We start from the raw sequence: 57671 nt of genomic DNA, 5'->3' as shown, positions 1-57671 counted from the left end.
GTCCCGCCGCGCTGTTCCGGGCCGTACGAAGGAAGCCAGGAGACACCTTTCCCTTCCAGCATACCGGCATAGGCAATCAGCTGTCCCATCGACATCACTCCCTGGCCACCAAAGCCGGCAATAATCATTTCCTCAAGCATAATTCCGCCCACCCCCTCTTTTTATTTAATCCCTTCTATAGATAAATTTTTATAAACCCCTAAAGGGTAAACTGGTACCATATTGTCCTTTACCCATTCAAGTGACTCCGCAGGGTCCAGCCCCCAGTTTGTCGGGCATGTCGATAAAATCTCAACCATTGAAAAGCCGCCGCCCCTTTTTTGTGTTTCAAAGGCTCGGCGAATGGCCTTCTTGGCTTTCTGAATATGAGGAACATCATGGGTTGATACCCGCTCAATATATGCGGCGCCATCCAGCACGGAAATCATTTCACAAACTTTAATCGGTGAACCGTGGACCGAGACGTCCCGGCCAAAAGGGGTCGTCGCTGTCTTTTGCCCAATCAAACTAGTAGGCGCCATCTGTCCGCCAGTCATCCCATAAATGGCATTATTTACAAAAATAACGGTAATATTCTCACCACGAGCAGCCGCATGGATGACCTCACTAATACCAATTGAAGCAAGATCCCCGTCACCTTGATAGGTAAACACCATCCGGTCCGGCAGAACCCGTTTCACTCCGGTTGCTACCGCCGGGGCGCGGCCATGGGCAGCCTGCGTCATATCACAGTTAAAATATTCATAAGACAAAACCGAACAGCCGACTGAAGCCACGCCAACCGTATCTTCCAAAACACCCATTTCCTCCAAAACCTCGGCCACCAGGCGATGAATGACGCCATGAGTGCAGCCCGGACAATAGTGCGTAGGCTTGTCAGTTAATCCGCTCGTTTTTTGAAAGACTGTCTTCATTGTCATACCGTCACACCCCTGGCAGCCATCATGATTTTTTCAAAAATTTCTTCCTGAGTTGGCACAATGCCGCCTGTTCGTCCGAAGAAGTCCACCGGAGCATGTCCCTCTACAACCAGCCTGACATCCTCGACCATTTGTCCGGCGCTCATTTCTACTGAAATATAGCCTTTTACCCGGCCACGTGTTTCAAGGAAAGGCTTCTCTGGGAAGGGCCATAATGAAATCGGCCTGATCAATCCAACACGGACGCCTACTTCTCTTGCCTTATTAACAGCATTCATGGTAATCCGTGCTACCGTCCCAAAAGCCACCATAATATAATCGGCATCTTCCGTCAGATACGTTTCAAAGCGCACCTCATTCTCCAAAATAGCAGCAAACTTCCGCTGCAGTTCCCAGTTACGTTTTTCCAAACTTTCGGCATCAAGGTCTAAAGATGTGATTGTCCTAGGAGGGCCGTCCCCACGTGTCCCGGTTGTCGCCCACGGCTTATCAAATGTACGAATTTCTGTACCCTCCGTGAATTCCACCGGTTCCATCATTTGCCCAAGCATTCCGTCCCCCAGCAAAATAACCGGTGTCCGGTAACGGTCGGCAATATCAAATGCATCCTTGGTCAAGTCAACAATTTCCTGCAGGCTGGCTGGAGCCAAAACAGGAGTATGATAATCGCCATGTCCGCCCCCTTTCGTTACCTGAAAATAATCCGATTGGGCGGGCTGGATATTGCCGAGCCCCGGGCCGCCTCTGGCAATATTGACGATCACGGCCGGCAGCTGTGCTCCTGCTAGGTAAGAAATCCCTTCTTGCTTCAAGCTAAAGCCTGGGCTTGATGAGGATGTCATCACCCGGACTCCTGCAGAAGCGGCACCGTACACCATATTAATGGCGGCAACCTCACTTTCCGCCTGCAAAAACAAACCGCCCACTTCCGGCAGCCGTCTTGCCATGTAGGCAACCAGCTCACTTTGCGGCGTAATCGGGTAACCGAAAAAATATTTACAGCCAGCATGGACTGCCGCCTCTGCAATCACTTCATTTCCCTTCATTAATACTTTCCCCATACAACTACCGCCCCCTATCACACCGTTTGTAATACCTTGACTGGCCTATATACTGAGATGACCGTATCCGGACAAACCTGGGCGCACTTGGCACAGCTGATACAGTTCTCCTGGTCAACAACTTTAGCAGGCCGGTATCCATTTCCGTTTAAATAGTCTGCTAGAAAAATAACATTGGTGGGACAAACCTGCACACAAAGGCTGCACGATTTACAACTGGCTTCATTAAAAACAACTCGTTTTTCCATAGAACTCACCCTTCCCAAGGTAACTTCATATACCGCTCAATAAAAACCGCTTCATATCGGCAAGCAAAATCGCAAGCATCTTTTTTCAGATGATTGGCTATTGTTGTATATAAAAATGGGATATCCAGCTTTTCTGACAATCGACAACTTAACTCATGGCCCCGCCAAACATCTTCCATGGTGGTTTCAAGACCGATGTTGGTATTATTAATAATACCGGTCACCTTCAAGCGGGATGCCTTTTCAATCTGGCCAATCGTGTATGCCGCCCCCTCTACTGTACTGACATAAGGCCTGTTCGCATTCAAGACAAACCATAATTCCGGCTGCAACTCTTTCCATTCATGATAATATTGCCCAAGCGCTGTCGCCCCGTCCTTGTCCCCTCCGGCATCCACGATTAACCGATAGCGGGGGTCATGGAGCACCCGGTAAATCTCTCCTGATACAATTGGCAAATCCGCTGAAGCCAAGCGGCTTTGTGGGGCGATTAATTCTACATCATGCTCCCTGAAAACTGAGGCAGCATCCCGGGAACGATAATAAGGGTTGATAATATCCAAATCATTGATGGCAACTTTATCGTGTTTCCTCCGTTCTGATAAAGCCAAATTGATGGAAATCTCGGTTTTTCCGCTGCCAAAATGCCCTGATAAAATGGTAATCCTGCCATTCGCACTCAAATTAACAACCGCCCCCTGCTATTTGTAAACGTTTACAAACTAATTCTCCAAACCAATCTTCAAAGTTTGCCAATTCCATTATCAAGCACATGGAAGTCTGCCACTTTGACTTATGTCACACTTACCTACAACTCAGAATGGAAAAAAGAAGCTCCTAGGAACTTCTTTATGACACAAATGATAGAATAACTTTTTGCGGAATGTCGGCCATATTATCAGCTTTGCTTTTTAATCTCTCACAGGATGGCAGTTCAAAGGAAAACTCCTCGACATTTGCCGGAATAACTCCATCTTCCTGTAATTTAGCAAACACTCTCTCCATTGCTTCTTCCGTTGAAATCCGATCTTCGGACTCTTCCTCTTGGAAACATTCCACACAGGTCTCGATGATATTTTCCTCAATTTGTTCCTGGGCGAACACTAATTTTGCACCGGCAATCGCTTCAACTTCTTGGTTCTCTAATTCAATAATAGTAGTTATATTCATGTCAAATTACCTCCCTGATTTAACTACCATCATTATAAAAAATTTATCTTCTTTTTTATTATGAAGATAGTATTATTCACTATTTGTTCATATGTTTTTGACAAATTTCTGACCAGCATCCTTAGCATTTGCTTTTTAAATCTTGGGTATCAACAGGTAAATATGACAAATACTATTAATTATTAAACATCATTGTTAGGTGATTAGCTGATATGAAGATTTTAAGAATTTATCAAGATGATATAAAAAGTGTCACGACGAATTGGGCTGCAGCCCTCGTTATTATCGCACTGATGTTTCTGCCGTCTCTTTATGCCTGGTTTAATATAAAAGCGTCATGGGATCCATACGGCCATACGGGAGGAATTCCAATTGCCGTTGTCAATGAGGATAACGGCACCGTCCTAAGAGGAAAAAAGATCAACATCGGCAAAGAGGTTGTGAACTCTCTTAAACAAAATAAATCGCTTGGCTGGGATTTTGTTGATGCTAAAAAAGCGGACCAAGGCGTGAAACACGGAGACTATTTCGCGAGCATTACGATTCCGAATGATTTCTCCGAAAAAATTGGCACTATCCTCAGCGATAACCCGCAAAAGCCGGTACTTATCTATGTTGTAAATGAAAAAATTAATGCTATTGCCCCAAAAATCACTGCTAAAGGAGCCACAGGCATTAAAGAGCAAATCAGCAAAAACTTTGTGAAGACAGCCAATGGCGTTATTTTTGATATCTTTAATCGTCTTGGTATTGAATTGCAAAAGAATCTGCCAGATATAGAGAAACTGAAAACCATGATTTTTTGGTTAAACGATCATTTGGCAGAGGCCGAAAATATCATCAATACCGCGAATCAAGACGCAGACCAGGCAGAAAAAATCGTGGCGGATTTACAAGTAAAACTCAATGAAGTAGACTCCATCATAGGCCGTGCCCAGCAGCTGTCCGGACAACTGACAACATTTTTTGACAGTAATCAAGAAACCTTCGAAAATCTCGCACCCGCCGTTAAGCAAAATCTCATCTATATGGAGCGAACAGCAGCGGATGTGGAACAGGTCATGGGAATTTTATTATCGAATACCGCCAGTTCAGAGGAAAGGCAAAGCGCACTAAACGATGGAATAACCCGCCTTACCGCATTAATCCGGGCAGAAACTCTTTTAATCAACCTATTAAATCAAATAAATGATTTGGGGACGGCTCCACTTTTTGCTAATGAAATAACACAACTAAACAAGCAAAAAGACTCTGCCGAAAGCCTATTAAGTAATTTAAAAACGATTCAAAGCCTTGGGACACCCTCACAGGACCTGTTAGTGCGGACTAACCGAATTGCTTCAGAACTGTCATCAGGTTTAACTCAGCTTGTGAATCAATATGACAGCAAAATCGCACCGAATTTTGCGCAAATCAGTGCTGCCGCCAAACAAGTTCCCATCAAGGCAAACGAATTTTTTGCAAACGCTGACCAAACGCTTGCACAAATTAAAAAAATCCTTCAGGATGCCGCAGCCGGAATTGCCATTGGGAAACGGGATTTAGCTCTTATAAAAAGGGATTTCCCTGCTGTAAAGCAAAAAATCACAAATCTGGCCAATCAAATCCGTGAATTTGAAAAAACAGAGGATATCCGTGACATTATTGATTTGCTGCGTAACGATGTCAAAAATGAAAGTGACTTTTTTGCCGAGCCCGTTCTATTAAAGGAAAAAAGGCTATTTCCGATTCCAAATTACGGATCGGCGATGTCGCCTTTTTTTACCACACTTGCTTTATGGGTCGGAGCGACTCTTCTTATTTCATTAATCCCAGTTGGGATAAGTGGTTTACCTGGCACATATCATCCGAATCATGTCTATTTAGGCCGTTTTTTAACCTTTTTGACTATCGCGCTATGCCAATCTCTCATCGTAACCGCGGGTGATATTCTGCTATTAAAGACCTATGTCGTTGATAAGCCCTGGTTTATCTTATTTGGATTATTGATTAGCGCTATCTTTATGCTGATTACTTATACACTGGTGTCCATTTTCGGAAATGTTGGAAAGGGGTTGGCCATTGTTTTTCTTGTCCTGCAAATTTCCGGTGCTGGCGGCACCTTTCCTGTTCAGGTAATGCCGTCATTCTTTCAAAAGCTTCATCCCTTTTTGCCCTTTACCTATGCCATCAGCCTGATGCGGGAAGCCGTCGGAGGAATCGAGTGGGATGTTGCCAAACAAGACCTTGCCATTCTTTCGGTTATGACCGCTATCACTTTAATATTTGGTTTAGTTTTAAAAGGACCGATTGAAAAATACGGCGGCACCCTGCAAAAAAAGGCAAAAGAAAGCAGACTCATACATTAAAAGGAATGTCGGCCTAATTTTAATTAATAATTGTTTTAAAAAAACAAATACTATTGGGACCTATACTTTTAAAAACAAAGGAGGTCCCTCTATTGTTTAAAAAAACTTCCTTTCTATTATTGTTTACCCTTCTATTCATTTTGCAGCCTTCCGCGACGTATCCGGTTGCAAAAGCAGCAATACAGAAAAGCACGACGATTGACTTAAGATTGCTTGAAACGACCGATTTGCATGCAGATTTAATCAACTATGATTACTATCTTTCAAGGGAAAATAATCGAATCGGCCTGGTTCAAACTGCTTCTCTCATTCGCCAGGCACGAAACGAAGTGAAGAATTCACTATTATTTGATGGCGGCGATCACTTAAAGGGTAATCCCCTTGGCGAATATCTGGCCAGAATTAAAGGAATCAACAAAGGCAAGATCCACCCAGTTTACCGGGCCTTCAATCATTTAAAGTATGATGCCATCGCAATCGGCAATCACGAATTTAATTATGGATTAAAATTTTTAAATGCTGCTTTAAAAGGGGCCGAAATGCCTGCCATTAACGCCAATGTTATTTCTGTAAAAACGAACACCCCATATTTTAAACCCTACGTCATTTTAAAACGAAGTTTAGAGGACCAAGATGGGAAGAAACATGACCTGAGAATTGGAGTGATAAGCTTCATGCCAACTCAGATTATGAAGTGGGATAAGTCAAACCTTGAAGGCAGAGTTTTCCCACGGCCGATTGTAGAAACCGCAAAGGAATATGTCCCCATTATGAAGGCTGAAGGTGCAGATGTTGTAATAGCTTTAGCCCATACGGGAATCACCGACGAACCATATCATCCCGATACAGAGGATGCTGTTTACTATTTAACAAAAATCCCTGGGATTGATGCGATCCTTTCTGGGCATTCTCACAGCGTGTTTCCCGGGCCATCCTATCAAAAGATTACCAACACCGATATGAAAACCGGACGAATAAATGGAAAACCAGTCGTAATGGCAGGAGCGTTCGGAAGTCATCTGGGGATTATTGATTTAAATATTAAAAAAGTAGCCGGCAAATGGAAGGTCGTAAATGGCATATCCCAGGTCAGACCGATTGCGGACGAAAACGGCAAACCGCTTGTCCAAACAGATGCCGAGCTGTTTAAATTATTAATGTCAGAGCATAAGGAAATGGTTAAAACTATAAATAAATTAGGCCACTAGGTCTTAAAATGTTATCTTTTTATTCACAAATTATCCATTGTTTTGCAGATGGATATGATTAAAATAATAATTGTTGTCCGGCTTTCTTGCTCTGGCTGTCCATTTCCATTGGAGGAATGTGCGGCTACAGACGAAAGCTTGGACAACATCTATTTGTTTAGACACTTTACAACCTATGCAGACTTTTATAAAATTAAATAAGAAAATATTCGGTGAATTGGAGTCTGTGATATTTTTGGACTCCTTTTTGTATTCACTTGTTAAGCAGAAATTAGGGAGAAGAGGTCGAAACATGTCAACACAAGCACTCATAGCATTAGGCGTTTTTCTCGTCATCTATGCCTTTATCGTCACAGAAAAGATTCACCGAACCATCATCGCCATGATCGGTGGAATTTTAATGGTGGTACTGGGAATTGTCGGACAAGAAGAAGCACTTCATCATATTGATTTTAATACCATTGGATTATTAACCGGTATGATGATTATCGTTACCATTACAGCCGAAACGGGTTTGTTCAAATATCTTGCTATATGGTCCGCCAAAAAGGCAGGAGCTGATCCTTTAAAAACGCTAATTATGTTCGGGATCATAACGGCAGTAGTTTCAGCTTTCTTGGACAATGTTACCACCGTCCTGTTGATGGTCCCTGTTACCTTCAGTATTACTCGCCAACTGCAGGTGAATCCAATACCATTTTTAATAACGCAAATTCTTGCGTCAAATATTGGCGGAACCGCTACTCTGATTGGTGATCCTCCGAATATCATGCTTGGAAGCGCTGTTAAAGAACTAACCTTTATGGAATTCATTTATAACCTTTCAGCTATTTCATTTCTTATCCTTTTTGTGAATATTGCCATTTTGGCTTTCATATATCGAAAACAACTCAAAACATCGCCTGAACTAAAAGCAAATGTAATGGATTTGGATGAAAAAGAGGAAATAACCGATAAAGTGTTATTAACAAAATCGTTAACTGTCATCGGATTAACGATATTAGGATTCTTCCTGCATCAATTATTACATATTGAATCAGCCACTGTTGCTTTAGCCGGAGCTTTCCTGCTGCTTTTATTAACAGGCGAAAAGTATTTGGATAAGGCTTTAGAAAAAGTAGAATGGACAACCATTTTCTTCTTTATCGGACTGTTTGTCCTTGTATCCGGATTGGTTGAGACGGGCGTCATTTCCTTATTGGCAGACAAAGCTGTTCATCTTACTGGTGGAAACGTTACCTCCACCTCGCTTTTAATTCTGTGGGTAAGTGCGATTGCATCTGCATTTATAGACAATATTCCGTTTGTTGCCACGATGATTCCAATGATTAAAGATATGGGCGATCTTGGTATTCAAAACCTTGAACCGCTTTGGTGGAGCCTGGCACTAGGGGCATGTCTCGGTGGGAACGGGACCTTGATTGGCGCGAGTGCCAACGTCATTGTGGCTGGGTTGGCAGCTAAGGAAGGACATCATATTTCATTCGGTAAATTCTTGCTCATCGCCTTTCCATTAATGATTCTTTCAATTATGATTTGTACAGTTTATATCTATTTGAGATATTTAATTTAGGAGGGGATTAGATGAAGATTGAGTATAAATTGAACGAGAAACTGATTGAATTAACGGAAAAGAAAAATGGAGATGATTTTGAATTCTCCATTACCCTTCTATCAAAGGAACAGAAAAAAGGGATTGAAAAAGTCCGCCAATATTTCGACGATAATAAGGTCCTGACAGACATTCATTTTTACATTCATGCCAATAACCGCTATCAAGTGATCGTCAGAAACGACTTTTATAATGAGTTTTTAATTCAGCTATTTAAGGAACAATTTTTGCTAGAAGTAAAGTGGGTATAATTAATGACGGCTGCCATTCAAATGGCAGCCGTTATTTTTTCCATTTCAAACATTTGATGAAAAGGGCAAAAGGAGCTGCCCTTATGGGGACAGCCCTTACCTGATATTTTTTATTTTTGTTGAGCATGATCAGGTGTGCCAATTTCACCCGCATGGTCTGGTTTTCCAACAGCTTTTCCTTGATTATAAGAAAGACCAAATCCGTACTCGTATTTGTTACCAGCTTTATTTACATAAGAATAATTCGGGGTTTCTTCAGGTGCAAAGCTAGGGACATCACCAACTTCATTTTCAACTGCTTCAGCACTAGCAGGGATGGCCATCGGCAGCTTTCCAATCGGGTTAAATTCGCCGCGAATGACATCTATTACTGCTTCAGGCTTCGTTCCGTATGTGGCTAAAACAGCGGCCGCATTTGGTTCAATTTGATTAATTAACCATGGGCTGATAAAGTTGATTGCCGTAATTGTTGGAACAGTTTTTTGAATTTCAACAATTCGAGCCACATTCGCGATGCCTGTTTCAGGACCTACTGTGATTCGCGGATTGTTATCCCAGTTGGATTGTGCCGGTTTCACCCAAACAAACGCATGTGTTGCTTCCGCTAGTGAATCTACGATGGTGATAGAGGCATCGTGATTTTTAATGGTCTGTTTTAAATTGGCTGTTGCTGCGGCTGCATCTCCGCCAGTGAACATTTCAACATAAAGCTTCACTTTTTGCAGCTTAGCATCTTTTAACGGCAAGATATTTTTATCGTTGCGTAATAAAACAACCGACTTAAGGTGTGCTTCATCTGCTAATGCTTGAGCCTTAGGATCTGCGACAACATCCAAAGCTTGCTGCGGATTTACATATGGGTCTTCAAATAGACCTAAATTCATCATTTCTGTTAGCAATAGGGTCACAGACTCGTTAACTTCCGATTCTGGTAGTAAACCTGATTTAACTGCATCGATAATTAGCTGCGGGTCGGATGAACCTGAAATAATATCGGTCCCTGCCTTTATGGCCTTCGCTACTTTTCCTACCGGTGATAAATCTTCGGCACCCCAAGCGTTGTTTCCAACAGCACCCGTATCAGAGTTTACATATCCTTTGAAACCAAGGTCATTTCGCAAGAAATCCAAAATTCCTTTGTTTAGTGCAAAGCCGACTTCTTCAAATTGCTGAGTCGAACTATATTTAGGCAATCCTTGATCGGCACTGTACTCGTTACTTGGATACGCATAATATGGCATAACAGACGTTACATTTGCCTTGATTGCTGCCTTGAAAGGAGGAATGTGATAGTTTAATAAGCTTCCCGCAGTTGGATATGGATTAAATTTACCTTCTACAAAGTGTGGATCCAAACCGTTATCACGCGCCCCGCCGCCAGGGAAGTGCTTGACCGTAATCGAAACACTGTCGCTGCCAAGCTTTTCGCCCTGGAAGCCGGTTATGACGTTATATACCATGTCTGATGCTAGAGCAGGGTCCTCACCAAAGGTGTCTTCGATTCTTGCCCATAATGGGTCTGTGGAGACATCGGCTGTATAACCATAAACCTTGCGAATGCCGGCCGCTCTCCATTCCTTAGCAGCAATTTGTCCGAATTCCTTAACTGCTTCTGCGTCTCGGGCTGCTGCAAACCCTAGCGGCCCAGGCCAGAAGGTGTGCATACCTGCACCGTCACTATTATTAGTGTAATCTGTGGAAGCATGGTTACGAGGGTTTGAAGTGACAACAACTGGGATACCCAACCTCGATTCCTCTGCTAATTCCTGAAGCTGATTTGTATATTTTGCAATCACATCGACGGTCGGAGTTTGACGGAAGATGACATGGCGCATATTTTTCCCAACAATCATCGGATCATCTGCACTTACATATCTTCCATCAGCCGGGTTGGCAATCGGAGTGTGCGTGTTAATTAACATCATGCCCGCCTTTTCAGCCAAAGTCATCTTTGACACCAGATCGGCTACCCGCTCATTAACAGGTTTTCTCCAGTCCTCATAAGGATCTAAACTCCTGTCACCATCTAAATCTCTGAATTGCTTCCCATCCGCTGTCAGAACGCCTTTCTTTGCTGCCTCAATTTCTGGTTGACCGGTAACCGAGTTAGCTGCAATACGATATGTAACCGTATCTGCCCCGCCGTTTCCGGCATTTTGTGAAGCTGGGTCAACATACCCCAAGTCTTCATTACTATTTGCACTTACCTGCGGGACCATGACTGGAGCTAACAGAGATAAAGCAAGTGAACCCGTAAGAAGTGTTTTTCTCAGTCTTGACGTTTTTCTAATTTGCTTTGATACTGACGCCATTTTTCTTCCCCCTATTAATCGGTTTTAGTAAACGCTTTCAACCATAATTTTAAGAGGATATCGAATGATAGTAGTATAGGATTTTTTTTGCTATATTTGTGTTTTTTTAATATTAAGAAAAATAAGTCTATTGACCTAATTCTAAATTACTATTTTTAAAAGCGAAAAAATGAGTCATTTTATAGACTCCGTTAGTCGCTTGATTTTCTAAATTCAGATGGAGAACTACCCGTAATTCTTTTAAAATTATTACTAAAATAAGCTAAATCCGAATAACCGACCCGTTCCGCAATCTCTGACATGCGTAATGATGTATTCTGTAGCAATCTTTTACTCTCTTCAATTCGCAGCTCCGTGATGTAGCCAACAAATTTTTTATTGAACTGCTGTTTGAATAATTGACTTAAATAGCTGGGATTAATATGGACATGGTCTGCGGCAGCCTTTAGAGTTATTTGATCTAAAGGGGTTTTTTCTATATATTGTAATACCCTTTCAATGGTAGATGATGGAATTGTTTCATCCAGTACTTGAGCAATTTTTCTACTTGTCTCTTCCTTATTTCGTTTAAATAACCATCTTTCCAGGCATTCCTTTAATTCTTTTTCGTCAATCGGTTTAATAAGGTAATCCGTCACACCGCTCCTCAACGCCTGATGCGCTAATTGGAACTCATGATGAACACTAATGATAAAACAATCCAGTTTCTTGTTTAACTTCGATAGTTCATTCGCCAACGAAAGCCCGTCCATTATCGGCATTTGGATATCTGTAATGACAAGGTCAACGTCATTTTGCTTGATCCAGTCCAGTGCCTCCAAACCATTCCCGCATTCATGGATAATTTCTAGAGGAAGTGCCAACTTTTTGATTGTCCACTTAAGGGCTGTCCGAACCCACCTCTCATCGTCAACCAGTAAGATTTTTTTCATGTGCTCACCTCTTTCCACTTTTTTAATAACCGTCAGTCTATCAATCTATAAAAAAAGGCTTTGGAAAAGTCCAAAAGCCTTTTTTAAAGGTGAATTTTCTATGGAGGCAAAACAAATGAAAAAAGCTTTTAGGAAAGAACCTTATTCATACTTCCGCTTTGATAGCCAATTAAATCAAGTGTTATATATTTATAGCCAAACTCTTGTAAATTACGCACAATGGTATCATGATTTTCAAGAATGATTGCCATATCTTTAGGCTCTACCTCAATTCGAGCGATATCCTGGTGAGTTCTTACGCGAACCTGGCGGATTTGCAAGGATTTTAAATAGTATTCTGCTTTTTCCACCTTTGTCAGCTTTTCTTTCGTAATGTACTCACCATAGGCAATCCTCGAAGAAAGACAGGCGAACGATGGTTTATCCCACGTCGGCAAATCAAACTCGCGGGAAAGCTCGCGGATTTCTTCCTTATAAAGGTCTGCTTCCTGAAGCGGGCCGCGAATTCCCTTCTCTTTAGCAGCCTGCATGCCTGGACGGAATTCATTCATATCATCGGCAATAACACCATAAATGACATTTTTAAAACCCTTTTCTTCCATGACAGGGATTAAATGATCAAACAAGCTGCTTTTGCAAAAATAGCAGCGGTTTTTACTGTTTTCTGCATAACCGGGAATCGCTAACTCGGAAGTTTCAATTACCTGATGCTTCACGCCGATTTTTTCCGCTAGTTTAATCGCCTCTTGAAGCTCGCTTGATGGATAGGTTTCTGAATCGGCTGTAACCGCCAGGACCTTCTCAGGCCCTAATGTCTCGAAGGCAGCCTTCAACAGAAACGTACTATCCACACCGCCTGAAAAGGCAACGACAACGGAATCCATTTCTCGGAGAATAGACTGTAATTTACTGTATTTCTCGGTAAGCATTGTCCCCTCTCCCCTCGGGTAAATCAATCTATTTATACTTCATCATTGTTATCTTATTAGGGAATTGACATCATTATGTTTAAATGGTCATTGCTCCGAAACCGCCATCCACACGGATCATTGCGCCTGTCACAAAGCTTGAGGCTTTCTCAGACGCAAGCCATACAGTTGCCCCTTGAAGCTCTTCAGCTTCACCAAAGCGGTTCATTGGTGTATGGCGCATAATGGACTCGATCCGCTCCTTGTCCAAAATTTTACGATTTTGTTCAGCAGGGAAGAACCCAGGGATAATCGCATTGACACGGATTCCATTTGCCGCAAATTCACGCGCTAAAAATTGGGTCACGCTATTAAGTCCGGCTTTTGATACAGAATACGTAAAGACGCGGGACAGCGGAGTTGTCGATGAAACAGACGAAATATTAATAATGCTGCCCTTTCTGTCCTGTTCAATCATTCGCTTCGCAAAAATTTGGCAGGTCATCACAATACCTTTTAAGTTTATATCCATGATTTTGTCATACTCATCCATGTCAAGATCAAAGAATGGAGTCGCACTGTTGGTTCCTGGTGCATTCAAGAGAATGTCCCAGCCGCCAGCCCATTGTTCGATTTCAGTTGCTGCGTGCTGCAAGGAATCCTTTGAACTAACATCTGCTTGGAAAGCCTTCGCTTCCCCGCCAGCTTCGACGATTTCCTTTACAACCTTTTCAGCTGTTTCAAGATTGCGGCCGACAATGGCAACCTTTGCCCCATGCTCTGCTAATCCTTTTGCCATAGCTGAGCCTAATACGCCATTTCCACCTACGGCTACAGCCGTTTTTCCGGTTAGGTCAAATAAGTTTGTCATATTGTTCTCCCCCAATTTTTCTAAAATAAATTTCCATTTTCATCAAAGTTAATTTCATATAAATCTGAAACCTGCTCCATATTTGGATGATTGGCTATATAATCGAGCAAAGCTTCAGAAACTTCTATTTCACTGATCTTCAGTGTATTTTTAATGCGCACCATTTTCACTTTGGTAAAATCTAAAATATTACACGTCTTAACGGCAGCTTGAATCGCCTGTTTATCATTCGGCAGTGTGGTGGCTATTTTTGTAGGCGACACAACCGTTGAAGTTAAGCCGTTGGCATATGTTCCTTCTAAGTCCATATTGTCCACTAGGCGTTGAGTTGTAAAATCAGCAGTACCTACCCCATTGGCATTTCCTTCGGATTCAGGAGTAACAGATAGCACGACCATTTTGTTAACATCAGGGCCGCCAGAGGCGTACGGAGTAGGATAACGTCCGGTAATATTCGGGTCCATTCCATCACCGCTGATATTTTTACCAATTTCATCAATCACAAGAACATCCAATTGATCAAAGAAAAGCTTAGGCAATAGCTCTTTTGCTTTTTTCTGCAGGTCAGCTTCCTTTTCGATAATTTCTGCAGGCGTAAGAACGTCCACTGCTGCCACTTTATCAAAAGCATTTTCAACGGATGCCACACCAAAAAGAACAGGCTTTTTCGCCATGATAACCTTGGCCATTGCCGGAACATTTTCCGCCATATACTTAAAGCCTAATTGATGGCAGGCCTCTGCGCCTCTTTGCTTACCTAAACCAATGCTGATCATTTTCATAATGCCGCTTTCAACAGGGCCCCTAAAAGCAGTATGTGGTTTCACCCGGTTGATAACGACAATACCATCAGCTTCTGAAGCATATTTATCAATATAAATTGGCAAACCATTTGGCAGTTCGTCAATTTTAACCACTTCCATCGAGGAGCGGATTTCACAGCCAACACTTTCTTCTGTGACGCCAAGATGCGCTAACACTTCACGCTGTCCTTCAGCAGTTGCACCGCCATGGCTTCCCATGCTTGGAACAATAAATGGCTTCGCACCAAGTTCCTTTAAGAATCGCACCGTCACTTCCGTTAGTTCAACAAGCCGGTCAAGTCCCCTGCTGCCAACTGCCAAGGCAATTTCCATTCCAGGCTTAACTGTTTTTCTTATATGTTCTTGCTGTAATTTATCCATTAACGCATGTTCAAGATTATCAATTTTCTCGTCGCTAAAATTCACTTTCACTTTTGCCATCTTCGGCACTGGGATATCTTTTAGTAAGTCTTGAATAACACCCACAATTCTTCACTCCTTCTCTATATCTTTAGTGTTTCCTTATGAAAAATTTACATGTACGGCCTTTTTTCAAGATCTGTTACGCAGTGTAATCCCTTACAAATATTACAAAAAAGAGATGTATTCCACCATTTAATTTAATTTGTTTATCAAACTAACAAATTCATTTGTATCATATCACTATCGTTATTTTACGTCAATTTATTTGCTAAAGTGTACTCTTATTTTTGGTGAGCCAATAACGAATTACCATGGTTGTTGTTTTTGAAAATTGCCTGTACCTTATAACTCCTGAAAAACGGAGAAAAACAGCGAAATACTAAGAAAAAGGTAGATGAAGTACGCTTTCAGTAACTTTGTTTTCGTTTTCACCTCGAATGTTTCCGTTTTCAGCCACTTTGTCAAAATCCTTCCATTCCCTGATAATGAGAGTATCAAATCACTAGGAGGAAATAAACCATGAAAAAGCTTATTAAAACAGTTGTTGAGTTGATCGAAAAGCACGGAGAATTCGTACCATTCGATTCATCAGAACCAGTAATAGCCAATCCACAAAAATAAAATAGTGGATTGGTTTTTTTATGCAAAAAACCTTGCATTTATATAGATTCTTTATCTTTATACTTATAGGACTTTGGAGAAAAGCCATAATTCTTTTTAAATGTTTTTAAAAAATAACTTTTACTTTCAAAGCCTAACTCAAATGCAATCTGTTCTACTGACTTTACCGAATGATCCAGCAATTCTATTGCTTTTTCCATTTTCATTCTTGTCACATATTCAATAAAACCTTCTCCCATTTCCTTCTTGAACATTCTACTGAAATAACTAGCATTTAAATGTAAATGGTCAGCTACTTCTTTTAGAGAAATTTTTTCACTAAGGTGGGTTTGTACATATTTTTGTGCTTTTAAAACATCTTTATTTCTTGTTGTCAAATTAATGGACTTTACTTGTTCAAGGAACTGACCACAGAGTTCTTCTAATACACATTCTAAATGTTCAAATGTTTCGACATCCTGAATAAAATGGTCTGTCGACGTATTTGATTGGGTTTCAAAATGTTTTAAAGCGCTTATGCATAATTTAATATCAAATATTAATTTATTTGCCCAATCTTTTATGACTGCCGGAGAATATTTCTTCTCTTTTATATTAGTTAATTGTTGGTACAAACTCTCTACTATTTGATCTTTTTTATCTTTTAAGATCAACTCTTTTAGTTTCTGTGAAATCTGTACATAATCATGAAAAATAGAATCGCTTATATAGGAAATTGGGCGAAAATATTGAATACTGCCATGTTGATAATAAAAACGTTGATCTTTATTTTTAAGTAAAAGTTGGATATTTTCGATTAATTGCTGGTGCTTCACATTTTGTTCTCCGATAAAAGAAGTAATACTAATGTTTAAAATCGTACGGATTTTCCTATGCATTTCTTTTATCATGAGTTCGATAAACTGATTTATATCCATCGTTTTGTTTCTGTTCAATGGAATAAGAATAAGAAATGTATCTTTTAAATAAAAAATCTGCACCTTTTGACGAACTTTTGTCAGTACTTCATCTATTAGGTTGTTTACACGATATTGAAGCAAGGTTTCATTTTCAAACTCAGTGATCGCTTTTTGATAATGATCAATAAAGCATAGCACCGGTGTATAATGCTCGTGTGAAAGATCCATTCCCAAAAGGTGCTCTTGCTCTTTCCACCAATCCGCTTTTTCCATATTCTGTTCTTTCATTAGCTTTTCAATAACATTTGATTTGATATTATTTTTCTCTAGAAATGTGGTGATATTTAGGTGCTTATTACTTGTATAACGTTCTTGATCGAACTTTTGCTTTAATCTCTCAAGTAAAGCAATAATATCAATCTCTTCCATAGTCTCTTTTAAAATATAATCATAGACTCCTATTTTTATAGCCTTTTGTGCGAAGTGAAACTCATCATGACAAGAGAGGATGATATTATACGAGTTGCTGTTTGATTTTTTCAGCTGCTCTATTAATTCGATTCCAGTCATTTTGGGCATCCCTATATCGGTTATCAATACATCATAGGAATTCTCTTGCAGATATTTATAAGCCAAACTACTATCTTGAAAATGCGCGGCTATCTCGAAACCATAGTCCTGCCACGGAATCATTTTCTTTAAAAATTGAATAACGAAAACATCATCATCAACCAAAACTACTTTGTACATTCCCATTCACCCCTTATGCACTGGTATTTTAAATGTTAATGTTGTTCCTTCCCCTTCCATACTGTCGATCCCCATTTGAAATTCTTCTCCATAAATCAATTTCATCCTTTGGTAGACGTTTTGCACTCCTATTCCATTAAACGATTGATGACTTTTAACATAGTCATGACGATATGGTTGAAAAACTTTCTCCCTCAATCGCTCTAATGTGAGCTTGTCCATACCTTTCCCATTGTCTGTAATGATGATTTCCAAGTACGTATGACTTTGTTCAATTGCTCTTATATTTATCGTTTCTTTTCTATTATTAAACCCATGAATAATAGCGTTTTCGATGACTGGCTGTAAGAAAAATCTTGGTACTTGGAAACGAGAAGCTGCTTCGTTCACGTTGATCTCCAATTCTACATCATGCTGGTGGCGAAAATTCATTAAATCTACATAATGCCTTACAATCTTTAACTCTTCTTCAAAAGGAATAAATGCGTTATTACGATTGATCGTCATTCTTAGGAGTGCGGATAAAGAATAAATGAGTGAAGCACTGCCGGTATCTCCCTCCATTTTTACTTTTAAACGAATCGCATTTAAAACGTTAAATAAAAAATGCGGGTTGATTTGTGCTTGAAGCATGTCTAATTCAGCATTTCGTTTCGCTTCTTCCTGTATTTTAATCTGTTCAATCATTTCCTCGATGGTATCAAGCATATGATTAAAGCTGTGGCCTAATTGAGCGACGTCATTATTTCCAGGAAGATGGATCCTGGCTGATATGTCACCCTGTTTGATTGCTTTTGTCACATGATGTAATCTTGTGATTGGTTTCGTAAATTCACGCACAAGCAAAATTAATCCAATTAAAAATAAAACTAAAAAACCACCTTGAATCAAAATGGTCGTTCTAGTTACCATATTGATTGAACCAATTGTGTCTTTATATGGGACAAGGCTGACCAATCTCCAATTTGAATAGGATACTGGATAAGAAACCATTAAATGCTTCTCTTCATCATAGTCAACAATTTGATAATGATCGTTCATCACATCGTAGGGTAATTTCATTCCTACCTCATCTTTATCCAAACTTGAATAAATTTCTCCTGTCTTATTGGTCAAATAAAATTTTGCCCTCTTTTCACTTTGAAACTGACTAAAAAGCTTTTTAATCTCATTTTCTTTTAAACTAATAATGATATATGAATTTAAGGAATCAGAACTTTGAATCCTTCTTCCAATCGTAATAAGATACGGGTAAGTTTCTCTATCAGATTTAATGAAGGTTGGATGTGCACCCAGCCAATAGGTTTGGTAAAAACTTAAGTGGTCCAATTTTTCAAACCATGGTTTTTCTTTGAATTGTAAAGGATTAAAATCGATTCGTGAATAATTGGTGTAATATAAGTCATTTTTAAACAAAATGGTAATATACATAGGCATTAATAAATCAGTAATTCCAGACAATTCATTTGATATTCTTATATAATTAAGAGCTATTTCTTGTTTTACGCTGGGTGAATCTGCATCAATTAACTTATGTGATTTTAGTAACTGATTCATGTTCGAATCAAATTGAATATAGTTAGATGTATAGATCATATCGTCAAACATATTCTTTATTCCTAATTCAAGCATCCGTAAATCATCTTCTGATTGTTTGGCTGCACGTTGTTCTAATACGTCTTTCGTAAAATAATTTGAAACGATGTAGGTACTAACCCACGGAAAAAAAATGCAGAGAATGACGGAAATAATTAATCTCGTTCGAAGCGACATTTGCTTTATTTTTTTCCAAAATAACTTCACTGATGATCACCGCTTCCAATAGTTCAAACAATAAAAATAGAGAGAAAACATGTCTGTTTTCTCTCTATTATAGCATGAATATTCTAATTATTTATTAGCATCTACTACGGCTTGTACTTTTTCCTTGATGTTTTTCATGGTTTTATCAAGATTCTGCTCTCCAAGGAGATATAATTCCACCTCAGCACCAAATTCATTATAGGCTTCCGTAATATATGGAGGTGGAGCAATGACTTTACTTGCCTTAACAGAGGTAAGTGCATGCTTCAATGATTCCATATCAATGGCATCAGGTTTTTTGGCTCCATTTACCACTGTTTCTAACGCTTTGTCCATATCTGCTTTCTTCCATGACGGTGTCCAGATTCCTTGTTCCACAATCCCTTCAGTTGTCAACCAACGCATAAATTCATATGCCTCTTGCTTGTGTTTTGAGCTTTTGGCGATTGAAATTAAATCCCCGCCCATCTGTGCTACAGGTTTATCACTTGCCTTATCTTTTGGCCATGGTGCCCAAGCAATTTTAAATTCTGGTGTAAATTGACCCCATTCTGTAATCATAAAACTTCCGGAAGGAACCATTGATGCGGATTGACTAAAGAATTGCTGACGGTAGTCCATTTTTTGCGATAAAATTTCTTCAAATGGAACAGATGATTTATCGACATTTTCTAACTGATTTCGCAGTTCCAGTGATGCGCGCAACATCGGATCAGCTGCGTTCGATGTGCCATCCTCGTGCAAGATCATATTATCTTCTGCTTTACTCATTAATTTTAAAACAGAATGAAAGTTATGCCATGTGTGCAAATATGAACCATAATGACCATCCGTTGTCAGCTTTTTAGCATATTCGGCATAATCATCCCATGTCCAATCAGTCGGAACCTTTAAGCCGGCTTTATCAAGATGTGTCTTATTCAGCATAACGAGCATCGTGACATTTTTCATTGGTAAGCCATAATACTCACCCTTAAAAGCTGGATAGCTATAATTGTATTCTTTAGTAACATCAATGCCTTCTGCTTTAGTAAATTTAGTGATTGGTTCAACGAGTCCTGCATCAATTCTTTTTGCTAAATCTTGAGAATTGTTGAACATAATCAAATCCATATCATCGCCTGCAGAGGCCATCAAATCTAACTGTTTGAAATAATCCACAGAGCTCATGTTTTCTACCAGTGGTATGGATTCGACTTTTATTCCTGGATGCTCTGCTTCATATTTTGCAATGACACTATCCCATTTTCCAACATCCTCATTAATCCAGTGGACAAATTTTAACGTAATTTCCTTTTTAGATGAATTGGATTTAGAATCATTGGATGAAGCTTTATCGTTTCCTGAGCAGGCCGTTAACAGAAATAGTGCAAAAACAACTAACAATATTCCCCATTTTTTCATCTTAATTACCCCCTTTAATTTATTGTTTTATATCAACTCCCTATAAAAATAGAAAGTCCATACCATTTCTACCCTTTTACTCCGCCCAGTTGAATACCTTCGATTACGTTTTTCTGTCCGATAATGAAGATAATCAGTAATGGTAAAATGGCGGAAACAGATGCAGCCATCATTAATGAGTAAACGCTGCCATGTTGATCTGAAAAACTGTTTACACCTAGTTGAATGGTATATAATTCTTTTGTTCTAAGGAAAATTAATGGATTTTGGAAATCATTCCAAGTCCAAATAAAACGTAATATAGCATAAGTTGCAATCGCAGGTCTTACTAATGGTAAGGCGATCGATCTAAAAATTCTAAAATGACCCGCACCATCCATTCGCGCTGATTCTATGATTTCATTACTAATTCCAAGATAGAATTGGCGCAGCATAAAAGTTCCAAATACACTAAAACTATTTAATAGAATAAGACCTGTGTGTGTATCATAAAGACCAAGCCATCTATATAAAAGGAATTGTGTAACTAACAACGTTTGCGGTGGTATCATGAAGGTTGCTAATACGATTAAGAAAATGAAATCTCTTCCTTTAAAATTAATTTTGGCAAACCCATATGCCGCTAAGCATGAAATTGTACATGAAACTAATGTCGTTAAAACCGTTACCTTGATTGAATTCCAGTATAATAGTAGGAACGGCAATGACCCCGTCCAAACTTCTTTATAATTTTCAACCGCATTCCAATGCTTAGGAATCCATTGAATCGGAAAAGTTAATACATCCTCTTCCACTTTCAAAGAAGCAGATATCATCCAAAAGAATGGCATTAGAAAAGCAATTCCAATGAAAACCATAATGATGGTCATGATCAACTTTCTCATATCTAATCTTTCTACCATCTGTACTGCTCCTTTCAGTTTAATAATTCACCCATTTTTTCTGACCAAGAAATTGAATATAAGTAATGATCAAAATAATCAAGAACATGACTAAAGAAATTGCGGAAGCATAGCCTGTTTTTAATTCAATAAATGCTTGCTGATACAAATAAACAACTGGTGTTATGGTCGAATTTGCTGGTCCGCCATTTGTTAAAACGATGATTAGGTCAAATACTTTAAAACTAGAAATTACACCTGTTACAAACAATAAGAATGTAGTAGGTGACACTAATGGGATTGTAATCTTAGTAAATTGAGCCCAAGCACTAGCCCCATCCATTTGTGCTGCTTCGTATAGTTCTTTCGGTATGTTCTGCAAACCGGCCAAGTAAATGATTAAATTAAACCCAATTCCTGTCCAAATCATAATTAACATAACAGAGGGCAAGGCAAAGGTAACGTCTGCGATCCAACCAGGTGGATTCTCAATCCCAAGCGACATCAGTAATTGATTAATAGGGCCTTTCGTTGGATGAAATAGCACCTGAAATACCACTGCAACGGCTACAACGCTCGAAATAAACGGCATAAAATAGATCACCTTGAACAGATCTTTCAAATAAACATGTTTGTTAATAATCACAGCTAAACCAAGAGATAAAATTAATGTAATCGGCACCGCTAAAATTAAGATAATATTATTGATTAAGCCTTTAATAAATAGTGGATTGGAGAGTAATTTCGAGAAGTTTTCAAATCCTACAAATTTAGCATTTTCATAACCTGATACAAAATTCCAATCGGTAAAACTTAACACAAAAGATGCGAGAATTGGAAATACTACCAAGATGGAGGTCCCAATAAACATCGGTGCAATAAATACGTAACCTGATAAATTCTCCTTCCACCCGCTAAAAGCGGCACTTTTTCTTCTTTTTGCCAGCTTGTTTACCTTATTTTTAGTTATTGGTGCAACTTTTGTTTCGGCCTTTACTTCGCTGCCCACGATTTTCACCTCTTTTTCTTTGTAGAAGATTTAGTTATCTTTATTGTAGGTTAAGTATAGTTTTTGATAACGCTTTCAACAATGTGGAATTTTTACATTATTGAGAAAATTTTTACTAGTTTTATCACCTCTCCAATTTCAGATGTAAAATCTCTAGATACTCTATTTAGTTCATGCTTTATTTTTACTTTTCAGGGAAAATTTTTACTTCCTATCGAAAAAGGAAAACTAGTCTTTCTGTGCATGATATATTTATAGAAAAGGAGGGAGCAGCATGCAATTAGGTTCATTTTCAAATGGTATTTATGTGGTTTGTAATTGGATAGCAAGACTAGCTTATTTAAATTTATTATGGATCCTCTTTACTTTAAGCGGATTCGTGATATTTGGTTTTTTTCCAGCTACTATAGCGATGTTAGCTACATTAAGACAGTATCTTTTAAAAAATCATCCACCAGTATTCCAAACTTTTTGGCAATATTATAAAAAGGAGTTCCATAACAGTAATAAATTAGGGTTAATATTCGTTGCGTTCGGCTCTATCTTGTATGTAAATATCACCTTTTTACAATCTGCATCTAATGAAACAGCTGCTTTTCTTTTATATTCCAGTATTATCATGAGTTGTATTTATTTTCTCCTCATTTGTTACACATTGGCTTCTTATGTTGAATTTGATCAACCATTAAGAACACATATTAAAAATGCACTTCTTATTACAATCTACAGTCCGATTCCAAGTCTTTTTATGATTTTTGGAACTGCTGCCATATACTTTGCAGTTGCCACTATATCGGGATTAGGGTTCTTTTTCAGTGTAAGCCTATTAGGTCTTGTGATTCTCTCTTCAGCAAGTCTAGCCTTTAAAAGAATAACAAGAAAACAAGAAGAAATGAGTAATGAAACATAAATCTAATTTTTATATTTCACTTTACGCACACAAAAAGAGGCTGCCACTTATAACAGCCTCTTGTTTTATTTTCTAATATTTTTAAAACCAATCAGAATAACCTAGTTTTCTTAAGTGATTAGCTGAAATCTCCAAGCAATCAAATGGGTCACGGCCATAGGTATCATCTTGTTCTACCAAGAAATACTGTGCCCCGCTTTCAAGGCCTGCTTCCATAATACCTTTAATATCAAGGTTTCCTTCGCCAAGTTCTGCAAATTCAATCGTATTCGTGAATAGGTCAAAGAATTTACCCATATCCTTGAAGTCAATTTCACTTGTATCAATTTGTCCAATACGATAATCCTTCAAGTGCAGGAGTGAGATACGGCCTGTATATTCTTTAACAAATTCTACAGGATTTACGCCCGCTCTTTGAATCCAGTGAACATCTAATTCAAACCCAAGCTTAGTGGTGTTATTCTTAATAATATCCAACAAATACTGACCATCATATTTTTGGAATTCTATGTGGTGTGTGTGGTAATACAATTCAATTCCGTGTTCAGCCAATCTGTTAGCCATTTCTTCAGCCTTCCCAATAAACTCCATGATTTTATCTTTATGACCGATAGCTGTTAATGGCAGCATACCTATACGTAAGAAGTTACAATCCAGGGTCTTGCAGTCGTTTACGATTTTTTCAAAGTCACTTGTCAATGTCTCACCAGGCATTCCAGGAAGCATTGGCTCTACCGCAGCAGAAAGAGCCGCAATCTTAATATCAAAATCTTGACTTGCCCTTTTTATCTCCGCTACGTTCTCTGGAGTCATAGGAATTTGAGAAACTTCAACTGCGTGATAGCCAAGCTCACTTACTTTTCTCATTGTTTCATAGGCACCTAGCTCTTCCACTTTGCCTTTTAGCATCATCATTTGAACGCCGATTTTACCCTTTTTCATTGATTATCCCTCCATTTTAACTGCTTGTTTTATCTCTGAAGATTTACGTATAGCATCAATCATTGAAATAGAAACGAATGCATCCTTCGCATGAACATAATCATGAGAATTTTGGAGAATACATTGATAGAATTGGTTAATGGTTTTGAAATGGCTTGCCCCGTAATAGAATTTTGCACCTGGCAGTTTCGCATCTTCCACCAATACTTCTTTTTTACTTTCTTCTGTTACTCTCACCAAGATGCTGTCTTTGATGTTGAATTTTCCTTTTTCTAACAATACCTCAAGCTCAACGCTTGAATTTTCTGCATTTGCATTAGTAGCAAAGAATAAGCCCTTCGCTCCATGTTTAAAATGGATATGGGCCGATGCCGTATCTTCCACTTCAATTCCATAGTCCAATAATTGATTTACAGATCCTTTAATAGAGTCGATTTCACCGCCAATAAGCTGCATTAAATCGATGGTATGCAATGCTTGGTTAATCATCACACCGCCGCCGGCCAATTCCATTTTGCCGCGCCATGGTTTGGCATCATAATAAGCCTTCGGTCTAAACCAAGCTACCAGACCTTTTACTCCTGTAACCTTGCCGTATTCACCGCTCTTAACGATCTCTAGAAGTGTCTCAAACGTTTCATTGTATCGGTTTTGTAAACACACACCAATTTTAATATCACTATGTTCGTTCTCAAGTCTTACCAGTGCCTGTCCCTCTTCCGCGTTCAAGCCCAACGGCTTCTCTTGAAAAACATGAACACCTTTTTCTACACAAGCTTTTGTTACAGGGTAGTGCAGATAGTGAGGCAGACAGTTATGGACACAATCAAGCGCTTCCTTTTCTAGCATCTCGTGATAATCTGTATAAAAGTTTACGCCAGGTACGGTATCTTTTAAGGATTCATTTATGTCACAAACTGCCACTAGCTCAGTGTTTGGATTTGCTTGTATAGCTGGTATATGAATTTTAGAAATATCTCCAAGTCCTATTACCGCCGTTTTAAGCATATGCTTCTCCCCTTTTTTGAAACGAACTCAAAGCTGCATTAGCATTGAGTTCGTTTAAGGTGATTACTTTCTAACCGGATATTTACCTTCTTCTGCAATCCGTTTATTTAATTCTTCTAGGAATAAATCTTCATCAAATGGTACTTCCACTTCCTTGCCTAACCAGCTTGACAGATGCATCGCATTTGCAAGTCTAACACCATTAATACCGTCGCTGCCTGGTGCTAATAATGGTGTACCTTCTACGATCGCTGAAGCAAAGTCTTCTAATACAGCAATGTGCTGACCGCCCCAAACGCTTTCAAATTCAAGGACTTCCTCAGTGAAAATATCACCTTGACCGCCGCCCATGAAAATACTCATAACATCTTGCATACTCATGGTTGCGCTCATTTCATTTTCAGGCTTATTCAGGCGTTTGATAGTGATTTTTTTACTATCATCTACCACGATTTTTCCTTTATCGCCTAAGATTTCTAAGCGGTCTGTCCCCACTACATCATGCGTACAAGTTACAAATACACCAGTAGCACCATTTCCATAATCAAAAACTGCAGTTACATCGTCTTCAACAACAATATCTCTTTGATAGCCAAAGTTTGCTTTTGAATAAACCTTTTTAGGCATACCGCAAATCCACTGAAGCAAGTCAATTTGGTGCGGCGCTTGGTTTACAAGAACACCGCCGCCTTCTCCGCCCCATGTTGCTCTCCATTCACTTTGATCGTAGTAACCCTGCGGTCTCCACCAAGTAGTGATAATCCAGTTGGTACGGCGAATGCTTCCAATCTCACCATTATCAATAAGTTCTTTTACTTTTTTATAAAGCGGGTTTGTACGCTGGTTAAAGAAGATTGCAAACTTAACTTCAGGCTTTGTCGCTGCAAAGTCGTTTAGCTCTTTCACTTGTTTTGTATATACACCAGCCGGTTTTTCCACTAATGCATGGATGTTTCGTTTTAGTGCTTCAATTCCCATTTCAGGATGGAGGTAATGCGGAACAGTTGTAACGACTGCATTAACGTCACCGCTTTCAAGCATATCGATATAATTATCATAAAAAGGCACATCTGGATAAGTTTCTTGTGCTACTTGTTTTTTAGCCGGGTCATTATCACAAATTGCACCAATTACCATATTTTTAACTTTGCCTTCTGAAATGAATTTAGCGTACATACCACCTTCTGCGCCTAAACCAATAATCCCTAATTTTACTTGTTCCATTTTTACCGTTCCTCGCTTTCAATTTTTTTAAGAATTTCTAAAAGTGCTTCATATTGAAGTTTATAGCCGCCTGCACCATCAAGCCCTTTGTTGTCCTTAATGATCTCGGCCGCATCTTCAAGCTCTAAATCCTTTAATGAATCAAAGAGAACCAAATGAGGCTCTAGTGTTAAAAAGCCTTTGTAGCCCGCTTTAATAAATTGGCAGAGGAGTTCAGGAATTTTCCCTTCACCTGTACCGCAGACAACATTTTGATTATCTGTAGTAACCGCATCTTTGATGTGAATATAAACCACTTCATCCTTTAATAATTCATAGCATTCCTGGGTATCTTCACCGCATTGGACGAAGTTGGCAAAATCAAATATCGCCTTAAAGTACGGAGAATTAACCTCTTTTAATATCTCATGACAGCGTCGTGCGATATCTCCGAAAATATCCTTTTCATTTTCATGCAATAAAATGACATTGTATTCCTTCGCAATCGCTGCATATTCCTTTATTTTGCGAATAACATCATCGCGGTAAATATCAGGGTTGTCACCCTTTGGAATATAAAAACTAAAAATACGAATATATTTGCAGTCCAACAGATTGCTAATCTGGCATAGGGTTTCAAGCATTTCTTTTTGTTTTGCAAAGCCTTCTTCATCATTGATGAAGACCTTGCCAATAGGAGATCCAATCGATGATACAGCTATTCCCGCTTTTTCAAGACGCGGAAGGACATTTTCTTTAATCTCAGCAACGGTAAAGTCACCGATGTTTTTCCCATCAATGCCCCGCAAAGATAAATAACGCATGCCTAGATTTGAAACAACCTCAAGCTGTGTATCAAAATCTGATGAAATTTCATCTGAAAATCCTGAGATCAATAAATCTTGATTCATTTATAGCGACTCCTCCTTATTGCTGTGTTGCTGGTTGTAGTTTATTTTTTCGATAGTGTGACGGTGTAATGCCCACCTTTTCTTTAAAAAAGCGGCTAAAATGTGCAAGACTTTCAAACCCCGATGCACTAGATACTTCAGCTAAGGATAGATCTGGTTCCATTTCTAACAAGAACTTCACTTGGTTAAGCCTGCAGCCCATTACATATTCCATCACAGTAAAACCTGTGACTTCTTTAAAAACATGCGATACATAATATTTGCTTAAACTAAGCTCGGACGAAATACGGTCCAAACTAATTTTCTCTGTATAGTGGTCTCTTATCCAAGAAGCAATTTCCTCTACATGTACTTCCTTTTCTGTCTTCCTGCTGTTTACTTGCGCTAGCTCCTTCTTACTCATTTTATAGATAGCAAGCAGCAACTGAGTCAGCTCAAGCTTCACTTCAGCTTCTAATAGTTCACTCTTTTTACCCATACGCTGAAGCTCTTCATCGATTTCGGTTAGAAGCCCCGATATTTTTTTCATCTGCCCGTCCACATATTGGCCATTTTCATCATAGCGTGTACGTAGAAGCGGGTTGTTCAATTTTTTAAACGGCATTAACAAATTCGGTATTCCGAGTGTGGAAATCAAATCAGACAGCCATGTTGGAGAAAAATGAAGCACACTTCTCGTATAGATGCTCTCACCCCAGGGGTTGGCTTTATGCAAGGTCATGCCATCCAAAAGAATAATATCACCGGGTACTAGCTCATAGATCCGATTATTAATTAAATACTTACAATCACCACCGCAGAAAAAATAAATCTCATACTCGTGATGTGAGTGAAACTGAAAAGTATAGGATTCCACTCCGCGCATTCGATAAGATGCATAAATCCATTCATCTAATACTTTTCTTTTATATGGCAGGGAAATTAAATCTTCCACAGCTCTCACGCCTTCCCTAGTAGTAAGCGTTATCAAAGCTTACTTATATTTTACGCCTTAAGCTTGAGAAAAACATTCTCTGAAACTGCCTTCATTCTTATTAAATTTGACTGATATTGCTTTTTGTATTTTAGTTTAAGTAAAAAAAGAGACAAAACCATCCATTTGTTTGGAGGTTTTGTCTCTTTTTAGGTGAAAAAAGGAAGCTTATTCCATCCAGTTTGTATGGAAAGTACCTTCTTTGTCAATACGCTGGTACGTGTGGGCACCAAAGTAATCACGCTGTGCCTGCAATAGGTTCGCAGGAAGTGTTTCGGTACGGTAGCTGTCATAGTAAGCAATCGCACTTGCAAAAGATGGCACCGGAATACCGCGTTCAATTGCCAAGGATAGCACTTGACGTAGTGATTGCTGATAGCCTTCCACAATTTCCTTAAAGTATGGATCTAATAACAGGTTCTTCAATTCTGGGTCGCGATCGTAAGCATCTTTAATTTTTTGCAGGAATTGGGCACGAATGATACAGCCGCCGCGGAAAATCATTGCGATATCCCCATAGCGAAGATTCCAATCGTACTCTTCAGATGCTGAGCGCATTTGTGCAAAGCCTTGTGCGTAAGAGCAAATTTTACTCATGTATAATGCCTTACGAACCGCTTCAATCAACTCTTCTTTATTGCCCTCAAATGATTTTGCCTCAGGCCCATTCAATACTTTGCTTGCCTTTACACGTTCCTCTTTCATCGCTGAAATAAAGCGCGCAAATACAGATTCAGTAATAAGCGGCAGCGGTACACCTAAATCTAAAGCATTTTGGCTTGTCCATTTACCAGTACCTTTTTGGCCGGCAGTATCCATGATGACATCAACCATTGGCTTTCCAGTTTCTTCATCCACTTTTGTAAAAATATCAGCGGTAATTTCAATTAAATAACTGTCTAGTTCGCCTTTATTCCACTCGGCAAATACTTGATGAAGCTCCTCTGCATTTAAACCAAGGACATTCTTAAGGATAAAGTATGCTTCACAAATTAGCTGCATATCGCCGTACTCGATGCCATTATGAACCATTTTCACATAGTGTCCTGCCCCATTCGGACCGATATACGTACAGCATGGGTCACCTTCGACTTTTGCAGAGATGGCTTCTAAAATCGGTTTGACAAGCTCATAAGCTTCCTGTTTACCACCAGGCATAATCGAAGGTCCTTTTAATGCGCCTTCTTCCCCGCCGGATACGCCAGTTCCGATAAAATGGTATCCTGCTGACGCTAGTTCCTTATTCCTTCTGATGGTGTCCTGGAAGAATGTATTTCCGCCATCGATCAGAATATCGCCTTCCTCAAGAAATGGCTTTAAAGAGTCGATTGTGGCATCGGTAGCAGTACCTGCTTTAACCATTAATAAAATTTTGCGAGGCTTTTCTAAAGAGTTAACAAATTCCTCGACAGTGCGGGCACCAACAAAGTTTTTACCCTCTGCTTCATTTTTCAAAAATTCCTCTGTTTTTTCGTAAGAGCGGTTAAAGACTGCAACGGAATACCCTCTGCTTTCAATATTTAAAGCAAGATTTTTCCCCATTACAGCTAATCCAACTACACCAATTTGTTGCTTTGACATATGACAATCTCCCTCCGTTTATCGGTTTGGGCTCGCGGGCACCATTAATATACCATCCATAATAGCGTTTTAAGCAAAGAACATCAAGAAAGGCATTTCTAAATTATCGCTGTAAGAAATACTTCTCTGCATTGTGATAGCCAATATTTCTAACCATTTGCTCCATAAACTCCTGATTATTTGGCGCTAAGCCTCTTTCCACCCATTCTCCCAGAATGTTGCAGAGGATTCGACGGAAATAATCATGCCTTGCGTAAGATAGGAAACTGCGGGAATCTGTCAGCATACCAATAAAGTGGCTTAATAACCCAACATTTGCAAGATCCTTCATTTGTTTTTCCATTCCATCGATATGATCGAGGAACCACCAGCCTGAACCAAATTGAACCTTACCCGGAATACCCTCTTCATAGAAATTACCCATCATGCCAGCAAGAACAACATTATCCTTCTGGTTTAAGTTAAACAATACCGTTCTTGGCAATGCATTCTGTACGTCAAGAGCATCAAGAAAGCGGGAGATGCCTTCAGCAAAATTGGTTTCGCCAACAGAATCAAAACCTGTATCAGGACCAAGCAGATTTTTCATTTTCGTATTATTGCTGCGCATGGCTCCCATATGAAGCTGCATGACCCATTGTTTTTCCGCATACATTTTTCCAAGCTCCGTCAATAGGAACGCTCTATATAGAGTGATTTCTTCTTCATCAAGCTCTTCACCATTGAACTTCTTATCAAAAATTGGTGAAATCTCTTCTTTAGTCGTTTGTACATATTCCATTTTTTGAATATCATGGTCAGATGCTCGGCCGCCATTTTCATGGAAGTAATCAACCCGCTGTTTTAATGCTTGTAAAAACGAATCTAAAGAGTCCACCTTAATCCCGGATACTTCCGATAATGTTTCAAGCCATGTTTTAAAGGTTGGCCGCTCAATGAAAAGGGCACCGTCAGGACGGAAGGTTGGCGCAATGATGGCCTTAAACGTTTCATCCTTCTTCAACAATTGGTGGTATTCAAGAGTTGAAACTGGGTCATCTGTAGTACCGATAAATTTTACATTAGATCGTTCGATGAAGGCTCTTGGCCTGAATTCCGGCTTCTCGAGTTTTTCATTGCACTCGTCAAAAATTTCACGGGCGGTTTCCGGATTAAGAACCTTCTCGATTCCAAAAAACATTTTTAATTCCATATGTGTCCAATGATAAAGCGGGTTGCCAATTAAATGAGGCACTGTTTCCGCCCAGGCAGCAAACTTCTCCCAGTCATCAGCGTCGCCTGTAATGAACCTTTCGCCAATACCATGCATACGCATGGCTCTCCATTTATAATGGTCGCCGCCAAGCCACACTTCCGTAATGCTTCGATATGGTTTGTTTTCCCAAACCTCTTGGGGATTTAAATGGCAGTGAAAGTCAAAGATTGGCAATCCCTGCGCGGCATTTTCATAAAGTCCCTTAGCTGTTTCGGTATTTAATAAGAAATGATTATCTAAAAAAGCTTTCATTCTATTCCCTCCCAATAGTAAAGCTTTAGCTGTAAACCCTTTCAATTACGCTAAAAAAATTCAAAAAATACATATAGTTTAGTTTAATTTGTTTATTAAACTAATTAATTACAAGTATAAATTATCATGTTTATCTTAATTCGTCAATGAAGGAAATCAATAATATGTTTTTCCGCCATTTAATAATTTGATATAATAGAAATACTTATAAAAGTGTATAAAATGGAGGAACTCAATGATTACCGGTGATGCGGCATATATAAAAAAAATAAATCGTTCCTTAATCATTAAGGAAATTGTAAAAGCAGGAATGATTTCCCGCGCAGATATATCCAAAGTGACTGACCTGACGAGAGCTACCATTTCTGCCCAGGTTGCTGACCTTTTGGATGAAGGACTGATTATTGAGACACAGCTTGAGCATTTTTCTGTCGGAAGAAAGCCGATTATGCTTTCATTAAACAGCCATGCAGGCTATGCCCTTGGAATCGACCTTGATTATGGTCAAATATCCTTTACGTTATCAGACCTGCTGGGTCATCCTGTTACATCTACTATTATTAAAATAAACACAACAGACTATGCAGAGATTCTTCATATATTAGTTGAGCAAATTAAAAAATATAAAGCGGAATACACTGACAGCCACTACGGAATTGTCGGAATTGTCATTGCCATCCATGGCCTTGTTGGGAAGGACGAAGTGGTTCATTTTGTACCACGACTTGGATGGGAGGATATTCATTTAAAAACCGATCTTGAAAATGAAATTGATATCGATGTTTATCTTGAAAACAATGCCAACCTAAGCTCTTTTGCAGAACGGGTATTTTTCCACCATGAAACAGATAACCTGCTTTGTGCCACTCTCTATTCTGGAATTGGAATGGGAATGATGATGAAAAATGACTTCTTCCGCGGGCATGATGGCTTTGCTGGTGAGATTGGCCATATGATTGTTGTCCCTGAAGGCAGGCCATGCAACTGCGGCAATAAAGGATGCTGGGAGAAGTACGCCTCAGAATCAAGTATATTCGAGTATCTATCCGAAAAAAGACAAATGAAAAACCTATCCTATGAGGATATTCAAAAATGGCTTGATGAAGGTGACCAAGAAGTACACGAGCAGCTGGAACAGTTACTCTACTATCTCTCCGTCGGCTTAAATAATATGATTAATATTTACAATCCTGATGTCCTTGTGCTCGACAGTGAACTTCTAAGGATGTATCCGGATGCTCTTGATAAAATTAAGAGAAATTTACATTCGTCTATTAGTCATTACCGTGAGTTATCCATTTCTTCAATTGGGAAAAAGTCTTGCGTATTAGGTGCATGTGCCCTTGCGATTAAACATTTCCTTGGTGTTCCGATGCTGAATTTACCATTTGAACAGCAGGAGAATGAAACCGTTTCCTAACCCCCCCTTTAAAAAGGGGGTTTTTTTGCAAAAAAAAGAAGATAGCTAAGTTCCCTTAACTATCTTCTATCATTCATATTAAGAAGCTTTTCTCTTTTCAGCCAAATCAATAGCAAGCTGTTGTGTTTTTTTCTTATTTAATGGATATAGGAATACAAGAATTAAGAAAATTACAAGTAGAGTAACTGCCGGAACCAATGTGGCGAGTGTATGAATTCCATTCAATGTTTCCTGTGTTTGCGCCTTAAGAGTTGCATTATAACCAACTGATGCAATCGCAAAACCACCCACACCACCAGCAATCGCTTGTCCTACTTTACGGGCAAAGGAATAGATTGAATAAACAGTTCCATCTTCACGTAAACCAGTCAGGTATTCATGATAATCGATAACGTCAGTTACAAATGCCCAAACGACTAAGTTAAATAATCCGTAGCCAAACATGGCAATCGCTAAAATCCCAATAAATTGGTTTGCATTAAGGTTTGGAAGCAGATATAAAACGCCATATACAACAGCTGCGAGTAACAACCCTGCAGCAGCAACTTCTTTTTTCCCGAATTTAGCTACTAATGGCTTAACCAATGGCATTCCCACAAATACTGCTACAGATTGAATAAGACCAACCATACTTAAAGCTTTGGCATTGCCAAAATAATCTTTAAACAAGTAAACGTTTACTGCACCGATTAACATAAATGTCACCATGAAAGCCAATGATGCAATCAAAATCCACAGTAAAGGTTTGTTTTTTGCAAGGCCCTTTAATGTTTGACCTAAATTCACTTTTTCCTTTTTTGAATCAGTGATTGTAATACGTTCTACTGACATTTTGTAGCAAGCCATATAACAAGCAATGGCAAGTACTCCAAAAATGATGGCCCCTAATAAAAAGTGATTGGCATCAGCTTTATTATTGACAAACAGAATCATTGGACCAACTACGTTAATGATTAAACCAGCTAGGTTTCCTCCTAATGTTCTCCAACTTGATAGTGAAGTACGTTCAACTGGATCACCTGTAATTACAGAAGCCATTGATCCATACGGAATATTAACGGTGCTATATAATGTTCCCCATAATATATACGTTACAAATGCATATGCTTCATAAAATCCTGTAGACATTCCCGGAATGTGTACAAACATTAACACCCCAGTGACGACAAGCGGAAATGACATTCTAAAAATCCATGGTCTGAACTTGCCATTTTTTCCAGATTTTCTTGTATCAATAAAACGTCCCCAAGAAACATCGGCTACGGCATCCCATAGGCGGGCAACTAAGAAAAGGGTTCCTACAAAAGCAGGATTTAGACCATAAACATCTGTGTAATAAACCATTAAGAATGATGCTACTAAAATAAAGAAGAAATCGTTTCCAAAATCACCAAACAAATAACCTAATTTATCTTTCATTCCAAACGGACGAACTGCTGCTTTTTCTACATTAAAATCTGGTGCTTGTACTTTGGCACTCTGAGCCATGTTTCTTCCCTCCATAGTCTTTTATTTGTAATCCTTTTCATAAATGTTTAAAAATAATTTGTTCATCTCGAGATTGGTTTATACTTCCATTAATTTGTTTAATGAACTAACAAATTAATTTCTGTATTTGTAGAATACCACCGTCGACTTTTTTCGTCAATAACTTTTTGTAAGCGCTAATATAAAAAAATTTACCAATTCATATGTTGAAAACTATAATGGTCACCTAATGTTCAAGAACTTCACCTATTGTTCAAAATTGAGCAAAGTAAATTTCTTATAATAGAAGTAATGAAATCATTTAAACAGATGGGTTGTGTGTTGATGGAGAAATTACTTTATATTACCGCAAATCCAAAGGGTCTTGAAAAATCAAAAGGGTTGCAAATTGGGGAGGCTTTTCTCGAATCCTTTATAAATGAAAGGCCGGATGTAGAAATTAAGAGAATGGATTTGTTCCAATTAGATTTTGTCCAAATGGATGCCGATTTAGTATTTGCACGCGGAAAATTAGCAGGATACGGCTATACATTAGACCAGCTTTCAGAAAGCGAAAGGGAAAAAATCCTTAAAATGCACGCTCTTGCAGATGAATTTATTGTATTTGACTACTATGTCTTTGTTTCACCATTATGGAATTTAAATTCACCTGCGGTCTTGAAAGCATTCCTCGATAATCTGTTTATTGCAGGAAAAACCTTCACCCATACTCCTAACGGACCAAAAGGACTATTATCAGGGAAAAAGGCGATTCATATTCAAACCCGCGGCGGCCAATATACAGGTTCCCCTATCCAGGAATTAGAGTCTGGAGACCGTTATTTAAAAATTGCCCTTAACTTCCTAGGAATTGACGTCATGAATAGTGTCATTGCTGAGGGTTTGGACCTTTATCCGCAAAAGGTACCGGAAATTGTTGCCGCTGCCAAAGAAAAAGCACGTTTAGCCGCGAAGGAAATTACGGGCATTTCTCAGCCTGTCCTCCAATAATATGAATAGCTTCCCTTCTATTGGGAAGCTATTTTTGTATAAAAATTTCCCGGAAAATGTCGAAGCTCAACAGGCTTATTTCTTTATTTTTTGTAAAAATTTCCCTTCTTATAGTATAATCGGATTATAGGAACGAACCACTCCTGACCAAAAGAACATAGTAGCGGAGATTTCCGTTTTGTAACAAAATAAGACCTGGCAGAAGCCCGGTCTTATTGATTTAAATCATAGAAAATCTTCACGCTGTGGTGTAAAAACATCCAATATAATCGAGTCATCTTCAAGCGCTTTAACACCATGCATAGTATTTGAAGGGATGTAGATGCTGTCCCCTTTCACCACTTGCTGGACGTTTCCATCCAAATTGAACTCAAAACTTCCTTGAACAATATAACTTACCTGTTCGTGCGGGTGGGAGTGGATCGCACCAATGGCATCCTTTTGGAAGCTTACTTCTGTCATCATCAGGCTTCCGCCCCTTCCCAAAAGCTTCCTTTTGGCACCTTCTCCTGCTTCCACAGAATTTTCCTTATTTCCAAAGTAAAACAAGTCAATCACCTCAACATTACATCTTTATCTTGTAGCTTCTACCCTGCCTGCGATAATGGAATTGATCTCCTCAAGAGATGGATTCCCTTCCCAATCACCTTTAAATTGAGTTGCCAACGCTCCTAAAATATTGGCCCTGGTTAAAGCCATTTCTAGGGCTGACGGAGTCAAAGCAGCCTCATTATCTAAATACACAGAGAGGAACCCTGCTGCAAACGCATCACCAGCCCCGACCGTATCAATGACCTGTGTGACTACATGTGGGGCTGCTTTAACAGAATCGCCGTTGATAAAGCCAATCGAACCTTCGGCACCAAGCTTCAAGACAACTACTTTCGGCCCCATTTGCAGGAAACTCTCGCCATATTCTTCAATGGATTGTTGACCTAAAAGGAACTCTGCTTCCTCCACGCCTGGCAGAAACACATCACATAACGGGATAAGCGAAAGTAAAACACTCCGCGCCTTCTCCTCACTCCAGAGCTTTCTCCGTAAATTCGGGTCAAAAGAAATGGTCAGTCCCATATCCTTGGCCATTTCCATTGCTTTTCGGATAGCTTCGGCAGCATTTTCACTTAAGGCCGGCGTTATTCCTGTTACATGCAAATGATTGACACCATCAAACCACTCTTTTTGCACATCTTCTGGCTGAAGATTGCTAGCGGCTGAGTTTTTCCGATAATAATAAACGGTTGGATCCCCATAGCTTTTACTTTCTTTAAAATAAACCGCCGTAGGTTTTTCCGCATCACGGAGGGCATAGGATACATCTACTCCCTCTCCGCCAAGTGTTGACAAAATAAAGTCACCAAACGGATCTTTCCCTAGTTTACTGACCCATCTAACCTTCTTGCCTAAACGCGTCAGGGTGATGGCAACATTTGATTCGGCACCTGCAAGGGACTTTGTAAAAAGCGGCTCATACTTAATCCCTTTTTCACCGATTGTTTGAAAAAGAACCATGCTTTCCCCAATTGTCAGTACATCCGTACGGTTATTTGGCTGCATGTACCTGCACCTCTTTAGCTAGTCTAGTATACGCTGCAGCTAATTGTGTAATTTGCTCAAAATCACCTTTTTTAATTAACTCATTGTTTACTAGATTTCCACCGAGGCCAACAGCAATGGCTCCGTAGCCCAAAACCTCTTTGATATTGTCCAGATTCACTCCGCCTGTTACCATCATGGGAATATGGTTAAGCGGTCCTCTGATATCTTTAATATATTTCACACCCATTGAGCCGACTGGGAAAACCTTAACAGCGCTTGCCCCGAGGCGATACGCCCGGACAATCTCAGTAGGAGTCAACGTTCCAGGCCAAACTTCCACACCTTGTTCAAGTCCGTATGCCAATACCTCTTCATCCAGGTTTGGCGACACAATATATTCTGCACCTGCCTGAACCGCTTCCTTTGCCATCTCAAGGTCCAAAACGGTTCCCGCACCAATTCGTAATTGACTGCCAAATTTCCCTTTCAGATCATGAATCATATTAAGGGCGCCATCAGTGTTTAATGTCACTTCTAAAAATGAAACTCCGCCTGCTGCCAGGGCTTTGGCTGTGTCTTCGCCGCTGCCGTTTGGAATGCCGCGAATAATTGCCACAATTTTTTCTTGTTTTAATAACGAAACTAAGTTTTGCTCCATTGAAAACTGCCTCCATTACTGAGTTCTTTTCCGCAAAAGGATATTGACTCTATTTTATCAAAGCTTATAATGTTACACCCGTTTTAAAAATAGCAATCTCTCTAAAGTCATTTTTCTCATTGTTTACAAATTCACCGCTCGCCACTTTAATCACATAGTCAATAAACTCCCTTAGAACAACATCGGCTGACTTCTCGAGCAATACACCGGCATCAAAGTCAATCCAATGAGGCTTCGCTTCAAATAGCGGGGTATTGGTCGAAATCTTCATGGTTGGAACATAAGTGCCAAACGGTGTTCCCCGTCCTGTTGTAAAGAGAACTATTTGACAGCCGGCCGAAGCCAGCGCAGATGCGGCAACAAGGTCATTTCCTGGGGCGCTCAACAGGTTTAGTCCTTTTTTCTTTAATCTTTCGCCATATTTTAACACATCCGTCACAGTGGAAGTGCCCGCTTTTTGTGTACAACCGAGCGATTTATCCTCAAGGGTAGTGATCCCGCCCGCTTTATTCCCTGGTGATGGATTTTCATACACAGGCTGATTGTTGGCGATAAAGTATTGTTTAAAGTCATTGATTAATTCAACCGTTTTTTCAAAAACCTCTTTATTTTCTGCCCGTTCCATTAGAATCGTTTCCGCCCCGAACATTTCAGGCACCTCAGTTAACACTGTGGTTCCTCCCTGGGCAGCAAGGAAATCTGACAGTCTTCCAAGCAATGGATTGGCCGTGATTCCTGATAGGCCATCTGAACCCCCACATTTCAATCCAATTTTTAGTTCGGATAATGGGACCTCTTCGCGCTTATCGCTTTTGGCATTTTCATAGATTTCCTTTAAAAGCTTAACTCCTTCCTCAATCTCGTTGCCAACCTCTTGGGAAGCGAGGAATTTCACACGGCCTTCATCAAATTCGCCAAGGCTTTCCTTAAATTCATATAAGTTATTATTTTCACAGCCAAGTGCTAACACGAGGACGCCGCCAGCATTAGGATGAAGGGCTGCATCCTGCAAAATAGTCCTTGTGTTGTGATGGTCGTCGCCAAGCTGGGAGCAGCCATAATTGTGCTTTAATACCAGGACATTTTCAAACGGGCTGATTTCGCCCACTTCCTTTTGGAAACGCTTGATGATCGTTTCTGCGACACCGTTGACGCAGCCAACAGTCGGAACGATCCACAATTCATTGCGGATTCCGACGGTACCGTTTTTCCGCCTGAAGCCTTTAAAGGTCCGGTTCTCATTTTTATAAGGATTTTCGGCTAGCTTCTGGCTAAATTGATAGTCTTTTATTCCATCAAGATTGGTTTTTGTATTTTGTGTATGAACATGCTCACCGGCAGACATTACTTTTGTGGCATGCCCGATTGGATAGCCATATTTCACGATAAATTCATTTTCTTGAATGTCCTTAACAGCAATCTTATGTCCACGTGTCAGGTCATCTTTAAGCTCAATCTCACGCCCATTGACCGAAATGGATTGGCCTTTTTGTAAATCCTGCAATGCAACAACAACATTATCATTTTCATTAATCTGGATAAATTCCAACATTGCTTAAATCCCCCTTATCTTGCCGTTTTCTCCTTTAAAACTGTCTCAAGAGCCTGCTTCATTCCCTTTGTTTCGATTTCGTACAAATAATGGGTAACAGCATCTGTTAGCCCCGTAACAGAATTTAAGTCCATTCCCCAATTTTTCTCGTATCCAAAAACTGCACGAACAATTTCTTTTAGACTTTCACGTGATCCATCAAAGCTGTCCCATTGCGTTTTGAAAAACTCAAGAATGTCTTGGTCATCACTAAGATTAATATCTTCCGCACCTCTTTTTCCCTTATAAAAAGCGATCAATGCAGCTAGTGAGAATACTAGTTTTTTAGGCAATTCCTCTTTACGGTTGATATATTCTAATAAAGATGGCAGGTCTCTAGTTGTATATTTAGAGATGGAATTCAATGAAATACTCATTAGAAAATGCTTGATATATGGGTTTCTAAATCGATCCAAAACATCCTTCGCAAAAGAAGCTAATTCTTCGGCCGGAAGATCTAATGTCGGAATAATTTCGTCAAAAATCAGCTCTTTAATAAAGCTGCCCATCACCGGATGCTCGACCGCTTCGGCAACTGTTTCTAAACCGTAAAGGTAGGAAACTGGTGTCATCGCCGTATGAGCGCCGTTTAAAATCCGCACCTTTCTTGTCCGATACGGTGTTAGGTCATCAACAAACATGGTGTCTAATCCGGCCAAATGGGTTGGAAATTCTTCTTTTATCCACTGAGGCCCTTCAATGACGAAGTTGTAGAATTGTTCACTGGCCACGACAAAATCATCTTGGTAGCCAAGCTCTTCCGTCATTTCTGTGATCGTATCAACAGGAAAGCCTGGAACGATCCGGTCAACGAGGCTATTGCAAAATGTATTGGCATCATTGATCCATTGAACAAATTCCGCACCAAGGTTCCAAGCAGCGGCATATTGGAGAATCATTTCTTTTAGTTTCTCGCCATTTTTTTCAATAAGTTCACAAGGAATGATGATTAACCCTCTGCTGTTATCCCCGTTAAAAGCCTGGAAACGATGGTAGAGAAAAGCCGTCAACTTTCCAGGAAAACTCTTTTGAGGGCGGTCCTCCAAGCGATCCGTTTCCTGATAGGCGATCCCAGCTTCTGTTGTATTGGAAAAAACAAAGCGCAGCTCTGGATTTTGCGCGAGTTCAAGATATTTTTCATATTCCGTATAAAGGTTTAAGCCTCTATTGATGGATTGGATTAGGGTATGCTCCTTCACCGGCTTACCATCCTTCATCCCTTGCAAATAAAGCGTGTATAAGCCATCCTGGGCGTTTAATTTTTCTACCTTTTCATACCCGCGTGGCTGAACAACCACGATACTGCCGTTAAAAAGGTTAGCTTTATTCATAACGTCGATTTGCCAATCAACAAAAGCCCGTAAAAAATTTCCTTCGCCAAATTGCAGGACCTTTTCCGGATAGGATTCAATGCCTTGGACGGTCTTTCGATTAAGTTTCTGCATGGTTATCTCTCCTTTTATGCACACGTGAACATTTTTGCAATTTATAAAACCGTTTAAAAGCTACCCGCCCTTTAAACGGTATAAGTTTACTTCACTAAGGATACGGATACAGACTTTCTGATCACTAATTCCGTTTCAACAAAAATCTTATCACCTTTGTGTTGATTATTTTCAATCACTTCAAACAGTTTTTCAGCGCCAAGTTTACAGATTTTTTCAACTGGTTTCTTGACAGTTGTCAAAGGCGGGTTTGTATACTGTGCCGAGGCTATATCATCAAAGCCTGTGATCGAAATATCCTCCGGAACCTTTAACCCTTTGGCAAATGCCGCATGGAGAGCACCGACTGCCATATCATCATTTGAGCAAAAGACGGCGGTAGGCGGATTGTCTAAGGCGAGCAGATTTTCCATGGCTTCATATCCGCTTTGCAAGTCATAATTTCCTTTTACCATATACTCCTTGCGTATTGGGATATCATTTTCCATCAATGCCTGCAGGTAGCCTTCCCTGCGTTCCAGTGTGGATTGGAAGCCTGTAATCCCTTCAATAATCGCAATATTCGAATGGCCATTTTCAATCAAATAGTTTACAGCATGGCAGGAACCTTCGTGGTCGTTCGATAGAATGTTTATAATCGATTGATCATTGATTTCCCGATTCATCACCACAAGCGGAATTTTTTGATTTAACACATGATAAATAAAGGAATTATCAGCGTCACTTTGGCTCATTAAAATAATCCCGTCGAACCTTTTGCTATGAATCGTGGAAAAGTCTTCATAATCGTCAATCCCTCTGACGAATAAATTGTAATCCTCATTGATGACGGCATTTACACCAGTTACCGCATCAGCAAAGAAACTGGAAGATGTTCCATTGGATATGCTCGTAAAGAAAAGGCCGATGGTATAAGACTTTTGAGTGACAAGGCTTTTGGCATTAAAGTTTGGTGTATAGTTAAGCTGAGCGGCTATGTCAAGGATCTTTTTCTTCGTATTTGGCTTGATTAGCGGACTGTCATTCAAGGCTCTGGATACAGTCGTATGGGATACATTTGCTAATCTCGCGATATCTTTAATTGTAACCATTTTGTTTCACCCTTTATTTACCTTCCGCTTTTCATTTTACTTGGAATAACGCTTTTTGAAAAGACGAGAGACTAAATTTGCGCTCTCGTCTTTTACATGAAAATTATAATTCAAAGCCAAAGTATTCGTTTGCGTTTTGATAGCTGATGCCTTGAACAATTTTACCTAAAAATTCGATGTTATTAGGTACTTCGCCATTTTCTACCCATTCAGCAATGAGGGCGCAGACAATTCTTCTGAAATATTCATGTCTTGTATAGGATAAGAAGCTTCTTGAGTCAGTCAGCATGCCAATGAAGCGGCTGAATAGGCCCATATTGGACAGTGATTTCATTTGCTCAATCATGCCAGCTTTATTGTCATTAAACCACCAGGCTGTTCCGAATTGGATTTTCCCTGGGACTCCACCGCCTTGGAAATTGCCAATCATGGCGGCAATGATATTGTTATCGTTTGGATTTAATGAATAGATAATCGTCTTCGGAAGTCCGCTTTCCTGTTCGATCAAATCCAGCAGTTTAGCTAATGGCTTTGCAATGTTCTCATCATTAATCGAATCCCAGCCCGTATCCGGCCCCAATACCTTAAACATTTTTGAATTCGTATTACGTAATGCATTAATGTGAAGCTGCATAGCCCAGCCTAATTCCGCATAATGTTTACCTAAAAACTTGAAGGTATAGGTTTTGAATTTCTTTTCATCTTCTAGGGAGACTTTATTCCCCTTCAAGGCTTCGCTGAAAATCACTGCTGCTTCTTCCTTCGTAGTGTCAGCATACAACATTTGATCAATGGCATGGTCAGAAACCAAGCAGCCAACAGAATGGAAGAACATGATTCTTGACTCAAGTGCTGTTAAATAGTCATCATAAGAGTGAATAGACACTCCTGAAACCTCTTGCAGCTTTTCAACCCATGGGAGGAATGTATCACGGTTAATTTCTAATCCTTTGTCAGGTCTGAAGCTTGGTAAAACCTTGACAGCAAAACTTGAATCTTCTTTAAGTTTGAGGTGGTATTCCAGGCTGTCCACAGGATCATCGGTTGTGCAAACTACTTTTACATTTGATTTTGTAATGAAATCCCTGGCGCCAAAGCCCTCACTGTTTAATTGTGCATTTACTTTCTCCCAAATTTCTGGAGCACTTTCCTCATCAAGTAAATCATAAATTCCGAAAAATCTTTGTAATTCTAAATGAGTCCAATTATAAAGCGGATTTCCAATTGTCATTGGAACGGTTTTTGCCCACGCCATGAATTTGTCATAGTCATTTGCGCTGCCGGTAATGAATTCCTCTTGAACCCCATTTGCCCGCATTAAACGCCATTTATAATGGTCACCATATAACCAAGCTTCGGTAATATTTTTAAATGTTTTATTTTCATAAATTTCCTTTGGACTTAAATGGCAATGATAATCGATTATTGGCATTTGCTTTGCATAATCATGATATAAACGGACAGCAGTTTCATTTTTCAATAGAAAATTTTCATCCATAAAGTTTTGCATATGTCCACCATCTTCCTAGTAAGTAAATTATTGTTAACGTTAACAAATTGATTGAAAAAAATTTGTAGTTAGTAGCAACCTTTTTCGATAGTTTAGCATAATGTTAACGTTAACATTTATGATTTTATTTTACCTTAGAACAGAATAGATTGCAATCGGTTTCAAATAAATGCCAAGTAAAACCTGGATAGAAAAAAATCTACACAGGTTTTACGATGGAGGAAATGTTTAGCTTGTCCGGACCCGCTTCCGATATTCAGATGGAGTCACTCCAGTTTTACGCTTAAATAAATTACTAAAATACGTAATATCTGAATAACCCAGTCGATCCGCTATTTCAGAAATCCTTAAGGAGGTTCTTTCAAGCAGTTTTTTTGCTTCATTCATCCGGATTTCAAGAACAAAGTCAACAAAGTTCTGTTCTGTTTTATCTTTAAAAAGCTTACTTAAATAACTTGGATTCAAATGCACGTAGTTGGCCGCTTCAGATAATGTGACCTCTCCTGGAACTTTGCTTTTGACGTATTGAATGACCTTCTCAACGGTGGATAATTCTGATGGATCGGCTTCTTTTTGGGGGGCAGCTGCCGTTTCTTCACTTTCCTGGCGATGCTTTACCCATTTGTCCAGACAATCTTTCAATTCTTCAAGCTCTACCGGCTTAAGCAGGTAGTCAAATACCCCTGACCTTAGGGCATGCTGTACATACTTAAAATCATCGTAACCGCTGATCATAATACAATCAGTACGAGACTCGCCATTTGCCAATGCCGTAACGAAGGCTAACCCGTCCATCACGGCCATCCTTACGTCTGTCATAACGAGATCAGCCGGCTTTTCCTTTAAAAAATCCAGAGCCTCCAAGCCATTGGTGCATTCCCCGATTACCTCAAAGGGCAGCTCTGCCTTGGCGATTGTATGCCGCAGTGCTGTGCGAACCCATTTCTCATCATCAACCAAGAGTATTGTGTACATGCCATCACTTCCCAATAAAACAAAAAGATTTATGTTCTTGACTCCTGATCCTTCAATCAGCTACCCGATAAGCCTGTTCATAGGCAAGCGAATGCTTATGACTGCACCAATGCCTTCCTTGCTTTCAACGCTGATGCCATACTCGTCGCCAAAAAGGTGAACAATTCTTCGATGTACATTCACCATACCGATTCCGGGCCCGCCTTCCATGACATCTTTTTGTCTTAGATTCTGGCGGATTTCTTCCAGCCTCAGCGGAGAAATCCCCACTCCATTGTCCTGAATTCTAATAATATAGGCCTCCTCTGATTCCTCAAGCGCCGTGATACTGATTTTTGAGATGCCTCCGGACGGTTCAAGCCCATGCTTAAAGGAATTTTCAACAATCGGCTGAATCGAAAATTTGGCAATGGTCTGTTTTTTCGCCCAGTCAGGAATCGAGAATTCATACTCGAATTTATCAGCAAAACGATGCTTCTGTATGCGAAGGTATACCTTTGTGTGGAGAATTTCTTCGTCCAACTTTACGATTTGCGAATTATTATTAATATTATAACGCAATAATTTGGCCAATGCCGCGGAAATATCCGATATTTCCTCCATTCCATTTTCCAAAGCCATTCCGCGAATGGTTTCTAGAGAGTTAAACAAAAAATGCGGGTTAATTTGCGCCTGAAGTGCTTTCAATTCAATTTCCTTTTGACGCAGCAGCATTTCCGTTTCCCTGATTTTAGAAAGATATACTTCATCTACAAGCTCATTTAATCTGATGAGCATTTTATTAAACCCTTGTGTTAGATCGCCAATCTCATCTTTAGATAAAACCTCGACCTGGCCGCTGAAATCTCCCTTTTCCACTCGCCTCATCATTTTTTGCAATCCGATTATCGGCTTTATGATATTTTCTGCCAAACCCGCACCGAGGATGATAGCAATCAGCATGGTGATGACCGCCATAATAAAAATGGTATTTCGAATATTGACAGAACTCTTGATTAGCTCTTTATAGGGAATGGCTGTGATGACAGTCCAACCAAGAAACCCGGAATGGTTATAGGTGAGTAATTTCTTTTGTTCCCCGCTTGTAACAAAGGAACCGCTCTCCCCTTGAAGAATTTTTTGCATATTTTGCAGTGACGCCTTCTTCCCCAGTTGGGAAAAGTCTGGATTATAGACGTAGTTTCCCTGTGAATCTACAATATACATAAACCCGGAATGACCAATATTGACTTGGCTGGCAATTTCCTTAAACCTCTTAAAATTAACATCTACCACTATAAAACCGACCGGTTTCAGGGTTTTTGGGCTAAACAATCTTCTGGCAATGGAGATAACATGTTCTTTGTTCTCGTTATCTTCAAGTGTACGTGTAAAAATAACTGGTTCAGCTGTTTCGGGCAGGATTCTATCAAAAAACTTCGGTTGAAACGCCTCCATTGGATGAAACCGATTGTAGCGGACATCGATTGCATCGACTGTAGCGACATGATTCAAGGAAATTGTAATGTTAGCTATGTCCGATCTTGAATAGGCAGCATTTTGCAACACCTTTTTGATATTAGCTGTCCCGCCACTTGAGTTTAATTCCTCTTCGGTCGTCATTTGGAGGAACCGATTCACCGCTTGGTTATTCAAAATTTTTAATATTTCAATCTCAAAATCACCCACATAATACTCAATATGGGTATTTACCTGCCTGATGATTTGCCAGCTGTATGAACGTGCTTCACTCTCAAGTACTTCCACTGATTTCTGGTAGGAAAAAAAGCCGATAAAACTAATCGGCACAATCACAAAAAGTGCAGAAAAAACAAACAGCTTACGAACCAGTGACTGATCTTTCAAGAGCAGTGCGTGCGCTAGCCGCTCCAACATATTTCTTCTAAAATGTTCCATAACTCACCTTATTTCTATGTTACATGAAAAAAGAAAGACTATGCAAAATGAATTCATTTTAAGCATAGTCTCTCCAGTTATTTTTTCCTTACATTTAAAATTATTTTCTAGCTGCGTCGATGGCATCAAGAACATCTTTATAGTCAGCACGATACTTATCGATTACAGGCTTAACTTTATTTTGCCAAGGCTTAACATCTTTAACCTCAACAATCTTCACACCAGACTCTTCAATTTTCTTCTGGGAATCTTTCTCCATTTTATCCCATTCTGCACGTTCTGTTTTCACTGATTCAGTAGCAGCTTCCTGGATAATCTTTTTATCTGCATCACTTAATTTATCCCAAACAGTTTTGCTGGCTAGTAGAATCTCAGGTACACGCTGGTGACCGTCAAGAATTAAATTCTTAGCTACCTGATAATGGTTAGCAGAAACATAGCTTGGTGTATTGTTTTCAGCTCCATCGATAACGCCTGTTTGAAGTGAGCTGAATACTTCTCCGTAAGGCATTGGAGTGGCACTGCCGCCTAGTGCTGCAATTAGGTCAATATTAATCTGGTTTTGTTGTACACGGATTTTTTGGCCTTTCAAGTCATCAACGCTCTTGATAGGTTTAGTAGAATAGAAGCTTCGTGCACCAGAATCATAGTAGGCAAGACCTTCCATTTTTGAAGCTTCTAAGCTCTTTAACATTTCCTTACCCTTGTCACTGTTTAAGAATTTCCATTCATGTTCGGAACTGTCAAAGATATATGGAAGACTGAATACACCTAGAGGTTTACTGAATTCAGCCAATGGTCCGGCACTTACACGTGTGAATTCAACCGCTCCCAATTGAACTTGTTCAATGACAGATTTCTCATCGCCAAGCGAGCCGTTCGGGAATACGCTAATTTTAATGCGGCCATCTGATTTTTTGTTCACAAGCTCAGCAAATTTCTTATCTCCTAATACAGTTGGATAGTTATCAGGATGTGTATCAGCCAAACGGAAAGAGTATGTTTTTCCTTCTGATTTTGCGCCTTTATCTCCATCAGTTTTTGCTTTATCTGCCGTTCCACCACATGCAGCAAGAATTAAACTTGCCCCAAGGACTGTACTTAGCGTTGCTGATAAACGTTTTGTAGACTTCTTCATTATAAATCCCCCTTCTAAATTTTAAAATTAATTAGATATATAGATAACTTTTGAAACCGATTTTAATGGCCTAACACATGTGGCAGCCATAGTGAGATGCTTGGAACATAGGTTAAAAGCATCAATGCTGCCAGCAGCACCAATCCAAACGGTGCCATTGCCTTGGCGGCTCTCATGATTGGGACTTCGCCTATGGCGGAGCCAATGAAAAGAACCGTTCCAACCGGAGGTGTTAGAAGTCCAATTCCCAAGTTCAACATTAGAATGATACCGAAATGAACCGGATCCATACCCATTGCCGTAACAACAGGAAGCAAGATTGGTGTCATAATCAGGATAAGCGGTGCCATGTCCATGCCGCATCCGAGGATGAGCAGCAATACGTTGATAATTAATAGGATAATAATCGGATTATCAGAGATACTTAACAATCCATCTGTTACCATATTAGGAATTTGTAAGAATGCTAGTACATAACCTAAAGCATTGGATGCTGCAATCAGGAACAATACCATGGAAACCGTCCTGAAGGTACGAATCAAGATATGCCACATCCGGCTGAACGGAATTTCCTTGAAGACAAAGAATGTTACAATGACCGCATATAAAACAGCGATAGCACCTGATTCCGATGCTGTAAACCAGCCCGAGAATATTCCACCCAAGATGATCACGATCGGCATGATTGAAATAATTCCATCTTTAATGACTTTTGGTCTATCTTTTTTGTCAATGACAGTTGTTTGAGTGAAGCCTTGGCGGATAGCCAAAATGCGGCTTACAATCATAAGCGTTACACAAAGCAGGATTCCTGGTACTACACCCGCCATAAATAAGGTTGCAATGGACACACCGCCGGAAGCAAGAGAGTACAAAATTAAGTTATGGCTTGGCGGAACAACTACACCCTGAATCGCAGCAGCAGAAGTTAAGCCAGTTGCAAATTCTTTACTGTATCCTTTTTTCTTCATCATCGGAATCATTACTGAACCAATTGACGATACGTCAGCAGCAGCAGAACCCGAGATATTTCCGAACAATAGACAGGCAAGGACGTTTACCATTGCCAAACCGCCGCGGACCCGGCCAACTATTAGCATCGCGAAGTTAATTAAGCGAGCGGCTAAGCCCCCTTCATTCATTAACTGGCCAGCCAGAATAAAGAACGGGATTGTTAATAATGCAAATGAGTTTACACCCTGAATCATCCGTTGTCCAATTACCTCTAGCGGCATGTTCAAGTAAATCATAGTGAGAACAGTTGAACCTGCCAATGTCAGCGCCACCGGAAAACGCAGCAGCAGCATGATAACAAAGCTTGAAAGCAGAATGATTATGGCAATTGTTGTTTGATCCATTGTTAGTGGCCACCACCCTCTACGTTATGTCTTCTAGTGTCAACACCAATTAATTGCAAGAAAGCGTAAATGATCATCATGAAACCGGTAATCGGCATGACCGCATATTCCCAAGCATTAGATAATTTTGTTGCTGGCAGAGTCGATTCACTCATTAAAACGGTAAAATCCCAGCCATATTTCAGCAAATAATAACCGAATGCCATCGTTGCAAACGATACCACTTTATCGATGACCTTAATCACCGCTGGAGGCAGTTTTGCGGTAAAGGATTCAATGGCTAAATGCAGTTTTTCACGAACGCCTATGGCAATTCCCATAAACGAAAACCAGCATAACAATAACAGAGTAACTTCCTCTGACCAAAACAGTACGAAATTAAACAATTTTCGAGTAAAAACCTGCAGTGTTACGATGATAATCATGACGACCAGTGAGCCTATCGCCACTTTTTCAAAAAGACTATCAATGAACAGACAAAATCGTTTTAGCGCGTTCACTATCTAATCCCCCTCTTTTTTTGACTTTTTTAATTCTTCTTGATTTTGTAAGTGCTTTCTAAAATTATTGTAAATGTTTTCATTCCTATCGTTAACCCTGCTGATTTTAGATTTTTTTATACTTTTTTTAGGTCAGCTCACAAATTCGACAAAAAATGGACTAATTTTTTAAAAAAGAAGAACAGGGGATTAGCCATATGAAGCATTTCAACAAGAATGAAGAAGGACACAATTGAAGGAATCTTCGAGGGAAATGTCCCTCATAAGACCGATGAAGGACAAATACAAAGGAATCCAAGAGAAAATGTCTCTCATAAAGGCTGCACACTTAGCAAGGTTGGAAAAAGTGTATGGCTAAAATGCAGGTTGATTTACCTCCCTGTTGATTGGAGCGGAGGGCACTCGACTCCTGCGGGAAATAGAGGTCACTGGAGACCCCACAGGCGCTACAGCGCCGAGGAGGCTCCAGGACCTCCCCGCGGAAAGCGAGTGCCCGGAGCGGAAATCAACAGGCCCATTAACAGGGACAATCAATTTAAATTTGGTAATTTAAGTTTTTAAATCTCCTTTGTACTACGCTTCTGCTTCATTCATTTCGCAAGCGTGAATTTCACAATTTATGATGGCTTCATCGAACGTTGTTGCGGTACCAGTGATTCTTGCAGAACCGTAAAATTTGCGTCCCAATTCGATCGCACTTAATTTTAAGTTCTCATTCTCCGGGTCCTTTTCCAATTCTGCCAATGCCTCATAATACTTGGATTTATTCTCCGAAATGGTTGATGATTTAAATAAAAAGATGGGTCCGAAAACGATAAAAGCGGCTAAGATAGGTGTAGCATAATAGAGTAAATGAACCATTTGAATCCCTCCGATATACTTTTTCCACATATTTGTCGTAATTTTGAGAAAAAAAAGGTAAAATTTGTTGAAACCTGCTGAATTTACCTGTAAAATTTTCCTAACAGGTCATTTGGATGGTGAAGTTAATGGAAGTAACAAAACATCTTTTCTTAAATCTATCCATTTTAATCATCTTTCTCTTTTTCAGTTTTATTTTTGTCGACAAAAGTAAAAAGATTACCCTTTCTAAGTCCTCGTATATCGTATTTTTTATTGTGATGCTGTGGATTTGCATCCAATTTTCCTATAATCCTATTTCTTCCGCTAGATTCGATTTAAGAATCATCCCACTCGTCATTGGCGGATTATATATAGGTATTGGTCCGATTTTGGTAGCGGCTGCCATTATTATGAGAAGCTTTTTTGGAATTAATTCTGGCTTATTCTTAACGACCCTGCTTTTTATTCCCTATGCCATTGTTGTTTGGCGGATTTTCCCATGGTTTTGGAAGCAAGGTCCTGGAAGACGCATTTTCATATCTATTTGCTTCGGAATGACTTTGAGTGCTTTGACAGTGATGGGCATGGTATTATCGGATACCCATGCTTATTGGCTCGATGTTTGGATCGCATATTTAATAATCCCCGCACTTGGAATTGGAATTATCTCCTATGCTATTGAATTCATTCAAAAAAATATTGAAATGAGACAGCAATTAGTAAAGGCGGAAAAGTTAAAAGCGGTGGAACAAATGGGTGCGGCCATTTCACATGAAATCAGGAATCCTTTGACGGCGGCAAGCGGATTTGTACAGCTTTTGGAGGATGACCATCTCCCGAGGCAAAAGAGAAAAGAATACTTATCCATCGTCAAGGAAGAACTAAATTCTGCAGAAAGAGTCATCCAAGATTATTTGACTTTTGCCAAGCCTTCCATCGAAACGTACGAGGAGCTTAATCTTAAAAGTGAACTCAAGCAAATCATCAATATTGTCCAGCCTTTAGCCAAACAAAATTCTGTCGAGATTATTACCGACTTTTCAGTTATTGGAATGATTAAAGGAGATCGGCAAAAATTTCGCCAATGCTTTGTGAATGTTTTAAAAAATGCCATTGAAGCAATGCCCAATGGAGGATATTTGAGTGTATCAACTGAATTTAATCAAACCTATGTAACGATCTGTGTCAATGATACAGGCATGGGCATGACAGACAAACAAATCGAACGGCTTGGAGAGCCGTTTTACTCGACAAAAGGGAAAAATGGCACAGGCCTTGGTATGATGGTTGTCTACAGTATTGTCCGGGCCATGGGTGGAACCATTTCGGTAGAAAGCAAAGAAGGCGTAGGGACAACCTTTTTATTCAAATTTCCCACTCTTACATCCATTTTTAAAAATCAAATATGATGAAAACCGACGGTACATTCGTGCCGTCGGTTTTTTTGTGTTTTCTTACTTACCGATAAACATCTGCGACCAATGCTTGCCTGTTTCTTCAAACCCTACACCAATATGAGTAAAGTTAGGGCTGAGAATGTTTTTGCGGTGGCCTTCACTGTTCATCCAGGCATTCACTACCTCTTGTGGGGTCCGCTGTCCTTGCGCAATATTTTCTCCTGCTGATTTATAAGTGACACCAAAGTCCCTCATCATGTCAAATGGTGAGCCATACGTTGGGCTTGTATGAGAGAAATAGTGGTTTTGCTGCATATCAAGGGCCTTCTTTTGAGCGACACTGCTTAACTGTGTATCCGCCTTTAAAGCTGGAAGCCCATTTTTGCTACGCTGGGCATTCGTTAAATCAATCACCTGCTGCGCATATTGACCGACTGTGCCAGTAGCCGGTGCAGTACTTTTGGCTGGTGCCTTAGGCTGCGGCGCCGGTGTCGTCTGCTTCGGTGCCGGTGCTGGTGCCGGTGCCGGTGCCGGTGCTGGTGCCGGTTGAGTCTGCTTTGGTGCTGGTGCTGGTGCTGGTGCCGGTGCCGGTTGAGTCTGCTTCGGTGCTGGTGCTGGCGTCGGCACGTTTATGTTTGGCATCTGAGACTGCAGGAATGGCTGTGCCTGCTCAATCACGCCCGATTGGAACCAATTGCCTTGACTAGGGTCAAGACGGACAAATTGATATTTGGCATCCTTGATTAAAACAGCTCTCGTGTGTGGATATTGATCGCTGTCCAAATTCGTGAAATAAGCCGAAACCATATCATCATTGGTTCGTCTTATTTTTCGATTATCATTAAACAGATTTGCATCGAAATCCGGGTCGTTGTTGTCATTATTTGTATAATCTTCCGTCAGTGGACCATTATGGTCAATCCCATCATCCCTGCCATTACGAACATCGAAAATGCCATTATTTCGGTTGTTCGTATCCAGAGCCACCCTGTTGCGATCGTTAATGTCATTTCTGTCATTGTTACAAGCGGCCAATCCCATTGTAAGCATGGCAGTTAAAGCTAAGCTAGCTGATTTTTTTATCAATTGTAATACCCCCTTTTGAAAAATTTTTCGCTTGCTTACTTATTTTCTAAATTTCTTAAGGAAAGTATTAATGGAAATTAACGTCTTAAAACACAAAAAAAGCCCGCGATTTCGCAAGCTTTTTGAGTAATGAAATGCTTTATTTATCCAGCATAGGAATTCTGTTTTTATATTTATTGATTAACTCACGATTATGTTCAGCCGCACCATCAGCATTGCCGCTTTTAAAGATAGGCGGAGTAAACTGATGTTCCACCATCATATTTACCGCCTCGACCATAATTCCATTGGCAATCGCTGTGCCCACAACAGTGGAACCCGACCCAAACGAGACTTCCAAATTTGGCAGCTCCATCATGGCATCCCCTAAAGGAATGTGGTTATCGATGACAAGGTCCGCAGCTTGAAATAGATACTGTCCGTCTTTATGTCGGGACGAAACAGTTTTTGGATAAGCAAGTGAAGTAATGGCAATGACAAAAGCCTTTTCTTTCTTGGCCCATTTTGCAACATCGATTGGGACCGGATTTCTTCCCGATGTAGAAACAACCATAACGACATCATTTGGCGCTATACTGATGTCCCCCATAAATGAATCGGCAAAATCATTTTGCTGTTCCAGTTGAGACGAACGTACCGCTCCTTTATGAAGCATAAGGTCTTCGATCAGGATAGGATTGATCGGAACCAATCCGCCAGCACGGTAAAAAAGCTCCTCCCCAATCATGTGAGAGTGGCCGCAGCCAAATACATGCACAATTCCATCATTTTCAATACACTTAGCAATCTCGTTTGCTGCCGCTTTTATGCTTTTTTCTTCCACCTCTTCAACGGTGGTCAATAGCTCTTTTAGTTTTTCAAAGTATTGATTGAACATAGCAAATTCTCCATCATTTTTATCTCTTCATCTGAATCATGAATTTGTACCGGTCTGCCCGATAAACTGACTTTACTAACTCAACAGGAGTCCCATCCTTTAAGTAAGTGTTTCGCTGTATGAGCATGACAGGTGCGCCTTTGCTGATTTTAAGCAATTTTGCTTCATTTTGATTCGCAATCGAAGACTCGATCATCTGGGAGGCGCTGTCGATTTTTAAATGTAACTGTCCTTCAATATAAGCATATAACGATTGATTGACAATTTGTTCTGTAAGTCCCTTAATAAGATTGGCTGAAATGTAGTTCGTTTCATACGCCATGGGAACACCATCTGCCAAACGAATCCTTTTGATTTCATATACTGGAGCAAACTCCGAAATGGAAAGCTGACTGGCAACTTGTTTCGATGCTGGAATAATTTCAAAATGAATTAACTGACTCCCCGGAATCATTCCTCGTGTCTTCATATCCTCGGTAAAACTGGTTAATCCTTGCAGGGGCTGCTCGATTTTCCGCTCCGCAACAAAGGTTCCCTTTCCTTGCAAGCGATATAAATAGCCTTCATTGACGAGCTGCGTAAAGGCCTGCCTCACCGTCATTCGGCTGATTTTATACTTTTCAGCGTATTCCCGTTCTGGAGGAAGGGCATCTCCCGGCAGTAGTTCCCCTTTTTCAATTAACTCTTTAATATGCTCTTCCAATTGATAATAAATAGGAATGGGGGAGTTCTTATTAATCATTTTGCCATTAACACCTTTCTCTCTTTACTCGGGACGTTTGGATGTCCTAATGCCTGCCTTTAACAAGGCAGCTTTAAACCCGCAACAGCCGCTTTATCTGCAATTATTGTAACATAAGGATGTTTTTTCAGAGCAGAGGCTGGAAAACTTTCTGTTAATTCCCCATTTAACAGCTTAAACATGGCATCATTCTTGGATTCTCCAGAAACTAAAAGTAAAATTTCCTTGCTTCTTAATATGGAAGCAATCCCCATAGTAATAGCTTTGGTTGGTACTTCCTCTATATTGTTAAAAAATCTGGCGTTAGCTTGAATGGTTGACGGCGCTAACTGAACAACATGCGTGTTGGAACGAAAGGAGGTTCCTGGTTCATTAAAGCCGATATGACCGTTTTGGCCAATTCCCAGCAGTTGCAAATCAATCCCGCCATGTTTTTCGATTAAATCGTCATAATAAAGACATTCAGCCTGCATATCTTTAACAATCCCTCGCGGAATAAAGGTTTTACTATCATGGATATTGATATGGTTGAACAATTGCTCATTCATGAAATAACGATAGCTGTTTTTATTGTCGCCGGAAAGCCCTATATATTCATCCAGATTAAACGTTGTAACGTGTTGGTAGGAAGTTCCGTTCTTCCGATGATCGGCAATTAAATTTTTGTACGTTCCAACAGGAGTACCGCCTGTAGCTAGACCAAGCTTTATTTTAGGATTATTTATAACTTTTTCGATGATATATTCTGCCGCTTTCAGACTCATTTCGTTATAATCTTTGACTTCAATAATTTTCATTTTGTTTCTGCCTCCTTTTTAAAAGCAACTGCTCCCCGGCAAAGAGTCATGAAGACTTCCATATTGTTATCAAGAATGACGATGTCCGCATCTTTTCCTGCCGCAATGCTGCCTTTCTTGTCATATATATTTAGCTGTTTTGCCGGATTCACGGAAGCCATTTGAACAGCCTCTTCAAGAGTACAGCCTGTAAATGATAGGACATTTTTTACTGCATGTCCCAATTTCAAAATACTGCCGGCCAGAGTGCCATCCGCAAGTGTAGCTTTGCCATCTTTCACGGTTACCTCTTGGCCGCCAAGGTCATAATGGCCATTTTTCAAGCATTTAGCCCGCATCGAGTCAGTAATTAAGATAATTCCTTCACTCTGTTTTTGTTTAAAGGCAAGTTTGACCATTTCCGGATGAACATGCACCCCATCAACAATCATCTCTGCCTTTAACTCTTCATGCAAAAAGGCAGCACCCACTATGCCGGGTTCACGATGATGAAGGCCTCTCATTTGATTGAATAAATGTGTTACATGATTGGCACCGGCTTTTACTGCTTCCCCTACCTCTTCAAAGGTGGCATCCGAATGTCCGATGGAAGCAATAATACCGTTTTCCCTTAAATAACGGACCATCTCTAAACCGCCTGGCCGCTCGGGAGCTAAGGTGACAAGTTTAATCATTCCATTGGATCGTTCTTGCCACTCTTTTAATAATGAGAGATTTGGATCTATGATGTATTGGGTAGGCTGTGCTCCTGCGCGGCTGGCATTGACAAACGGCCCTTCCAAATGGATCCCAAGAATTTCTGCCTGTCCTTTATCCGGTTGATTGGAAATATATTCACCAGCATTGATAACGGCTTTTTCGATTTGTTCTGGTTCCTGGGTCATGGTGGTGGCTAAAAAGCTTGTTGTTCCTTCACCAGGCAAAGACGACGCCATGTTGTCCAAGGCTTCTTTTGTTGCATCCATCGTATCGGCACCGTTCACTCCATGAATATGGACATCAATGAATCCCGGTACCGCCATATAATTAGAAGGAACCTCAATTATTTCAAAGTTTTCTTCATTGGAAAGATCCTCTAATCTCCCAACTTCGATGATGTGGTTATTTTCAATTTTTATATATCCTTTTTCAATAATGCGATCTTCTGTATAGATTTTTATATCTTTAATTAAGATAAGATTATCTATATGGTTCATTTTCATTACTTCCTTTCAGATTCTCACTTAATATTAGCATTACTTTTTTCTAGTTGTCTATACCAATTTTTATTTAGAAAATACATCAGAACGCTTCCAACCTTTATAAACATTGATTTATCAAGTATTTGAATAATTTTAAAAAATAACATTTTTAAATTGGTATAGACATCTATAATCAGCTGGTGGTATATTTGTTCACGAAAAGCGCTTTCAGCTAAGATTATCTTTTGATAAAAGGAGAGAAAACATCATGTTAGGCTTTTTACAACGAATTGGTAAAGCACTCATGCTCCCTATCGCCGTATTGCCGGCTGCGGGATTGCTGCTCCGTTTTGGGCAGCCTGATTTATTGGATATACCGTTTATTGCCAATGCGGGGAATGCCATTTTTGCTAACCTTGCTTTGATATTTGCGATTGGGGTCGCAATGGGATTTGCTAAAGATAATAACGGCGCCGCAGCATTGGCTGGTGCCATTGGGTATTTAGTTTTAACAGAAGGAACAAAAGCAATCGATAAAAACATCAATATGGGTGTCCTTGGAGGGATTCTCACAGGGATTATCGCGGGACTGCTTTACAATCGCTACCGTGATGTGAAGCTTCCTGAGTGGTTAGGATTCTTTAGCGGCAGACGTTTTGTTCCGATTATTACATCCGTAGCGATGGTCATTTTAGCGGGAATTGCTGGGTTTGTTTGGCCGCCGATCCAGGATGCGATTAATGGCGTTGGCAACTGGATTATTGGCTTAGGCGCTGTTGGTTCCGGTATTTTCGGATTCTTAAACCGCTTGCTTATTCCTTTAGGTTTGCACCATGTATTAAATAGCTTATTCTGGTTCCAGTTTGGCGAGTTTCAAGGCAAGGCCGGGGATATTGCCCGCTTCTTCGCAGGCGATCCAACAGCTGGAGGATACATGACCGGATTCTTCCCAATTATGATGTTTGGACTTCCGGCAGCAGCATTTGCCATTATTGCTGCGGCTAAACCGGAAAAGCGAAAAGCAACTTCAGGGATGTTTATCGGCCTGGCGTTAACGTCATTCTTAACTGGTATTACCGAACCAATAGAATTTTCTTTCATGTTTATCGCACCACTGCTATACGGAATTCACGCTGTCTTAACAGGGTTGTCCATGTGGATTACTTCCCTTTTAGGAATTAGGGATGGATTTACTTTTTCAGCAGGTGCGATCGACTATTTGTTAAATTTCAATATCGCTGAAAAACCTATCTTGTTATTAGTTGTCGGCCTTGTTTATGCTGTTATTTATTTCGCCATTTTCTATTTCTTAATTAAGGCACTTGATATTAAAACACCAGGACGTGAGGACGAAGCTGTGGAAGAAATTTCAGAAGCCCCAGCTGTCACAACTGCTCGCGGCGACAAATATGAAACAATGGCCTACCATTTCATCAATGATATCGGCGGCCGAGAAAACATTACAACGATTGATAACTGTACAACCCGCCTCCGCTTAAATGTGAAGGATATGGATAAAGTTAACGATTCTGCCTTGAAAGTGCATGGAGCTAAAGGGATCATGAAATTGAATAAAACGAACCTTCAGGTTGTTGTCGGCACTGAGGTTGAATTTGTGGCTGATGCCATGAAGAAAATGGATATGAATGTGGTAAATATCGATAAAAACGTTGGAGATAA

Annotated in this window: 51 protein-coding genes (2 of these 51 cut by a window edge); 9 read left to right on the top strand and 42 right to left on the bottom strand. The window is 39.9% G+C overall.

Annotation, left to right across the window (positions count from 1 at the left end):
• The 6 genes from ACFPA1_RS21815 to ACFPA1_RS21790 all read right to left on the bottom strand — a co-directional run.
• Window positions 1-152, bottom strand: partial view of a 2-oxoacid:acceptor oxidoreductase family protein gene (locus ACFPA1_RS21815; protein ID WP_378585524.1) — the start only. 412 nt of this gene lie to the left of the window's left edge; 152 of the gene's 564 nt are visible here — the first part of the coding sequence; the start codon lies at window positions 150-152; the stop codon falls past the left edge of the window.
• A gap of 9 nt (window positions 153-161) precedes the next feature.
• The gene (locus tag ACFPA1_RS21810; RefSeq protein ID WP_378585522.1) at window positions 162-920 is read right to left on the bottom strand and encodes a thiamine pyrophosphate-dependent enzyme; all 759 of its coding nucleotides are present in this window, start codon (window positions 918-920) and stop codon (window positions 162-164) included.
• A complete protein-coding gene (locus tag ACFPA1_RS21805; RefSeq protein WP_378585519.1) occupies window positions 917-1981 on the bottom strand; it encodes a 3-methyl-2-oxobutanoate dehydrogenase subunit VorB in 1065 nt (354 codons plus the stop codon). The genes ACFPA1_RS21810 and ACFPA1_RS21805 overlap by 4 nt, the downstream gene beginning before the upstream one ends.
• 17 nt (window positions 1982-1998) lie before the next feature.
• A complete protein-coding gene (locus ACFPA1_RS21800) occupies window positions 1999-2229 on the bottom strand; it encodes a 4Fe-4S binding protein (protein ID WP_213141131.1) in 231 nt (76 codons plus the stop codon).
• Between the two features lie 5 nt (window positions 2230-2234).
• Window positions 2235-2912 (bottom strand): hypothetical protein, encoded by a 678-nt coding sequence (locus ACFPA1_RS21795; RefSeq protein WP_378585516.1) that lies wholly within the window; start codon window positions 2910-2912, stop codon window positions 2235-2237.
• A 166-nt stretch (window positions 2913-3078) separates the two neighbouring features.
• A complete protein-coding gene (locus ACFPA1_RS21790; RefSeq protein WP_213141133.1) occupies window positions 3079-3399 on the bottom strand; it encodes a hypothetical protein in 321 nt (106 codons plus the stop codon).
• 212 nt (window positions 3400-3611) lie between these two features.
• On the opposite strand from ACFPA1_RS21790, the gene ACFPA1_RS21785 reads away from it, so the two are divergent.
• The 4 genes from ACFPA1_RS21785 (at window position 3612) to ACFPA1_RS21770 (ending at window position 8818) form a co-directional block, all read left to right on the top strand.
• A complete protein-coding gene (locus ACFPA1_RS21785) occupies window positions 3612-5747 on the top strand; it encodes a YhgE/Pip family protein (RefSeq protein ID WP_378585513.1) in 2136 nt (711 codons plus the stop codon).
• Window positions 5748-5839: 92 nt separating this feature from the next.
• Window positions 5840-6955, top strand: a complete 1116-nt coding sequence (locus ACFPA1_RS21780) for a metallophosphoesterase (RefSeq protein WP_378585511.1) — start codon at window positions 5840-5842, stop codon at window positions 6953-6955.
• Between the two features lie 292 nt (window positions 6956-7247).
• Window positions 7248-8528 (top strand): SLC13 family permease, encoded by a 1281-nt coding sequence (locus ACFPA1_RS21775; RefSeq protein ID WP_213141136.1) that lies wholly within the window; start codon window positions 7248-7250, stop codon window positions 8526-8528.
• An 11-nt stretch (window positions 8529-8539) separates the two neighbouring features.
• Entirely contained in the window at window positions 8540-8818 is a 279-nt protein-coding gene (locus ACFPA1_RS21770) for a hypothetical protein (RefSeq protein WP_213141137.1), read from the top strand.
• A gap of 110 nt (window positions 8819-8928) precedes the next feature.
• On the opposite strand, the gene ACFPA1_RS21765 is transcribed toward ACFPA1_RS21770, so the two are convergent.
• The 10 genes from ACFPA1_RS21765 to ACFPA1_RS21720 form a co-directional block, all read right to left on the bottom strand.
• Window positions 8929-11130, bottom strand: coding sequence for a glycoside hydrolase family 3 protein (locus ACFPA1_RS21765; protein ID WP_378585508.1), 2202 nt, complete (start codon window positions 11128-11130; stop codon window positions 8929-8931).
• 191 nt (window positions 11131-11321) lie between these two features.
• Window positions 11322-12062, bottom strand: a complete 741-nt coding sequence (locus ACFPA1_RS21760) for a response regulator transcription factor (protein ID WP_378585506.1) — start codon at window positions 12060-12062, stop codon at window positions 11322-11324.
• A 128-nt stretch (window positions 12063-12190) separates the two neighbouring features.
• On the bottom strand, window positions 12191-12991 hold the full coding sequence (larE, locus tag ACFPA1_RS21755; RefSeq protein WP_378585504.1) for an ATP-dependent sacrificial sulfur transferase LarE: 801 nt from the start codon (window positions 12989-12991) through the stop codon (window positions 12191-12193).
• A gap of 79 nt (window positions 12992-13070) precedes the next feature.
• The gene (locus tag ACFPA1_RS21750) at window positions 13071-13841 is read right to left on the bottom strand and encodes an SDR family oxidoreductase (RefSeq protein ID WP_213141141.1); all 771 of its coding nucleotides are present in this window, start codon (window positions 13839-13841) and stop codon (window positions 13071-13073) included.
• A 20-nt stretch (window positions 13842-13861) separates the two neighbouring features.
• Window positions 13862-15130, bottom strand: coding sequence for a lactate racemase domain-containing protein (locus tag ACFPA1_RS21745; protein ID WP_213141142.1), 1269 nt, complete (start codon window positions 15128-15130; stop codon window positions 13862-13864).
• Between the two features lie 596 nt (window positions 15131-15726).
• Window positions 15727-17337: a response regulator transcription factor gene (locus tag ACFPA1_RS21740; protein ID WP_378585500.1), complete on the bottom strand. Its 1611-nt coding sequence runs from the start codon at window positions 17335-17337 to the stop codon at window positions 15727-15729.
• Window positions 17338-17343: 6 nt separating this feature from the next.
• Window positions 17344-19140 carry a sensor histidine kinase gene (locus tag ACFPA1_RS21735; protein ID WP_378585498.1) on the bottom strand — a complete coding sequence of 599 codons (1797 nt, stop codon included), beginning with the start codon at window positions 19138-19140 and terminating at the stop codon, window positions 17344-17346.
• An 87-nt stretch (window positions 19141-19227) separates the two neighbouring features.
• The gene (locus ACFPA1_RS21730) at window positions 19228-20544 is read right to left on the bottom strand and encodes an ABC transporter substrate-binding protein (RefSeq protein WP_378585495.1); all 1317 of its coding nucleotides are present in this window, start codon (window positions 20542-20544) and stop codon (window positions 19228-19230) included.
• A 68-nt stretch (window positions 20545-20612) separates the two neighbouring features.
• Entirely contained in the window at window positions 20613-21446 is an 834-nt protein-coding gene (locus ACFPA1_RS21725) for a carbohydrate ABC transporter permease (RefSeq protein WP_378585493.1), read from the bottom strand.
• 19 nt (window positions 21447-21465) lie between these two features.
• On the bottom strand, window positions 21466-22434 hold the full coding sequence (locus ACFPA1_RS21720) for a carbohydrate ABC transporter permease (RefSeq protein WP_378585491.1): 969 nt from the start codon (window positions 22432-22434) through the stop codon (window positions 21466-21468).
• Window positions 22435-22708: 274 nt separating this feature from the next.
• Between ACFPA1_RS21720 and ACFPA1_RS21715 the strand changes: the two genes are divergently transcribed.
• Complete coding sequence (locus ACFPA1_RS21715) at window positions 22709-23344, top strand: YesL family protein (protein ID WP_378585488.1); 636 nt, start codon at window positions 22709-22711, stop codon at window positions 23342-23344.
• Between the two features lie 81 nt (window positions 23345-23425).
• Here the strand turns inward: ACFPA1_RS21715 and ACFPA1_RS21710 are convergent, their stop codons facing one another.
• The 7 genes from ACFPA1_RS21710 to uxaC (ACFPA1_RS21680) form a co-directional block, all read right to left on the bottom strand.
• Complete coding sequence (locus ACFPA1_RS21710; RefSeq protein WP_378585486.1) at window positions 23426-24286, bottom strand: sugar phosphate isomerase/epimerase family protein; 861 nt, start codon at window positions 24284-24286, stop codon at window positions 23426-23428.
• A 3-nt stretch (window positions 24287-24289) separates the two neighbouring features.
• Window positions 24290-25294 carry a Gfo/Idh/MocA family protein gene (locus tag ACFPA1_RS21705; protein WP_378585484.1) on the bottom strand — a complete coding sequence of 335 codons (1005 nt, stop codon included), beginning with the start codon at window positions 25292-25294 and terminating at the stop codon, window positions 24290-24292.
• Window positions 25295-25357: 63 nt separating this feature from the next.
• Window positions 25358-26518: a Gfo/Idh/MocA family protein gene (locus tag ACFPA1_RS21700; RefSeq protein ID WP_378585482.1), complete on the bottom strand. Its 1161-nt coding sequence runs from the start codon at window positions 26516-26518 to the stop codon at window positions 25358-25360.
• 2 nt (window positions 26519-26520) lie between these two features.
• A complete protein-coding gene (locus tag ACFPA1_RS21695) occupies window positions 26521-27408 on the bottom strand; it encodes a sugar phosphate isomerase/epimerase family protein (protein WP_378585479.1) in 888 nt (295 codons plus the stop codon).
• 16 nt (window positions 27409-27424) lie between these two features.
• Window positions 27425-28342 carry an AraC family transcriptional regulator gene (locus tag ACFPA1_RS21690; RefSeq protein WP_378585476.1) on the bottom strand — a complete coding sequence of 306 codons (918 nt, stop codon included), beginning with the start codon at window positions 28340-28342 and terminating at the stop codon, window positions 27425-27427.
• Between the two features lie 207 nt (window positions 28343-28549).
• The gene (gene gndA, locus ACFPA1_RS21685) at window positions 28550-29962 is read right to left on the bottom strand and encodes an NADP-dependent phosphogluconate dehydrogenase (RefSeq protein WP_213141148.1); all 1413 of its coding nucleotides are present in this window, start codon (window positions 29960-29962) and stop codon (window positions 28550-28552) included.
• A 103-nt stretch (window positions 29963-30065) separates the two neighbouring features.
• A complete protein-coding gene (gene uxaC / locus ACFPA1_RS21680) occupies window positions 30066-31469 on the bottom strand; it encodes a glucuronate isomerase (protein WP_378585473.1) in 1404 nt (467 codons plus the stop codon).
• Between the two features lie 235 nt (window positions 31470-31704).
• Between uxaC (ACFPA1_RS21680) and ACFPA1_RS21675 the strand changes: the two genes are divergently transcribed.
• Window positions 31705-32889: an ROK family transcriptional regulator gene (locus ACFPA1_RS21675; protein ID WP_378585470.1), complete on the top strand. Its 1185-nt coding sequence runs from the start codon at window positions 31705-31707 to the stop codon at window positions 32887-32889.
• A 78-nt stretch (window positions 32890-32967) separates the two neighbouring features.
• Here the strand turns inward: ACFPA1_RS21675 and ACFPA1_RS21670 are convergent, their stop codons facing one another.
• Window positions 32968-34377 carry an MFS transporter gene (locus tag ACFPA1_RS21670; protein ID WP_378585467.1) on the bottom strand — a complete coding sequence of 470 codons (1410 nt, stop codon included), beginning with the start codon at window positions 34375-34377 and terminating at the stop codon, window positions 32968-32970.
• Between the two features lie 324 nt (window positions 34378-34701).
• Between ACFPA1_RS21670 and ACFPA1_RS21665 the strand changes: the two genes are divergently transcribed.
• Window positions 34702-35367: an FMN-dependent NADH-azoreductase gene (locus ACFPA1_RS21665; protein ID WP_378585465.1), complete on the top strand. Its 666-nt coding sequence runs from the start codon at window positions 34702-34704 to the stop codon at window positions 35365-35367.
• A gap of 225 nt (window positions 35368-35592) precedes the next feature.
• Here the strand turns inward: ACFPA1_RS21665 and ACFPA1_RS21660 are convergent, their stop codons facing one another.
• The 13 genes from ACFPA1_RS21660 to ACFPA1_RS21600 form a co-directional block, all read right to left on the bottom strand.
• Entirely contained in the window at window positions 35593-35916 is a 324-nt protein-coding gene (locus ACFPA1_RS21660; RefSeq protein WP_378585462.1) for a cupin domain-containing protein, read from the bottom strand.
• Between the two features lie 24 nt (window positions 35917-35940).
• On the bottom strand, window positions 35941-36924 hold the full coding sequence (locus ACFPA1_RS21655) for a sugar kinase (RefSeq protein ID WP_378585460.1): 984 nt from the start codon (window positions 36922-36924) through the stop codon (window positions 35941-35943).
• A complete protein-coding gene (locus ACFPA1_RS21650; protein WP_378585457.1) occupies window positions 36911-37564 on the bottom strand; it encodes a bifunctional 4-hydroxy-2-oxoglutarate aldolase/2-dehydro-3-deoxy-phosphogluconate aldolase in 654 nt (217 codons plus the stop codon). The genes ACFPA1_RS21655 and ACFPA1_RS21650 overlap by 14 nt, the downstream gene beginning before the upstream one ends.
• A gap of 64 nt (window positions 37565-37628) precedes the next feature.
• A complete protein-coding gene (locus ACFPA1_RS21645; RefSeq protein ID WP_378585455.1) occupies window positions 37629-39116 on the bottom strand; it encodes a UxaA family hydrolase in 1488 nt (495 codons plus the stop codon).
• A 14-nt stretch (window positions 39117-39130) separates the two neighbouring features.
• Window positions 39131-40600, bottom strand: coding sequence for a tagaturonate reductase (locus ACFPA1_RS21640; RefSeq protein ID WP_213141155.1), 1470 nt, complete (start codon window positions 40598-40600; stop codon window positions 39131-39133).
• Between the two features lie 86 nt (window positions 40601-40686).
• Window positions 40687-41691 (bottom strand): LacI family DNA-binding transcriptional regulator, encoded by a 1005-nt coding sequence (locus tag ACFPA1_RS21635; protein WP_378585452.1) that lies wholly within the window; start codon window positions 41689-41691, stop codon window positions 40687-40689.
• 103 nt (window positions 41692-41794) lie between these two features.
• Window positions 41795-43201, bottom strand: coding sequence for a glucuronate isomerase (gene uxaC, locus ACFPA1_RS21630; protein ID WP_213141157.1), 1407 nt, complete (start codon window positions 43199-43201; stop codon window positions 41795-41797).
• Between the two features lie 228 nt (window positions 43202-43429).
• On the bottom strand, window positions 43430-44176 hold the full coding sequence (locus ACFPA1_RS21625; RefSeq protein WP_213141158.1) for a response regulator transcription factor: 747 nt from the start codon (window positions 44174-44176) through the stop codon (window positions 43430-43432).
• Window positions 44177-44236: 60 nt separating this feature from the next.
• Window positions 44237-46072 (bottom strand): sensor histidine kinase, encoded by a 1836-nt coding sequence (locus ACFPA1_RS21620; RefSeq protein ID WP_213141159.1) that lies wholly within the window; start codon window positions 46070-46072, stop codon window positions 44237-44239.
• 100 nt (window positions 46073-46172) lie between these two features.
• Window positions 46173-47210 carry a TRAP transporter substrate-binding protein gene (locus tag ACFPA1_RS21615; protein ID WP_213141160.1) on the bottom strand — a complete coding sequence of 346 codons (1038 nt, stop codon included), beginning with the start codon at window positions 47208-47210 and terminating at the stop codon, window positions 46173-46175.
• Window positions 47211-47272: 62 nt separating this feature from the next.
• The gene (locus tag ACFPA1_RS21610; protein WP_213141161.1) at window positions 47273-48568 is read right to left on the bottom strand and encodes a TRAP transporter large permease; all 1296 of its coding nucleotides are present in this window, start codon (window positions 48566-48568) and stop codon (window positions 47273-47275) included.
• A 2-nt stretch (window positions 48569-48570) separates the two neighbouring features.
• Window positions 48571-49068 (bottom strand): TRAP transporter small permease, encoded by a 498-nt coding sequence (locus ACFPA1_RS21605; RefSeq protein ID WP_213141162.1) that lies wholly within the window; start codon window positions 49066-49068, stop codon window positions 48571-48573.
• A gap of 573 nt (window positions 49069-49641) precedes the next feature.
• Window positions 49642-49929 (bottom strand): hypothetical protein, encoded by a 288-nt coding sequence (locus tag ACFPA1_RS21600; protein ID WP_213141163.1) that lies wholly within the window; start codon window positions 49927-49929, stop codon window positions 49642-49644.
• Between the two features lie 128 nt (window positions 49930-50057).
• Here ACFPA1_RS21600 and ACFPA1_RS21595 point away from each other — a divergent pair, with 128 nt between their 5' ends.
• Window positions 50058-51320, top strand: coding sequence for a sensor histidine kinase (locus ACFPA1_RS21595; protein WP_213141164.1), 1263 nt, complete (start codon window positions 50058-50060; stop codon window positions 51318-51320).
• Between the two features lie 45 nt (window positions 51321-51365).
• Here the strand turns inward: ACFPA1_RS21595 and ACFPA1_RS21590 are convergent, their stop codons facing one another.
• From ACFPA1_RS21590 to nagA, 5 genes are all read right to left on the bottom strand, one after another.
• The gene (locus ACFPA1_RS21590; protein WP_213141338.1) at window positions 51366-52115 is read right to left on the bottom strand and encodes a CAP domain-containing protein; all 750 of its coding nucleotides are present in this window, start codon (window positions 52113-52115) and stop codon (window positions 51366-51368) included.
• A 418-nt stretch (window positions 52116-52533) separates the two neighbouring features.
• On the bottom strand, window positions 52534-53271 hold the full coding sequence (locus ACFPA1_RS21585; protein ID WP_213141165.1) for an SIS domain-containing protein: 738 nt from the start codon (window positions 53269-53271) through the stop codon (window positions 52534-52536).
• A 19-nt stretch (window positions 53272-53290) separates the two neighbouring features.
• Window positions 53291-54013 (bottom strand): GntR family transcriptional regulator, encoded by a 723-nt coding sequence (locus tag ACFPA1_RS21580; RefSeq protein WP_213141166.1) that lies wholly within the window; start codon window positions 54011-54013, stop codon window positions 53291-53293.
• A gap of 59 nt (window positions 54014-54072) precedes the next feature.
• Window positions 54073-54810, bottom strand: coding sequence for a glucosamine-6-phosphate deaminase (nagB, locus tag ACFPA1_RS21575; RefSeq protein ID WP_213141167.1), 738 nt, complete (start codon window positions 54808-54810; stop codon window positions 54073-54075).
• Window positions 54807-56006: an N-acetylglucosamine-6-phosphate deacetylase gene (gene nagA / locus ACFPA1_RS21570; protein ID WP_378585440.1), complete on the bottom strand. Its 1200-nt coding sequence runs from the start codon at window positions 56004-56006 to the stop codon at window positions 54807-54809. The genes nagB and nagA overlap by 4 nt, the downstream gene beginning before the upstream one ends.
• A gap of 253 nt (window positions 56007-56259) precedes the next feature.
• On the opposite strand from nagA, the gene nagE reads away from it, so the two are divergent.
• Window positions 56260-57671 carry the 5' portion of an N-acetylglucosamine-specific PTS transporter subunit IIBC gene (nagE, locus tag ACFPA1_RS21565; RefSeq protein ID WP_378585437.1) on the top strand. Its footprint extends 481 nt past the window's final position, so the window shows 1412 of its 1893 coding nt (coding positions 1-1412); its start codon is at window positions 56260-56262; its stop codon lies off the right edge, out of view.

Origin of the sequence: Neobacillus sp. GCM10023253 (assembly GCF_042653105.1) — a bacterium.
GTDB classification, from domain to species: domain Bacteria; phylum Bacillota; class Bacilli; order Bacillales; family Cytobacillaceae; genus Neobacillus; species Neobacillus citreus.
This window is presented reverse-complemented; position numbering and strand designations above follow the sequence as displayed.

Excerpts from the sequence above, each read along its gene's own strand:
- ACFPA1_RS21715 (WP_378585488.1), top strand. The coding sequence starts at position 22,709 with ATGCAATTAGGTTCATTTTCAAATGGTATTTATGTGGTTTGTAATTGG.
- ACFPA1_RS21765 (WP_378585508.1), bottom strand. The coding sequence starts at position 11,130 with ATGGCGTCAGTATCAAAGCAAATTAGAAAAACGTCAAGACTGAGAAAA.
- nagB (WP_213141167.1), bottom strand. The coding sequence starts at position 54,810 with ATGAAAATTATTGAAGTCAAAGATTATAACGAAATGAGTCTGAAAGCG.
- ACFPA1_RS21615 (WP_213141160.1), bottom strand. The coding sequence starts at position 47,210 with ATGAAGAAGTCTACAAAACGTTTATCAGCAACGCTAAGTACAGTCCTT.
- ACFPA1_RS21705 (WP_378585484.1), bottom strand. The coding sequence starts at position 25,294 with ATGCTTAAAACGGCGGTAATAGGACTTGGAGATATTTCTAAAATTCAT.
- ACFPA1_RS21650 (WP_378585457.1), bottom strand. The coding sequence starts at position 37,564 with ATGGAGCAAAACTTAGTTTCGTTATTAAAACAAGAAAAAATTGTGGCA.
- ACFPA1_RS21655 (WP_378585460.1), bottom strand. The coding sequence starts at position 36,924 with ATGCAGCCAAATAACCGTACGGATGTACTGACAATTGGGGAAAGCATG.
- ACFPA1_RS21645 (WP_378585455.1), bottom strand. The coding sequence starts at position 39,116 with ATGTTGGAATTTATCCAGATTAATGAAAATGATAATGTTGTTGTTGCA.
- ACFPA1_RS21580 (WP_213141166.1), bottom strand. The coding sequence starts at position 54,013 with ATGATTAATAAGAACTCCCCCATTCCTATTTATTATCAATTGGAAGAG.
- ACFPA1_RS21800 (WP_213141131.1), bottom strand. The coding sequence starts at position 2,229 with ATGGAAAAACGAGTTGTTTTTAATGAAGCCAGTTGTAAATCGTGCAGC.
- ACFPA1_RS21625 (WP_213141158.1), bottom strand. The coding sequence starts at position 44,176 with ATGTACACAATACTCTTGGTTGATGATGAGAAATGGGTTCGCACAGCA.
- ACFPA1_RS21610 (WP_213141161.1), bottom strand. The coding sequence starts at position 48,568 with ATGGATCAAACAACAATTGCCATAATCATTCTGCTTTCAAGCTTTGTT.
- ACFPA1_RS21785 (WP_378585513.1), top strand. The coding sequence starts at position 3,612 with ATGAAGATTTTAAGAATTTATCAAGATGATATAAAAAGTGTCACGACG.
- ACFPA1_RS21750 (WP_213141141.1), bottom strand. The coding sequence starts at position 13,841 with ATGACAAACTTATTTGACCTAACCGGAAAAACGGCTGTAGCCGTAGGT.
- ACFPA1_RS21600 (WP_213141163.1), bottom strand. The coding sequence starts at position 49,929 with ATGGTTCATTTACTCTATTATGCTACACCTATCTTAGCCGCTTTTATC.
- gndA (WP_213141148.1), bottom strand. The coding sequence starts at position 29,962 with ATGTCAAAGCAACAAATTGGTGTAGTTGGATTAGCTGTAATGGGGAAA.
- ACFPA1_RS21810 (WP_378585522.1), bottom strand. The coding sequence starts at position 920 with ATGACAATGAAGACAGTCTTTCAAAAAACGAGCGGATTAACTGACAAG.
- ACFPA1_RS21595 (WP_213141164.1), top strand. The coding sequence starts at position 50,058 with ATGGAAGTAACAAAACATCTTTTCTTAAATCTATCCATTTTAATCATC.
- ACFPA1_RS21700 (WP_378585482.1), bottom strand. The coding sequence starts at position 26,518 with ATGGAACAAGTAAAATTAGGGATTATTGGTTTAGGCGCAGAAGGTGGT.
- ACFPA1_RS21665 (WP_378585465.1), top strand. The coding sequence starts at position 34,702 with ATGGAGAAATTACTTTATATTACCGCAAATCCAAAGGGTCTTGAAAAA.
- ACFPA1_RS21590 (WP_213141338.1), bottom strand. The coding sequence starts at position 52,115 with ATGGTTTCGGCTTATTTCACGAATTTGGACAGCGATCAATATCCACAC.
- ACFPA1_RS21725 (WP_378585493.1), bottom strand. The coding sequence starts at position 21,446 with ATGGTAGAAAGATTAGATATGAGAAAGTTGATCATGACCATCATTATG.
- ACFPA1_RS21790 (WP_213141133.1), bottom strand. The coding sequence starts at position 3,399 with ATGAATATAACTACTATTATTGAATTAGAGAACCAAGAAGTTGAAGCG.
- ACFPA1_RS21585 (WP_213141165.1), bottom strand. The coding sequence starts at position 53,271 with ATGTTCAATCAATACTTTGAAAAACTAAAAGAGCTATTGACCACCGTT.
- ACFPA1_RS21620 (WP_213141159.1), bottom strand. The coding sequence starts at position 46,072 with ATGGAACATTTTAGAAGAAATATGTTGGAGCGGCTAGCGCACGCACTG.
- ACFPA1_RS21640 (WP_213141155.1), bottom strand. The coding sequence starts at position 40,600 with ATGCAGAAACTTAATCGAAAGACCGTCCAAGGCATTGAATCCTATCCG.
- ACFPA1_RS21670 (WP_378585467.1), bottom strand. The coding sequence starts at position 34,377 with ATGGCTCAGAGTGCCAAAGTACAAGCACCAGATTTTAATGTAGAAAAA.
- nagA (WP_378585440.1), bottom strand. The coding sequence starts at position 56,006 with ATGAACCATATAGATAATCTTATCTTAATTAAAGATATAAAAATCTAT.
- uxaC (WP_213141157.1), bottom strand. The coding sequence starts at position 43,201 with ATGCAAAACTTTATGGATGAAAATTTTCTATTGAAAAATGAAACTGCT.
- ACFPA1_RS21695 (WP_378585479.1), bottom strand. The coding sequence starts at position 27,408 with ATGAATCAAGATTTATTGATCTCAGGATTTTCAGATGAAATTTCATCA.
- ACFPA1_RS21635 (WP_378585452.1), bottom strand. The coding sequence starts at position 41,691 with ATGGTTACAATTAAAGATATCGCGAGATTAGCAAATGTATCCCATACG.
- ACFPA1_RS21740 (WP_378585500.1), bottom strand. The coding sequence starts at position 17,337 with ATGTACAAAGTAGTTTTGGTTGATGATGATGTTTTCGTTATTCAATTT.
- ACFPA1_RS21775 (WP_213141136.1), top strand. The coding sequence starts at position 7,248 with ATGTCAACACAAGCACTCATAGCATTAGGCGTTTTTCTCGTCATCTAT.
- uxaC (WP_378585473.1), bottom strand. The coding sequence starts at position 31,469 with ATGAAAGCTTTTTTAGATAATCATTTCTTATTAAATACCGAAACAGCT.
- larE (WP_378585504.1), bottom strand. The coding sequence starts at position 12,991 with ATGCTTACCGAGAAATACAGTAAATTACAGTCTATTCTCCGAGAAATG.
- ACFPA1_RS21770 (WP_213141137.1), top strand. The coding sequence starts at position 8,540 with ATGAAGATTGAGTATAAATTGAACGAGAAACTGATTGAATTAACGGAA.
- ACFPA1_RS21760 (WP_378585506.1), bottom strand. The coding sequence starts at position 12,062 with ATGAAAAAAATCTTACTGGTTGACGATGAGAGGTGGGTTCGGACAGCC.
- ACFPA1_RS21805 (WP_378585519.1), bottom strand. The coding sequence starts at position 1,981 with ATGGGGAAAGTATTAATGAAGGGAAATGAAGTGATTGCAGAGGCGGCA.
- ACFPA1_RS21710 (WP_378585486.1), bottom strand. The coding sequence starts at position 24,286 with ATGAAAAAGGGTAAAATCGGCGTTCAAATGATGATGCTAAAAGGCAAA.
- ACFPA1_RS21730 (WP_378585495.1), bottom strand. The coding sequence starts at position 20,544 with ATGAAAAAATGGGGAATATTGTTAGTTGTTTTTGCACTATTTCTGTTA.
- ACFPA1_RS21675 (WP_378585470.1), top strand. The coding sequence starts at position 31,705 with ATGATTACCGGTGATGCGGCATATATAAAAAAAATAAATCGTTCCTTA.